A 57,335-nucleotide genomic window follows, 5' to 3' on the forward strand; every position below is an offset into this window, starting at 1 on the left:
CCGTCGCCAAGGCGCTCGACGTGCTCAAGGGCGCCAAGCGCCCGCTGATCATCCTCGGCAAGGGCGCCGCCTACGCCCAGGCCGACGAGACCGTCCGCGCCTTCGTCGAGAAGTCCGGCATTCCCTTCCTGCAGATGAGCATGGCCAAGGGCCTGCTGCCCGACACCCACCCGCAGTCGGCCGGTGCGGCGCGCTCCGCGGCGCTGAAGGACTCCGACGTGGTGGTGCTGGTCGGCGCGCGGCTGAACTGGCTGCTGTCGCACGGGAAGGGCAAGCAGTGGGGCGAGCCCGGCTCCAAGACCTTCATCCAGATCGACATCGAGCCGCGCGAGATCGACAGCAACGTGGCGATCACGGCGCCGCTGGTCGGTGACATCGGGTCGTGCCTGTCGGCCCTGCTGGCCGGCATCGACGGCGGCTGGAAGGCGCCGTCGGCGGAGTGGACGGGCTCGCTGAACGCGCGGCGCGAGGCGAACATCGCGAAGATGGCGCCCAAGCTGATGAGCAACGCCTCGCCGATGAACTTCCATGGCGCGCTGGGTGCCTTGCGCCGTGTGGTGAACGAGCGTCCCGACGCGATGCTGGTGAACGAGGGTGCGAACACCCTGGACCTGGCGCGCGGCATCATCGACATGCACCAGCCGCGCAAGCGCCTGGACGTGGGCACCTGGGGCGTGATGGGCGTTGGCATGGGCTACGCCGTCGCGGCCGCGGTGGAGACGGGCAAGCCGGTGCTGGCGATCGAGGGCGACAGCGCCTTCGGCTTCTCGGGCATGGAGGTGGAGACGATCTGCCGGTACAACCTGCCGGTCTGCATCGTGATCTTCAACAACAACGGCATCTACAAGGGCACGGACCTCAACCCGACGGGCGGCGCCGATCCCTCGCCGATGGTCTTCGTTCCGGACTCGCGCTACGACCGGATGATGGAGGCCTTCGGCGGCGTGGGCGTGCATGTCACGACACCGGACGAGCTGTACCGCGTCGTCAGCGAGGCGATGGACTCCGGCCGTCCGACGCTGGTCAACGCGGTCATCGACCCGGCCGCCGGCACCGAGAGCGGCAACATCGGCAGCCTCAACCCGACCAGTTCGGTGCGCAAGATGCCGTCTTAACGAAAAGACGGCTTCCAAGCCGAAAAAAGAGCGGCCTGCCGAGGAAGGACAGGCCGCCGCACACGAAGAAACGCACCGACCTCACACTCGCTTCCCTGGGAGGACTGCAATGGCCAAAGCGCTCGAAGGCGTCAAGATTCTCGATTTCACCCATGTCCAGTCGGGGCCGACCTGCACCCAGCTTCTGGCCTGGTTCGGCGCCGACGTGATCAAGGTGGAGCGCCCGGGCGAGGGCGACATCACGCGGTCCCAGCTTCGCGATGTGCCGGACGCGGACAGCCTCTACTTCACGATGCTGAACCACAACAAGCGCTCCATCACGCTCGACACCAAGAACCCCAAGGGGAAGGCGGTTCTGGAAGACCTGATGCGCAGCTGCGACGTGATGGTCGAGAACTTCGCGCCGGGTGTGCTCGAGCGCATGGGCTTCACCTGGGAGCGCATCCAGGAGATCAACCCCCAGCTCATCGTGGCGTCGGTGAAGGGCTTCGGCCCCGGCCCCTACGAGGACTGCAAGGTCTATGAGAACGTCGCGCAGTGCGCGGGCGGCGCCGCTTCCACCACCGGCTTCGACGACGGCCCCCCCATGGTGACCGGCGCCCAGATCGGCGACAGCGGCACGGGCCTGCACCTGGCGCTCGGCATCGTGACGGCGCTCTACCAGCGCACCCACACCGGCCGCGGCCAGAAGGTGCTGGCGGCGATGCAGGATTCGGTGCTGAACCTCTGCCGCGTCAAGCTGCGCGACCAGCAGCGCCTCGCCCGCGGCCCGCTGAAGGAATTCCCGCAATACCCGAACGGCACCTTCGGCGACACGGTGCCGCGCGCCGGCAATGCGTCGGGCGGCGGCCAGCCGGGCTGGATCCTGAAGTGCAAGGGCTGGGAGACCGATCCCAACGCCTACATCTACTTCATCGCGCAGGCGCCGGTCTGGGCGAAGATCTGCCAGGTCATCGGCAAGCCGGAATGGATCACCGATCCTGACTACGCCACTCCGGTGGCGCGCCTGCCGCGGCTGATGTCGATCTTCGCGACGGTCGAGCAGTGGACCATGACCATGACGAAGTTCGAGGTCATGGAGACGCTGAACAAGTACGACATCCCCTGCGGCCCGATCCTCTCCATGAAGGAGATCGCCGAGGAGCCGTCACTGCGCGAGACCGGCACCGTGGTCGAGGTGGACCATCCGGTCCGCGGCAAGTATCTGACGGTCGGCAACCCGATCAAGCTGTCGGACAGCCCCACCGAAGTGACGCGCTCGCCGCTGCTGGGCGAGCACACGGACGAGATCCTGCGCGAGGTGCTCGGCTTCGACGACGCCCGGATCGCCGAGATCCGCGACGCCGGCGCGCTCGGCGCCGTGGAGCGGATCGCGGCGGAGTAAGGAAGGCTTCCGGAAAGGGCCGTTCCCGGCGGGCGGGGCAGGGGGAGCCCCGCCCGCCGGGGACTCGCCCCGTCCGAGGCCCGCAGGTGCATTTTTATAAGAACAATTGGAGTTCCTCGGGAGGGAACGGAGGCAACGATGAACATTCATGAATATCAGGCCAAGGAACTGCTGAAGACGTACGGCGTCGCCGTGCCGCGCGGCGGAGTGGCCTACACGGCGGAAGAGGCGGAGAAGGTCGCGCGTGAACTCGGCGGCCCGGTCTGGGTCGTGAAGTCGCAGATCCACGCCGGCGGCCGTGGTGCCGGCCGCTTCAAGAGCAACCCCGAGGGCAAGGGCGGCGTCCGCGTCGTCAAATCCGTCGAGGACGTGGTCTCCAACGCGCAGGAGATGCTCGGCCAGGTTCTGGTGACCAAGCAGACCGGCCCCGAAGGCAAGGAGGTCAAGCGCCTCTACGTCGAGGAAGGTGCCGACATCAAGCGCGAGCTGTATCTCAGCCTGCTGGTGGACCGCGGCACCGGCCGGATCACCGTCGTCGCCTCGACCGAGGGCGGCATGGAGATCGAGGAGGTCGCCCACAACACGCCGGAGAAGATCGTCAAGGTCTCCATCGACCCGGTCACCGGCATCCAGGGCTACCACACCCGCAAGATCGCCTTCGCCCTCGGGCTGGAAGGCAAGCAGGTCGGTGCGGCCTCGAAGTTCCTGACGGCCATGTACAAGGCCTTCGTGGATCTCGACTGCGCCATCGTCGAGGTCAACCCGCTGATCGTCACCGGCTCGGGCGACATCCTGGCGCTCGACGCCAAGATGAGCTTCGACGACAACGCGCTCTTCCGCCACAAGGACGTGGCCGCGCTCCGCGACGAGTCGGAAGAGGATCCGTCGGAGATCGAGGCCGCCAAGTACGAGCTGAACTACGTGAAGCTCGACGGCAACATCGGCTGCATGGTGAACGGCGCCGGCCTCGCCATGGCGACGATGGACATCATCAAACTGTACGGCGGCGAGCCGGCCAACTTCCTGGACGTGGGCGGCGGCGCCACGAAGGAGCGCGTCACCGCGGCCTTCAAGCTGATCCTGTCCGACCCGAACGTCGAGGGCATCCTCGTCAACATCTTCGGCGGCATCATGCGCTGCGACGTCATCGCCGAGGGCGTGGTGTCCGCCGCGCGCGAAGTGAAGCTGCACGTTCCGCTGGTCGTCCGGCTGGAAGGCACCAACGTCGACCTGGGCAAGAAGATCCTCGCCGAGTCCGGCCTGCCCATCATTTCCGCCGACAATCTGGCCGACGCCGCGGAGAAGATCGCCCGCGCCGTGGTGAAGGAGCGCGTCTAATGGCTGTTCTGATCAATTCCAAGACGAAGGTCATCTGCCAGGGCTTCACCGGCGCGCAGGGCACCTTCCACTCCGAGCAGGCGATCGCCTACGGCACGAAGATGGTCGGCGGCGTGACCCCGGGTAAGGGCGGCACCACCCACCTCGACCTGCCGGTCTTCGACACGGTGGCCGACGCGGTCGAGCGCACCGGCGCCAACGCGTCCGTCATCTACGTGCCGCCGCCCTTCGCGGCCGACGCCATCCTCGAGGCAATCGACGCCGAGATCCCGCTGGTGGTCTGCATCACCGAAGGCATCCCGGTGCTGGACATGGTCCGCGTGCGCCGCGCGCTGGACAGCTCCAAGACCCGCCTGATCGGGCCGAACTGCCCGGGCATCATCACGCCGGACGAGTGCAAGATCGGCATCATGCCGGGCCACATCCACCGCCGCGGCAAGATCGGCATCGTGTCGCGTTCGGGCACGCTGACCTACGAGGCGGTCGCCCAGACCACGGCCGCCGGGCTGGGTCAGACGACCTGCATCGGCATCGGCGGCGATCCGGTGAACGGCACGAACTTCGTGGACAGCCTGGAGATGTTCCTGGCCGACCCGGAGACCGAGGGCATCATCATGATCGGCGAGATCGGCGGCGACGCCGAGGTCAAGGGTGCCGAGTTCATCAAGCAGTCGGGCACGAAGAAGCCGGTCGTCGGCTTCATCGCCGGCCGCACCGCCCCTCCGGGCCGCCGCATGGGCCATGCGGGTGCGGTGATCTCCGGCGGCAACGACACCGCCGACTTCAAGATCGAGTTCATGAAGTCGGCCGGCATCGCCGTCGCCGACAGCCCGGCCAGCCTGGGTTCCACCATGCTTACCGCGATGCGGCACTAAACCGAAGCCGGCCGGGCGTCCTCGCCCGGCCGGCTTTTCGGCTCGGCAATCAAAGTTCGCGAGCCCCTCCGGTATGGGAAGGGGCTCCAGGGGAAAGCCCCCGAGGGAGAGAGCCATGGACACGGCCATCGCTGAGAAGAAGAAAGCCATTCATCCGGGTGCGGGGCGTCGGAACACCCGGATCCAGCCCAAGGGGCGGCAGGTCGATCCGGCGGCTCTGGCCGAGGTGCAGGAACTGCTCGGCGAGGGCTCGCGCAACCGCGACCTGCTGATCGAGCATCTCCACAAGCTCCAGGACCGCTTCCACTGCCTGCACGCCCGCCACCTCGCCGCACTCGCCGCCGAGATGCGGCTGGCCCTGGTCGAGGTCTATGAGGTCGCCTCCTTCTACGCCCATTTCGACATCGTCATGGACGAGGAGCAGGCACCCCCGCCCGTCACCGTGCGCGTCTGCGACAGCCTGTCCTGCTGCATGGCCGGCGGCGAAAAGCTGCTGGAGGAGCTGCCGGCCAAGCTCGGCCCCGACGTCCGCATCGTGCGCGCCCCCTGCATGGGTGCCTGCCACAACGCGCCCGCCGTCGCCATCGGCCACGCGCTGCACGAGCACGCCACCGCCGACAGCGTCGCCGAGGCCGTCGCCCACGGCCACACCCATCCCCATATCCCGGACTACCCCGGCCTCGACGCCTACAAGGCCGGCGGCGGCTACGCGCTGCTGCGCGCCTGCCTGGACGGCGCGCGCACGCCCGAAAGCCTGATCGAGGCGCTGGAATCCTCCAACCTGCGTGGCCTCGGCGGCGCCGGCTTCCCCACCGGGCGCAAATGGCGCTTCGTCCGCCAGGAGGCCGCACCCCGCCTCATGGCCGTCAACGGCGACGAGGGCGAGCCCGGCACCTTCAAGGACCGCCACTATCTGGAAACCGACCCGCACCGCTTCCTGGAAGGCATGCTGATCGGCGCCTGGGTGGTCGAGGCCACCGACGTCTACGTCTACATCCGCGACGAATACCCGCAGTGCATCGCCATCCTCGCCCGCGAGATCGAAGCCGTGGAGAAGGCCGGCCTGTCGCCGCACACCCGCATCCACCTGCGGCGCGGCGCCGGCGCCTACATCTGCGGCGAGGAATCGGCGATGCTGGAGAGCATCGAGGGCAAGCGCGGCCTGCCGCGCCAGAAGCCGCCCTTCCCCTCGGTCGTCGGCCTGTTCGGCCGCCCCACCCTGATCAACAACGTCGAGACGCTCTTCTGGGTGCGTGACATCGTCGAGAAGGGCGCGGACTGGTGGGCCAGCCACGGCCGCAACGGCCGCAAGGGGCTGCGCAGCTTCTCCGTCTCCGGCCACGTCAGGAACCCCGGCGTGAAGCTGGCCCCGGCCGGCATCACCATGGCCGAGCTGATCAAGGAATATTGCGGCGGCATGGCCGACGGCCACACGTTCAAGGGCTACCTGCCCGGCGGTGCGTCCGGCGGCATCCTGCCGGCCAGCATGGCCGACATCCCGCTGGACTTCGGCACGCTGGAGCAGCACGGCTGCTTCATCGGCTCGGCCGCGGTCGTCGTGCTGTCGGACCGGGACGACATGCGCGCGGTGCTGCGCAACCTGCTGGCCTTCTTCGAGGACGAGAGCTGCGGCCAGTGCACGCCCTGCCGCGTCGGCACGGAAAAGGCCGTCAAGCTGGTGGACCAGCCCGAATGGGATGAGCCCCTGCTGAACGAGCTGGCGCAGGTGATGACCAGCGCCTCCATCTGCGGCCTGGGCCAGGCCGCCATGAACCCACTGAAAAGCGTGCTGAAGCATTTCCGGGAGGACGTCCTGTGAACCAGATGAGCCCCGTGTCGGTCCAGTTCGAGCTGGACGGAAAGCTGGTCGAGGCGCAGCCGGGCGAGAGCATCTGGCAGGTCGCCACGCGCGTCGGCACCGAGATCCCGCACCTGTGCTACTCCACCGCTCCCGGCTACCGCGCCGACGGCAACTGCCGCGCCTGCATGGTCGAGATCGAGGGCGAGCGCGTGCTCGCACCCTCCTGCATGCGCAAGCCGGTGCCCGGCATGAAGGTCAAGACCGCCAGCGAGAGCGCCAAGAGCGCCCGCAAGCTGGTCTTCGAGCTGCTGGTCGGCGACCAGCCCGAGCGCGCCCGCGCCCATGATCCCGAGTCCAAGTTCTGGAAGTGGGCCGACCATGTCGGCGTGACGGAGAGCCGGTTCCCGAGCCGTGAGCATCCGGTGGAGAAGGACTTCTCCCACCCGGCGATGGCGGTGCAGCTCGACGCCTGCATCCAGTGCAACCTGTGCGTCCGGGCCTGCCGCGAGGTCCAGGTCAACGACGTCATCGGCATGGCCCTGCGCGGCCACAACGAGAAAATCGTCTTCGACTTCGACGATCCCATGGGCGACAGCACCTGCGTCGCCTGCGGCGAGTGCGTGCAGGCCTGCCCGACGGGTGCGCTGATGCCCAAGACGCAGGTGGACCTGCAGACCGGCGTCTTCTCGGAGGCGCCGGACCGCAAGGTGGACAGCGTGTGCCCCTATTGCGGCGTCGGCTGCCAGCTGACCTACAACATCAAGGGCGACCGGCTGCTGTCGGTGGAGGGCCGCGAGGGCCCGGCCAACCAGAACCGGCTGTGCGTGAAGGGCCGCTTCGGCTTCGACTACATCCACCACCCGCACCGTCTGACCAAGCCGCTGATCCGCAAGCCGGGTGCCTCCAAGCACGACATGGAGACGCTCGACCCCGCCAACCCCTGGACGCATTTCCGCGAAGCGACCTGGGAAGAGGCCTTGCAGGTCGCCGTTGACGGCCTGAAGCGGATCCGCGACACCCGCGGCGGGCAGGCGCTGGCCGGCTTCGGCTCGGCCAAGGGCTCCAACGAGGAGGCCTACCTGTTCCAGAAGCTGGTGCGCACCGGCTTCGGCACCAACAACGTCGACCATTGCACCCGTCTGTGCCACGCCTCCTCGGTGGCGGCGCTGATCGAGGGCATCGGCTCGGGCGCCGTGACCGCACCCTTCATGGCCGCACTCGACGCCGAGGTGATCGTCGTCATCGGCTCCAACCCGACCGAGAACCACCCCGTCGCCGCGACCTTCTTCAAGAACGCCGCGAAGAAGGGCGCCAAGCTGGTCGTCATGGACCCGCGCGGGCTGGCCTTGAAGCGCCTTGCCACGCACATGCTGCAGTTCAAGCCGGGCCGCGACGTCTCCATGCTCAACGCCATGCTGAACGTCATCATCAGCGAGGGGCTGCACGACCCCAACTACGTGGCCGAGCACACGGAGGACTTCGAAAAGCTCAAGGAGCATGTGAAGGCCTTCACGCCGGAGGCCATGGAGCCGATCTGCGGCATCCCGGCGGACCAGCTGCGCGAGGTGGCCCGGCTGTACGCGACCTCGAAGGGCTCGCTGATCTTCTGGGGCATGGGCGTGTCGCAGCACATCCACGGCACCGACAACGTGCGCTGCCTGATCGCGCTGGCGCTGGTCACCGGCCAGATCGGCCGTCCGGGCACGGGGCTGCACCCGCTGCGCGGCCAGAACAACGTGCAGGGCGCGTCGGACGCCGGGCTGATCCCGATGATGTACCCGGACTACCGCCCTGTGGAGGACCCGCAGGTGCGGGCCTTCTACGAGGACCTGTGGGGGACCAAGCTCGATCCCAAGCGGGGCCTGACGGTGGTGGAGATCATGGACGCCATCCATGCCGACCAGCTGACGGGCATGTACGTGATGGGCGAGAACCCGGCCATGTCGGACCCGGACGTGGAGCACGCGCGCCACGCCCTGGCGAAACTGGAGCATCTGGTGGTGCAGGACATCTTCCTGACCGAAACGGCGAAATACGCCGACGTGGTGCTTCCGGCGTCCGCCTGGCCGGAGAAGGACGGGACGGTGACCAACACCAACCGCCAGGTGCAGCTGGGCCGGCGCGCCCTGCCGCTGCCGGGCGAGGCGCGCCAGGACCTGTGGATCATCCAGCAGCTGGCGGTCGGGCTGGGTCTGAACTGGGACTACGCGCACCCGCGCGACGTGTTCGCGGAGATGAAGAAGGCGATGCCGTCGCTGGACAACATCAGCTGGGAGCGGCTGGAGCGGGAGGGGTCGGTGACCTACCCGTGCCTGTCGGAGACCGAGCCTGGGCAGGACATCGTGTTCGGGGACGGCTTCCCGACGGCGAGCAGCCGCGGGCGTCTGGTTCCGGCGGACGTGATCCCGCCGGCGGAGGAGCCGGACGCGGAGTACCCGATGGTGGTGACGACGGGCCGTCAGCTGGAGCACTGGCACACCGGGTCGATGACGCGGCGCGCGCAGGTTCTGGACGACATCGAGCCGGAGGCGGTGGCCTATCTGTCGCCGGCGGACCTGCGGCGGGTGGGTGCGAAGGCGGGCGACATGGTGCGGATCACGACGCGGCGCGGCTCGATCGAGCTGAAGGCGCGTTCGGACCACGGCATGCCGTCGGGGCTGATCTTCATCCCCTTCTGCTACGCCGAGGCGTCGGCCAACATCCTCACCAACCCCAAGCTCGACCCCTACGGCAAGATCCCGGAGTTCAAGTTCTCCGCCGCCAAGATCGAAGCCAAGGCGATGGCGTGATGCTGCTGGTGGCGTAAGGGCAGGGTAGGGCGTCAGCCCAAGCAAGCGGGGCCGGGAAGGTGTAAACCACCTTTCCGGCCCCGATCCTTTGCATGGATGCCGCTGATATGATGCAGGCTTCCAGCGAGCGAGGCAGCCTTTGGAGATCGGCTGCGGGCGACAAGGGCGGGCTGTTTTGGTATGCTCGGGACATGATGGCCTCACCCCCTTCCCATGATGATCAAAGTTACATAACGCTGCTCGGAAAGCTTAAGGAGCAAATCCAGTCGGCTCGGCTGCGAGCATCTGTTGCAGTGAATCGCGAACTGATCCTGCTTTACTGGAATATCGGGCAAGACATACTTGCTCGCCAGAATACTGAAGGGTGGGGCGCCCGAGTCATAGATCGGCTGGCCAAAGACCTCCGCCGCGATTTCCCTGAAATGACCGGTTTGTCAGCGCGGAATCTAAAGTACATGCGCGCGTTTGCGGAGGCCTATTCTGATTTTGGAATTGTGCAACAGGTTGTTGCACAGCTTCCCTGGGGCCATAATGTCCGGATTGTCGAGGCGATCAAGGACCCTGATGAACGTCTTTGGTACGCTCGGCAAGCCGTCGAACACGGATGGAGTCGGAACGTTCTTGTCCATCAGATCGAAAGCGGTCTCTTTCGTCGTCAGGGTAAGGCTATTACAAATTTCAGCCGTGCGCTTCCATCGGTTCAGGCCGATCTAGCCCAGGAACTTATTAAGGATCCCTACACCTTCGATTTCCTGGCGCTCGGCCCTGAAATGTCCGAGCGTGAGCTTGAGCGGAGCTTGCTGGAGCACCTCCGGGAGTTGATCCTTGAACTTGGGAAGGGATTCGCTTTTGTCGGTAACCAGTACCATCTCGCGGTGGGAGGGCAGGATTATTATTTGGATTTGCTGTTCTACCATCTGCGCCTGCGCTGCTTTGTTGTGATCGAACTCAAAATCGAGGAATTCAATCCAGAATTCGCAGGGAAAATGAATTTCTATTTGTCGGCAGTTGATGATCATCTCCGCCATCAATCCGATGAACCCAGCATCGGCATCATTCTATGCAAAGACAAGAACAATGTTGTGGTAGAGTATGCGTTACGTGGATTTTCCAAACCAATGGGCGTATCCGAGTATCGCCTTTCAAAGATCTTGCCGGATCAGCTAAAAGCTGAGTTGCCGACCGCCGATGAATTTTCGCGCGAGTTTCCACTGATTTCGCTTGTTAAGCTTCGCATCGAGATCGAGCGGAAAATGCGCTCTCTTTTAGTATCGAAGGGATTTGAACCGCTTGGAATCGGCATGCAGCAAATGCTGGATATGTTGCTGAAAGCCGGCATAACTCCGGAGAGCGCAGAGCAGTTTTCCCAAAGTTTGAAGGCCATGCACATGGCGGCGCACGGCCTTGATGTCGATGAAGAAACGGCAAGCAGCGCCATTAGTATCGGAACACGTTTTCTCGAAGAACTTTCAAAGGCTGGTACGGAATAGCCCCGCTGGGCACATTGCTGCAGTCACCACGTAGCTGACGGCGCAAATACGCCCTGCCTCCTACAGGCTGCTGATCTCCACCACGCCCGGCTGCGGTGCCGCGGCCTTGCGCCGCTCCGGCAGCATGACGGTGGCGACGGTGCCCTTGCCGGACGGGCTGTCCAGTGTCAGCGTGCCCTCGTGCAGGTTCACGATGGCGAGGCTGATCGACAGCCCGAGGCCCGTGCCGCTGAAGCGGCGGGTGGAGGCGCTTTCGACTTGGAAGAAGGGTTCGAAGACCTGGCGCGTGTGCTCGGGCGCGATGCCGATACCCGTGTCGGCGACGGTGATCCGGAAGCCGCCGTCGCCGGTCCGGTCCGCGCCGACCCGGATGGTTCCGCCGGACTCCGTAAACTTGATGGCGTTGGACACGAGGTTCAGCAGAACCTGCCGCAGCAGCCTTTCGTCGCCCCGGAGGGGCAGGGGCTCCCGGGGGACCTCCACCTGGAGGTCCAGCCCCTTCTCGCGCGCCTGTTCGCGCAGGATCTGCGTCCATTGCAGGACGATCCGTCCGAGGTCGAACTCGCTTTCGCGCAGCATCATGGTGCCGGCCTCGAGCTTGGACATGTCGAGCACGTCGTTGATGATCGACAGCAGATGCTCGCCGCTGATCCGGATGTCCCGCGCATACTCCAGCACGGTCGCAGGCCCGGTCCTCGGGTTGCCGAGTTCCAGCACCTGCGCGAACCCGATGATGGCGTTGAGCGGCGTGCGCAGCTCGTGGCTCATGTTCGACAGGAACTCGGACTTCATGCGGTGCGCCCGCTCCGCGGCCAGCTTGGCCTCGTCCAGCCGCGCTTCCGCCTTTCGCCGCAGGGTCACGTCGCGGTAGACGCTCACCACGCTGCCGTCCGGCGTGCGGGCCTGGTTGCTTTCCACGATCGTGCCGTCCGGCAGTTCCAGCTCGTAGCTGTGCAGCCGTTCGTGGGCGGTGCTGCGCCACCCCCGCCAGGACCGGCGCTCCTTGTCGGAACTCTCAGGCAGCAGGAACTTCGCGGCGTGCTCGATGATCCCGTCGAAGCGCGCTCCCGGCAGGGCGACATCGCGGAGGAACGGGAACATCTCGTAATAGCGGCGGTTCGCAAGGCTCAGCCGCCGGTCGGAGCCCCACAGGACGAAGCCCTCGCTCATCGAATCCAGCGCCTGGTCGAGCAGATGCTTGGCCCGGCGGATGTCCGCCGCCGCCCGCTCGCGCGCCCGGATGTAGAGCGCGCCGGACAATGCTGCCAGCAGCAGCAGCAGGCCGAGCGCCGACGACACCGCCAGCGTGACGGTGCGCCGTTCCCTCCAGCCTGCCAGCGCGTCCTCCTCGCGGATCTCGGCGACGACCGAGAGGCCGGCATACAGGGTCGGGGCGGCGGCGGCGATGACCCGGGATCCGTCGATGGAATCCGTGCTGAAGGTCCATTGCCGGTTGACGGGCAGCCGCAGCGCCACGGGCGCCAGCGTCTTGCCGATGTGCCGCTCCGCGTGCGGGTTGCTCATCAGCAACTGCCCGTCCGCACGCTGGGCCGACACACGGAGGCCTGGGCTGGACAGGTCGGGCAGGGCGACGCGCGCGAGGTTGCTGACCGGCAGCTCGGCGACGGCCGACAGCGGCTCCTCCCGTCCGCGGCCGACGAATCGGCCGAGATAGAGCGACCATTCGCCGGTCGCCCGGTTGCGCACCGGGCCGACGATCCGAAGCGTTCCCTCGGTCAGACGCGCCGGCAGGAACTCCTCGGTCAGCGGGGGAGGGCGCCGCACGGTGGCGCCGAGCCGCGCGGCGCGGACTCTCCCCATGCCGTCCACGATCATCAGGTCACGGGTCAGGAAGCTCTGGTCCGAGAGCGCACGCAGCGCCCGGTTGGCGCCGGTCGCCGAATGATTCGCCTGCGGAATGGTGACGAGCTTGTCGATTCCCGCCAGCATCGCGTCGGCCTGAAGCAGGCCGCGGTTGATGTTCGCCTCGGCCACGGCCAACGCCCGCGTCACCGTCCGGCCGGCGGTGTCCTGCTCGTCGATGCGGTCGCGCTCGATCATCATCCAGGTCGCGGTGCCCTGCACCGCGAGGAGGCCCACGGCGGCGAAAAGGATGATGGCGGGCGCTTGCCTCAAACGTCTCATGCCGTCACTCCCGCGGCAGTGGGATGGACAGCAGGGGGCCGATGGTGGCGCTCCAGGCCTCGGCGCAGGTCTCGCCGCAGCGGCTGATCCAGCCCGGCAGGACCGTGTTCTCGATCAGCGACCGAAGGCGCGAGCGGTCCTCCACCGACAGGGGCACCAGGGTCATCTGGCCCGGCTTGCCCGCCGGGCAGGGTCCCCGGCCCGTGTTGCAGGCGACACCTTCGCTGACCTTCCGTTCGGCGTCGTTCCAGATCTCCTGCTCCAGCACGGCGATCTCCCGCCGCAGAAAGTCCTTCACCTCGTTCGGCAGCGACGCCCAGCGGGTGCCGTTCGCCGCGAAGACCGACACGCCCCAGGAGACCGCCATGGCATGGAAATGGGTCGTGACCTCATGCAGCCCGATGCTGTTGCCCGACAGGGCACCGGTGATCACGCAATCCACCACGTCGTGCCGGACGGCCGAAACCACCTCGGCGAAAGGCATGACCACGGGCACGGCGCCCAGCGCCTCGACCAGTTCGGCCTGGGCGACGCTGGCGGTGCGGATCCGCCGTCCGGCCAGATCGCCCAGGCTGCGGAACGCCTGCCGGCAGAACAGGACCTGAGCGGGATAGGTGTAGAGACCCAGCAGTTCGACGTCGTGATGGACCTTCAGGAACTGCTCGAGAAAGGGCCGGTAAGCCGTCGCGACACGCTGGAGCGACGCGAAGTCCGGGCTCACCAGCGGCAGGTCCACGACCGCCAGCTCCGGCGTGTCGTTCGCGCCGCTGATGAGCATCGTCCCGAAGGGGACCACGCCGAGTTCCAGCAGGCGCAGCATGTCCTGAGCCCGGATGCCGCTGCGGTCGAAGGCGGAGATCTCGGCCGAGACCCGCCCGCCGGAGAGCTTCGCCACGCGCTCGGACCAGAAGGGTTTCTCATAGTCGGTGTACTGGCTGACGCCCGCCAGCCCGCCAACGATCCGCAGATGGGTTTCGGGCAGGAGCTCGGCAGGCTCCTCGGCCCGCGCGACGGCGGACAGCAACAGGAAGGCGAGGCCGGCGAGCGCTGGCAGCGTTCTGATAGTCCGACCCCGTCGCATCAACGCTCCCACCGTGAACAGTCTCTCACCCGATACTATCCTGAAACCGAACCGCCATGAAAAGCCTGTTCGTCAGGACATTGGAGCCGTACGGCGATAAGGTGCGTACAGCGGCATGCACACGCATCATAACGCGCAGACATATTCCGCGATGGTGACATCGAATTGTGTACGAATGGTTGCCGGACGAAGATCAATAAGAATCATATAAGTCATCTTATGGAAAATAGGTGCTGGAGCGGACAGGACCACGGATCGTTCCAGGCCTGCAACGATCAGCATGCTGGCCCGGCGCTCGGCCTTTCCGTAGACTGGACCGACGCACAACGCCGAAGACCCGATCCCGATGCCATTCACGCTTCTAAGCTCCCGCACCTACCGCCACATGCCCTGGAAGAATGGCGGCGGGATCACCACGGAGATCGCGGTCGCCGATTTGCCGGGTGGCGACGCCGGCCAGTTCCTCTGGAGGGCCAGCATCGCCTACGTCACGGAATCCTGCGCCTATTCCGATTTTGCGGGTTATGAGCGGTTCACCACGATTCTTGAGGGCAAGGGGCTCCAACTGGCCGTCGACGGCGTATCGGTGACGCTTCTTCGCCGTGACCCGGTCTTCGAATTCCCTGGAGAAGCCGCGGTCCACGGCACGCTGATCGACGGGCCGACCCGGAACTTCAACCTGATGGTCAACCGTGAACGCGCCAACGGACGGCTCGAACTCGTGGCTGGCGGCGCGGCGGTCCAGATCCCCGGAACCGGCGCCGCCCTGGTTCATGCGCTGGATGGCAATGTCGCGGTGCGCACCGCCGAAGGCGAGGTGCAGATCCCGCGCGGTTGGACCGGCCGCCTGGACGGCCTGGCCGGAACAGTGGAGCCGGATCAGGACGCCGCCGCGCTGCTGGCCCTGGTGAACGTTCTCGGCGAAGCCTGAAAGCGCAGCGGCGGAGGCTAATCCGCTCCCCGCCGGAACCCTTCGACGCCGCGCTGAAGCAGGGTTGCCGCCAGTCCGACGTAGCTTCCCTGCCGTTCCGGCGTCAGCGCCTCGAAGCGCTCGCGCGTGACGCCGTCCGGGAAGTCCCGGTCCAGATAGCCGGTCAGGGTGCGCTTGACCTCGCTGGTGAGGATGTCGCGCACGGATTGCGGCACGGAATCCCGGAAGTCCGGCTCCAGCGCGATCTGAAGGCCTTCCAGGTCGAAGGTCAGGCGTTCACCCCCGGCCGTGTCCACGGGCTTGGTCTCGAAAAGGGCTTGGCCGGATTCGATGAGCACCACGGTCGCCAGCATGTCGACGGCAGCCTCGACCGCCTCGTCGCGGGTCGCGAGCGGCCGGTCGGCGTCGGTCCCGATGACGCTGCCGCCGCCCGGTGCGGTGGATTTCAGCAGCAGGTCCGCCTGCCACCCCGTTCCATCATGGTAGACATGAACACCGGTGAGATTTGAGCGCTTCATGTGGAGACGCATCGGCGGCGGAACCGCCGCCGGGGCGAAGGCCTCCGCCGGCCTTCCGCCGGAGCGGACCTTGACCTGCGCCCTGACCAGCAGGGGCTTCAACAGCCGCTTCGCTTCCCGCTGGGCGTCCGCGTCCAAAAACTCGGCCAATTCCCGTTCCCCTGCCCTTGCCGAACGCGGCCGATCCGGGGCCGCCCTTTTCGTTCGTTTAGCCCACAGTCAGCCGTCAACGCAACAGCGCCGCAGCCCCCTCCTCCTCCAGGCTCTTGCGGGCCTCCTCCTGGACCCAGCGGCGGAACAGGTCGCGCCAGCGGTCGGGCTTGCGGCGGCTGCTCTCGACGATGAAATAGCCCTGCTCGGTCCGGACCGGCCGGTCCAGCAGGGCGACCAGATGCCCACTGCGGACCAGATCGTCGATCAGGGGCACCCAGCCCAGCGCCACCCCCTGCCCCATCAGCGCGGCCTGAAGGACCAGCGGGTAGTTGTTGAAGGTGAGATCATGGCCGCTCGCCGGCATCGGCACGCCGTGCAGCGTGAACCACTCCTTCCAGCTCAGCCAAGCGGCTGGCCCGACGCTTTCCAGGTGAAGCAGCGGCAGGCTGCGCAGATCCTGCGGGGAGATGGTCCCATCGGCCCCGTCCATCCCGCCATGGGCCGCCTTGAAGGCGGGGCTGCAGATCGGAAGCACCACCTCGGGGAACAGGCGCTCGGCGTCGCAGCCCGGCCAGCGCCCGCCGCCGAAGGCGATGGCGATGTCCACCGCCTCGCGCCGCATGTCGAACTCGCGCTGCGCCGTCACGATCCGCACGTCCAGGTCGGGCATCGCCTCGCGCAGGCGGCTGAGCCGCGGCATCAGCCACCAGGCGGCGAATCCGAAATCCGTCGCCACGTTCAGCACGCCCGGCCGCTGTCCGGCGCGGATCTCCGACACCGCGTCGGCGATTCCGTCCAGCGCCTCCCGCGTGGCCTCGTACAGCCGCACGCCGTCGGGGGTGAGCGCCACGCCCCGGTGCAGGCGGCGGAAGAGCGCCACGGCGAGATCGGCCTCCAGCCAGTTGATCTGATGGCTGACCGCCGACTGGGTCACCTTCAGTTCCCGCGCGGCAGCGCTGAAGTTCAGCAGCCGCGCCGCCGATTCGAAGAACATCAGGGTCTGGAGCGGCGGCAGACGGCGGTCGTTTGCCATGAACGGTGCTCATATCCTCATGATGAAATACCGTCTTCACGGCCCGTCCTCATGGCGGAATTCTACATGGACTGCACAACAAGTCCACAAGCAGGCGGAAGAGGGTAGATATGGCGAGGCGTCCGAACATACTCGTTCTCATGGCTGACCAGATGACGCCGATGGCGTTGCGCGCCTACGGCCACCCGACGACGAAGACGCCGCACATCGACGCGCTCGCGGAGAAGGGGGTGCTGTTCGAGAGCGCCTATTGCAACAGCCCGCTCTGCGCGCCCTCGCGCTACGTCTTCATGTCGGGCCGCCTGCCCTCGGCGATCGGGGCCTACGACAACGCGTCGGATTTCCCGTCGGGCATCCCGACCTTCGCCCATTACATGCGTCATGCGGGATACCGGACGATCCTGTCCGGCAAGATGCATTTCTGCGGCGCGGACCAGCTCCACGGCTTCGAGGAGCGGCTGACCACCGACATCTACCCGGCCGATTTCGGCTGGACGCCCGACTGGACCGACTTCCAGACACGGCCGAGCTGGTACCACAACATGAGCTCGGTGACCGACGCCGGCCCCTGCGTGCGCACCAACCAGCTCGACTTCGACGAGGAGGTGGTCTTCACCTCGGAGCGCAAGCTGTATGACCTCGCGCGCGGCAAGAAGGAGCGGCCCTTCTGCATGGTGGTGTCGCTGACCCACCCGCACGACCCCTACGCCATCCCCGAGGAGTACTGGAACCGCTACACGGACGAGGAGGTGCCCATGCCCCGCGTCACGCTGGACCCGTCGGAGATGGACCCGCATTCCCTTCGCCTGCGCCACGTCTCCAACATGGACAATGAGCCGGTGACGGAGCGGCAGATCCGCAACGCGCGGCGCGCCTATTACGGCGCCGTCTCCTACGTGGACGACCAGATCGGCCGCATCCTGAAGGTGCTGAAGGACACGGGCCTCGCCGACGACACGATCATCGTCCTGCTCTCCGACCACGGCGAGATGCTGGGCGAGCGCGGCCTCTGGTACAAGATGAGCTTCTTCGAGGGCGCCAGCCGCATCCCGCTGATCGTCCATGCGCCACAGTATTTCCAGGCCGGCCGCGTCGCTTCCTCGGTGTCGTCGGTGGACATCCTGCCGACCCTGGTCGATCTGGCCTACGATGGTGCCGCCCCGGCCTACCGCTCGGCGATCGACGGACGCAGCCTGCTGCCGCACCTCCAGCGCAGCGGTGGCCATGACGAGGTGATCGGCGAGTATCTGGCGGAGGGCGCCATCGCCCCGCTCGTCATGATCCGGCGCGGGAACGAGAAGTTCATCCATTCCCCGGCCGATCCCAACCAGCTCTACGATCTCGCCGACGATCCGGACGAGCTGAACAACCTCGCGGAGGCTCCAGCCGCGGCGGCCCGGGTCCAGGCCTACCGCGAGGAGGTCGCGCGCCGCTGGGACATGGCCCGCCTTTACGACAGCGTCATCGCCAGCCAGCAGCAGCGGCTTCTCGTGGCGGAATCGCTGCGTCAGGGAGCGCACCGCGCCTGGGACTTCCAGCCGGTCAACGACGCCAGCACCAGCTACATGCGCAACCATCTGGACCTCGACGATCTGGAGGCGATGGCCCGTTTTCCGCGCGTGCGGCCGGCCTGACGGTTTCCACCGGCGCTGAAACCGGCCACACTCGACCGATCCGGGACCGCCGACCCCTTATCGGCCAACCCTCTTCCAAGGAGATCACCATGTACGGACTGGGACGCGCAGCACTTCTGGGTCTGGCAACCACCGTCGGGTTGGCGGCCATGGGGCAACAGGCCCTGGCGGCGGATCCCGCCTCCTGCGAGACGGTGCGGATGGCCGATCCGGGCTGGACGGACATCACGGCGACCAATGGCGTCGCGGGCGTGCTGCTGAACGCGCTGGGCTATAAGCAGAAGGTCGAGACGGTCGCCGTCCCCATCATCTTCCAGGGGCTGAAGACCAAGCAGATCGACGTGTTCCTCGGCAACTGGATGCCGGCGCAGTCGACCTTCCTCGACCCTCTGCTCCAGGAGAAGTCGGTCGAACTGGTCCGCGCCAACCTGGAGAACGCCAAGTTCACGCTGGCCGTGCCGAGCTACGTGGCGAAGGAGGGGGTGAAGAGCTTCGCCGACCTCGCCAAGTTCGCCGACCGCTTCGACAAGACCATCTATGGGATCGAGCCCGGTGCGCCGGCGAACCAGAACATCCAGCGCATGCTGGACAAGAAGGACTTCGGCCTCGACGGCTGGAAGCTGGTCGAATCCAGCGAGCAGGGCATGCTGGCCCAGGCCGTGCGCAAGGCGCGCGGCAAGGACTGGATCGTCTTCCTGGCGTGGCAGCCGCACCCCATGAACACCAAGATCGACCTGACCTATCTCGCTGGCGGTGACGCCTATTTCGGCGCGAACTACGGCAGCACGACGGTCAACACCCTGTCGCGCGCCGGCTATGGCGGGGAATGCCCGAACGCCGCGAAGCTGTTCGGCCAGCTCGCCTACACGGTCGAGATGGAAAACCAGATCATGGCCGCCATCGTGGACGACAAGAAGGACCCGAAGGACGCGGCCACCGCCTATCTGAAGGCGCATCCGGACCTGGTCGGCCCCTGGCTGGCTGGCGTGCAGACGCGCGACGGAAAGGACGGCCTCAAGGCCGTTCAGGCCGCCCTCGGACTGAAATAACCCAAACCGGCGCGGCGGGGGACCGCCGCCCACCCAATCCAGAAGGAAATGTTCCGCCATGTTCGCCCGGTTGCACGCCTGGTTCCGGTCCCTGTTCAAGCCCGCCTACCGGCCGGAACGCCATTACATGCGCGGTCCCTCCGGCCGACGCTGACGCCCGTCCCGCCGCCTTGACAAGCGGGGGGCCGTCGGGCATTGCCGGAAGCGGGGGCACCGTCGAGGGTTGCCCGGGGAAGCGAGGTAAGGCGTGCGGCTGCTGCTGGTCGAGGACAACGAGCGTCTGGCGGATCTCATCGCCGCCGGGCTCGGGGAGGCGGGGTTCGCGGTCGATCCCGCCCGCACGGTCCGCGACGCCGAACACGCCCTCTCCGTCTTCGCCTACGATCTGCTGCTGCTCGACCTGGGCCTGCCCGACCAGGACGGGATGGCGCTGCTGCGCAGCCTGCGCGCGGCCAGGAACGGGCTGCCGGTCCTCATCATCACGGCGCGCGGCGGGCTGGATGACCGGCTGTCGGGGCTGAACGGCGGGGCCGACGACTATCTGATCAAGCCCTTCGACATGGCGGAGCTGGTCGCGCGCTGCCGCGCGCTGCTGCGCCGGCGGCAGGATGTCCTGACGCTCAGCCTCGAGGCGGGGAACGTCGCGCTGGACACGGCGACCCTCCAGGTGACGGTAGCGGGCCGCCCATGCGACCTGCGGCGCCGTGAGGTGCAGTTGCTGGAGCTGCTGATGCGGCGCAGCGACAAGGTCGTGCCGCGCGCGACCATCGAGGAGGCGCTCTACAGCATCGACGAGGAAATCGCCCCCAACACCATCGACGTGCTCGTCTCCCGCCTGCGCAAGCGGCTGATCGCGGAGGAGGCCGACGTCCAGATCCACACCGTGCGCGGCGTCGGCTACATGGTGAGCGGGCCATGACGGGGCGGGCCACGGAGGCGCGCCGGCCGCGCACCCTCGCCTTCCAGCTCATCACGAGGCTGGCGGCGGTGGCGCTGCTGGTGATCGCGGTGCAGTCGGTGCTGATCGCCTGGCGCGAGGCCGCCGATCCGGTGGAACGGATCGAGGGCGTGCTGGAGAAGGAGATCGCCGTCCTGTCCGGCTATCTGGAGCCGGACGGGCAGATCCGCCTCCCCGAATCCCTGGCCCAGCGTTACCGCGACTATCCCGACGATTACGCCTTCGCGGTCTTCGGCCCGGACACCCGCATCATCGCGCCCATCAACCAGCATCTCATCCACACCCCGCCCCTGACGGAGGACGCGCGGCTGCGCGAATGGCTGACGTCACGCGAGGAGCTGCGCGGGCCGGTCTGGTCGAGCGGGCGCATGGTCGAGCGCGGCGGCACGGTCTATTGGATCGCGGCGGCGATGCGCGACGATCCGGCCGACCTCTACCTGTCGGTGATCCTCGACCGCCTGATGGAGGAGATTGGCGTCATCCTCCTGCCGCTGCTGCTGATCCTGCTGCTGGCGACGGTCTGGACCGTTCGGGGCAGCCTGAAGCCCCTGCAGCGCGCCGCGGCGGAGGCCGCCGCGGTGGACGGCCGGACGGAGGGTGCCCGCATCGCCGAGACCCGGCTGCCGGCCGAGGTGCACAGCCTCGTCCGCGCGGTCAACGGGGCGCTGGAGCGCATGGACCGCAGCCTCGCCTTCCAGCGGGAGTTCACGGCCAACGTCGCGCACGAGCTGCGCACACCGCTCGCCATCCTGACGCTCCAGCTCGACACGCTGCCGGCCGGCGAGGCGACGCGGCGGCTGAAGGCGGACGCCGGGGGCATGGTGCGGCTGGTCGAGCAGCTCCTGAAGGTCGCGCAGCTCGAGGCCCTCCAGTTCAAGCCGGGCGACCGGGTGGAGCTGGGCGAGGTGGCGCGCGACGTCACCGCCCTGCTCGCCCCGCTCGCCATCCGCGACGGCAAGGAGCTGGCGTTCGAGGATCAGGAGGCCGGGGCCGTCCACGGCCACGCCGACGCCATCGCGGCGGCCCTGCGCAACCTCGTGGAGAACGCGCTGCGCGTCTCGCCGCCGGGCGCCACCGTCACCGTCCGGGCGGGTCCGGGACCACGCCTGTCGGTCGCCGACCAGGGACCGGGGATCCCGAGGGAGATCCGCGAGCGCGTCTTCGAGCGGTTCTGGACCGCCGACCGCAACGGCACCAGCCTCGGTCTCGGCCTCTTCATCGTCAAGAAGACCATGGAGGCGCATGAGGGCGGCATCGGCATCACCGACGGCGAGGCCGGCGGGGCCGTCTTCACCCTGTCCTTTCCGCGTCCGCCCCTGCCTGGCCCGTCTCTCCCCTGATGGCGTCGATGCGGACGGCGACCTGCTTGGTGAAGGGGCTGATCGCGAAGCATTGGTAGGCGACGCCCTGGTCGCGGACGAACTCCTGGAAGGCCTTGTGCTCGTCCTCCCGCCAGGTCCGGTTGCCGATATACTCGTCGAAAACCAGCACCGTTCCCGGCCGGACCCGCGGCGCGAGCGCGGTCAGCACCGTCCGGGCCGAGGAATAGATGTCGCTGTCGATGTTCACGAAGCGCAAGGGCTCGCCCCGTTCCCGCAGGAAGGAGCCGAGCGTGTCCTCGAACCAGCCCGCGTGCAGGGTCACGTTGGGGCGAACCGGCGGAAGCTGCCGCCCGGTGGAAAGCAGCCCCTGCGGGCCGTTCACCCAGGTCTCCGGCAGCCCTTCGAAGGAATCGAAGCCGTGGACGGCCTGCCCCGCCACGGCGGCGATGTGGTTGATCGAGGTGCCGCGCCGGACCCCGAACTCCAGCACCATGCCCGGTACCGCCGCCCGCGACAGCGCGTGGCGCAGCAGGTTGGCGCTCATGCCGAAGATCCGCGTGTCCGCAGACAGGTGGGGCTGCACGGCGGTGACGGATTCGACAAGAGGCAGGCGCTTCGGGTTGCCGGCCACATGCTCCCGGAAGATGCGCACCGCCTCCGCTTCCTGCCCGAGCAGCCGGTGGTAGGCGCACAGGAAGGCCCAGTAGCGGCCGTTGGCGCCGGAGCAGCCGACGGCGCGCCACAGGCGCCGCAACGCCTCCTCCATGCCAAGGGTCTGTAGCGCCGGCGCATGACTGCCGAACCAGGCGGCCGCGTGTTCCGGGTCGAGGCTCAGCAGCGCCTCGTATGTGGCGAGCGCGCCCGCCGCGTCGCCCAGATAGGATTGGCTGATCGCCTTCTCATACAGCAGGTCCACATCCCCGGCGGCGCCGGGCTGCGCATCGACGATGCGGATCGCGTCCTCGTAGCGGGCGTCGCGGCGGCAGGCCTGGGCCAGCGCCGCCGGCCCGCCGGGATGGTCCGGGGCAACGGCGAGGGCGCGTTCGAACCAGCCCACGGCGGCCAGGACATCGTTGGTCTGGAGGAGGGCTTGCCCCAACCCGGACATCGCCTCGACGCCGTCCGGCCGGCGCGCGAGCGCGCGGCGCAGGTGCCGGAGTCCTTCCTCGTTCCGGCGCCGTCCGAGCAGCGCCGCCGCCCTTAGCAGGTCATGCTCCGGCATGTCCCGCAGCTCTCCGGAATCCAGGAGCCGCAGGGCCGCCTTGAAATGGCGTCGGTCGAGCAGGTCCCGCACGGCGGCGAGCCCGCCGTTTTGTGGATCGTTCCGTTCGTCTGTCGCCACGGGATGCCTGCCGCAATTCGGGTGCTGCGCGGGAGCGCGCCGCCTTATAGCCGCTGCCCGCCGCCGCGCGCCATCCTCCTCGCTTCGGGCCGACGATTTCGGCGGAAAGCGGCCGCGGAGATCGGTTAGAGAAAGGGCCGCTGTTCGATGAAGGAGCCGTCGATGAAAGGGTGGCAGGCGGTGGCCGCGTGCCTGGAGGTCGTCACCATGCGGGCGGATCCCGGCGTGGAGACGGTTCCGCTCCGGCGGCTCGCCGAGCCGGAGACGGTCGTTCCACTGGTGCAACGGTTCGGGCGCGCCTATCCGGAGGGCGACCGGCGCGCGGTGGCCTCCATGTGGGTCAAATATTACTGCCGGATGGTCCTGTCCCCGCTGATCGCCTTTTCCCTGCGCGACCGCTCGGCCCTGCTGGAAGAGGAGAACGAGCCCGCGCTGATCCTGGCGGGACGGCTGCCCTACGGCCTTCTGCTGCCGCGGCTTCCCAGCCCGGGCCGGACGCTGGACGACATCTACGGAACCGGCCTTCGCGACCACATGGCCCCGGTCTTCGCCGCCCTGGCCGACGGCTTCGGCCTGTCGCCGCGCGTGTCCTGGGCCAACGCCGGGGTGATCGCCGATCATGTCCTCACCACCCTGGCCGAGGATCCGGAGCCGGACGACCCCGGTCTCGCCGCGCGGGCGCGGGAGGATCGGGCCGCCGTCATCGCCGCCCGGACCACCTCCTGGTTCCCGGACGGCAATCCCCTGTACGAGCCGGTGCGGACGGTGGAGGTGGCCTTGGACGGCCGGCTGGTCCGGCATCGTCAGCAGCGGGTCTGCTGCATCCGTGATCTCGTTCCGGGCATGCCGCTCTGCGGCAACTGCCCGAAGCTGAAGGGCGACGCGCTCGAAGCGGTGCTGAGGGGATGACGTCCTGCGTTCAGCGGCCCCGGCTCACCGGACTGCAGGAGTCCAGATGGCCCGCCGCGGCGATGGGAAGCTCGTCGTCGTAGCTTTCCTCGAAACGCAGGATCGTCTCGCCGCGGACGGTCAGGCAATGACGGGTCCTCGTCTCCACATGCTTGCCGGTGTTCAGGTTCACGGCCAGCACGCGGTTGCGCACATGGATCAGCTCGCCCTCCTCGGTCATCCCTTCCACCTCCCAGCGGATGAGCGCCCAGTCCTTCCCCAGGATCTCAAAGAAGCGCCGGACGCCCTCATGCCCCAGGAAGGTCCCCGCGATTGGCCGCAGGGCGGCGGTGGTGCTGTTCGACACCCAGACGACGTCCTCCGCCAAATGGGCGAAGAAACGCTCGGTCCGGCCGACCCCATAGTCTTCGTAGATCTTCGCCAGCCACGCCAGCGACGGGGCTGAAGCGGGCTCGGGGGCGGGCCTCATAACCTGTGTTCCCGTGCGCCATCCCCTGGCGCCCGTCGGGCGGCGGGAACGGCCGGGACAGGCCTGGGTTCGGCGGCCGGGCGGAAAAGAGGGATGTGCGGACCTGGCACGGGCTTCCTCCCGGAACCGTTGATTGGACATTTAATTATAATGCGTGCGATTGCGTTCCGCGACGGCACGATGGACATAAACCTGTCATAGGATCGCCGGCCAGCCGATGCCTTGCAGATTTGAAAGGCCGCCGGGTACGGGAAGTGGAAGGGCCGGTGGGCAGCCCCTCAGCCGCTCCGCCCCAGCCGCCGGAGCCCGACCCGCAGGTCCTGCTTGCGGAAGGGCTTGCGGACGATGGGAACCGCGGCGAAGTCGGCGGGTATGACGTCCCGTCCGTAGGCCGTGACGAACAGGAAGGGCAGGCCCCGGCGGCTCAGCTCCTCGGCGACCGGGAAGACGAAGCCGTCGGCCACCGACACGTCGAGCAGAGCGGCGTCCAGCTCCTCGGTCCGGGCGAGCGCCAGCCCTTCCTGCGCCGTGGTCACCGGCCCGACCAGCCGGTGGCCGAGTTCGCCCAGTATGTGCTCGACTTCCAGCGCGATCAGCCCGTCATCCTCCACCACCAGGATGCGCAGGGACTCCGCCGCCGCTCCGCGTTCCTCCAGGGCCGCTCTTCCGGGCCGCTCCGCCTCCGCCGCGGCGGACGCGATCAGGTGGACGGCCGGGACGCGGAGCCGGCACAGCAGCCCCTCCGGGCGCCACTCCTGCTCGACCTCCCCGTTCAGCTGGTGCCCGATGGTCTGCTGGATGACGGTGGAGCCGAAGCCTTCCCGGCTCGGCGGGGAGACCGGCGGGCCGCCGATCTCCTGCCAGGTCAGATGCAGGGAGCCGTCCCCGCGCTCCCGGCGCCAGCGCACGTCCACCAGCCCGCCGGGCGAGGACAGGGCTCCGTATTTCGTCGCGTTGGTCGCCAGCTCGTGCAGGGCCATGCCGATGGCCTGGGTCGCGTCGGCGGCGATACCCACCGCCTCGCCGTGCAATTGGACCCGCTCGGCTCCCTGCTCCTGGAAAGGCTCCAGCTCCTCGCGCACCAGCGTCCGCAGCTCGACCCCCGTCCAGCGGCTGAGCGACAGGGCCGTGTGGGCGCGAGCGAGCGCGCCCACACGGCCCTCGATCGCCTGGATGAAGGCCTCCCGGCTGTCCGCCTTGGTGAGGCGGAGCATCGCCTGCACGACGGCGAGCATGTTCTTGGCGCGGTGGTCCACCTCGCGGGCCAGCAGCGCCTGCCGCGCCTCGGCCTCCTTGCGCTCGGTGATGTCGAGCAGGACGCCGATGAGATATTGCGGGCGGCCCTGCGCGTCGCGCGCCAGCGACATGCGGTTGTTGACCCAGACGCTGCTCCCGTCCGGGCGCAGGAAGCGGCGTTCGGTGACGAAGGGCTCGCCCGTGCCGAACAGCCGGACGACATGGTCCCTGTTCGGCGGCAGGTCCTCGGGGTGCGCGAAGTCCAGGAGGTGGCGGCCGAGCAGCTCATCCACCGGCCGTCCCAGGATCTCGCAGGCCCGCTCGTTGGCCAGCACGATCCGCTCGGCCGAATCCGTCTGTACGATGCCGACGCTCGCCTGGTTGAAGATGGTGGTGAGCCGCTCCCGGCTTTCGCGCAGATCCTCCTCCGCCCGCCGCCGCTCCGTGGTGTCGACCACCAGCACGCAGATTCCGCGCACCTCGCCGTCCGGTCCGATGTCCGGAATGTACTGGGTGTCGGTGAAGCGCGGCTGCCCGTCCCGGTGCGGCAGGAATCCCTCGAACCGGACCGTCTCCCCGGCCAGGGCCGCCTCGATCCGGGGCGCGCGAGCCGCGTAGGCCTCTTCCCCGATGACCTCGGCCATGCTCCTGGCGCCGATGGCCTCCAGCGACCGGCCGAACCAGTCCTCATAGGCGCGGTTGACGAAGCGGTAGCGCCGGTCGCTGTCCACATAGGCGATCAGAACCGGCAGGCTGTCCGTCAGCAGGCGCAGCCGCTCCTCGCTCGCCCGGCGCGCGTCCTCGGCGAGGCGGCGGTCGTGGACGTCCTCGAGCGCGCCGTACCAGAGCAGGATCCGGCCGTTCCCGTCACGCCGCGGATAGGCGCGGGCGCGCATCCAGCGGTAGGCGCCCTCGACCACCCGGAGGCGGAACTCGATGTCGTAGGGCTCCCCGGTGCGCAGCGCCTGCCCCCACACCTCCGCCATCCGCCCATGGTCGGCGGGATGCAGGACGCGCAGCCATCCGTTCCCGAGCGCCTCCTCCTGCGCGACGCCCGTCAGCTTGCTCCAGCGCGGGCTGACCGAGGCGATCTGCCCGTCGGGCGTGGCGGTCCAGGGGATCTGCGGGTTGAGGTCGACCGTGTGGCGGAGATGCTCCTCGCTGTCCTTCAGCGCCTGCTCGGTCCGCCAGCGTTCAATGGCGATGGCGGCCCAGCGCAGCAGCACGTCGCGCTGCTCCATCTCCGCCGCCGATGGCGCGCCCGGCGCCTCCCGCCGGTAGACGGCGAAACAGCCCATGACCTCGCCCGTGCGCGGCGACAGCATCGGCTTGGACCAGCAGGCCTTGAGGCCGAGGGCGAGAAGCCGGTCACGGAATCCCGCCGTGAGCGGATCCGTCGCGATGTCGCTCACCACCACCGGTTCGCGCCGAACGCAGGCGGTGCCGCAGCCGCCGCTTCCCTCGGCGACCGGTTGCCCTTCCAGCACTTCGGCCAGTTCGGGCAGCCCCGGCACGGTGGCCGAGTGGAGCCGCCGCAGCACCGGGTCGAGCAGCATGACGCAGCAGACCGATCCCGGCAGGCTTTCATCGGTCAGGCGGCAGATGGCCGTCAGCACCTCGGGCAGCGGCGCACCCGCGGCGACCATCTCCAGCACGCGGCGCTCGCCGTCCTGCACCGGGCGTCCCGAAGCCACTCCGTCCTGCCGCAGAGACGGTCCTTGCCGCATCTCGCCTTCCGTCCCGCATGCCGCGCGGCCGCCTTCACCCGGCCGCCGGCCACCCCGATGTCAATGATATTTCATTAACCATAGATGCCCGCCCGGAGCAACGCCGATCCATGCGCGCTTGGCGCGGCACCCCGCCCGTGAACCTCCGTCCCCCTACCCTGTTGTCCTCCCGCCCGCCCGCGGACCCCGCGGACCGCATCGCCGACAAGAGGACCCGTGCCCATGGCCCAGATTCCCCGCGACTCCGCCCTGGACAGCACCCTGTCGCTGCTGTCCGAGGGCTACCGTTTCATTCCAGAGCGCTGCCGACGCTACCGTTCCGATCTCTTCGAAACGCGGCTGATGCTCCGCAGGGCCGTCTGCATCTCGGGCGAGGAGGCGGCGCGCCTCTTCTACGACACGGGCCGCTTCACCCGGAATGGCGCCATGCCCCAGACGACGCTGAGGCTGCTCCAGGACAAGGGCAGCGTGCAGACGCTGGACGGCGAGGCCCACCGGGTTCGCAAGCGGATGTTCCTGTCGCTGGTGGCGCCGGAGGCGCTCCGCCGCATGAGGGAGGTCTTCGCCGCGCAGTGGCGGAGCGCCATCCCCAAATGGCAGGACATGGGGGAGGCCGTGCTGTTCCCCGAGGCGCGGGAGATCCTCTGCCGCGGCGTCTGCGCCTGGGCCGGCCTGCCGCTCGGCGACGAGGAGGCCAGACAGCGCACGGCGGAGTTCGGCGCCATGATCGACGGCGCCGGGTCCGCCGGGCCGCGGGCATGGCGCGGTCTGCTGCTGCGGTCAAAGACGGAGCGCTGGGCCAGGGGCGTCATCGACCGGGTCCGCGCGGGCGACCTGAAGGCGCCGGAGGGCAGCGCCGTCCAGCTCATCGCCGCCCACCGCGACGCCGACGGCTCCCTCCTGGACCGCTCCACGGCAGCGGTGGAGCTGATCAACCTGCTGCGCCCGACCGTGGCCGTGGACCGCTATATCGTCTTCGCCGCCTTGGCGCTGCACGAGCATCCGGAATTCCGCGAGCAGCTGGCGTCCCCCGCCGCGACGGACGAGGACCGCGAGCGCTTCGTCCAGGAGGTCCGCCGCTTCTATCCCTTCTTCCCCTTCGTCGGCGGCCGGGTCACGCGAGGCTTCACCTGGAAGGGGCATGACTTCGCGGAAGGCGCCTGGGTCCTGCTCGACCTGCACGGCACCAACCACGACCCGAGGCTCTGGGAGGAGCCGGAGACCTTCCGGCCGGACCGCTTCCGCGCCTGGAACGGCAGCCCCTTCAACTTCATTCCCCAGGGGGCCGGCGACGTGGCCAAGGACCATCGCTGCCCGGGCGAGCGGCTGACCATCGAACTGGTCAAGGAAGCGGTGGCGCTGCTGACCGGGGCCATGCGCTACGAGGTTCCGGAACAGGACCTCACCATCGACCTGTCGCGGGTCCCGGCGATCCCCAAGAGCCGCTTCGTGATCCGGAACGTCCGGTCGGCCTGACCGCCGCGCGCCCCCCTTGCGCCGGCGCCCGCCGGGGCGGTACGCCGCTTGGATGGGCTCCCGGCTCATGAAGATCATGGTAAGTCCGGCGCGGCGGTCCCATGTCCGGGGGCGCCGGCCGCCGCTCGCGCGGCGGAACCGAACCATTGTCAGGGAGTGAGGGCGCCGATGTTCGACTGGATCACGGGCTTCGTGGAGCAGAGCGGTTACCCGGGCATCGCCCTGCTGATGTTCCTGGAGAACGTCTTCCCGCCGATCCCGTCCGAACTGATCATGCCGCTGGCCGGCTTCACGGCGGCGCAGGGGCAGCTCAACGTCGTGCTGGTGATCGTCGCCGGGACGATCGGCGCCATGGCCGGCGCGCTGATGTGGTATTACGCGGGCCGGATGCTCGGCGCCGACCGCGTGCGGAGCCTGGCGGAACGGCACGGCCGCTGGATGACCATCACCCCCGCCGAGGTGGACCAGGCGAGCGACTGGTTCCGCCGCCACGGTGCCAACGCGGTCTTCTTCGGGCGGCTGGCCCCGGCGGTGCGGACCCTGATCTCGGTTCCCGCGGGCATCGCGGGCATGAGCCTGCCCAAGTTCCTGCTCTACACCGGTGCCGGATCGGCGCTCTGGACGGCGCTTCTGACGGGTGCGGGCTATCTGCTGCGCGACCAGTACCAGCGGGTGGCCGGCTGGGTCGATCCGGTGTCGACGGGAATCGTGGTGCTGCTGGTCGCCTGGTACGTCTACCGGGTCGTCACCTTCAATTCACGGCAACACCCGAAGGAGTCGCGGCACTGACCGGCGGCTGTTACTTGCCGTTCCTCAGGGTCCAGAAACGCTCGCTCGCCTTGGTGGAGCGGCCGGCCTCCTCCGCGCAGGCGTAGTGCCAGGGGCGCTCCTCCGGGTCACCGGCCCAGCGGGGCTGGCCGGGAGCGATGGGTTTTCCGCAATGGCAGCAGACAGGCTCATTGAGGGATGTGGGGAGGCCGATGACCATGTGCCGAGCGATGCCTGTGTCAGACGGTTGATGTTATCGACTCGGAACGACAGCCGTCCCTAACCTATGTTAAGGGACGGCAGGCTTCTCCCCGCCGTCCCTTTTTTGGCGCGGCCGCCGCAGGACCTACGGCTTGGGCTGGGGCGGCGGCTTGGGCTTCGCCGAGGCCTTGTTCCCCTTGAAGGCGCTTTCCAGCCGGGACGGCCCGCGGACGAGCTGGAGGTAGTGGTCGTCGAACTGCCCGATGTTGGACAGCTCGCCCACATTGTTCACCGTGATGCGCTGGCCGTTGATCTCGATCAGCCCGCTGTCGCGCAGGCGCCGCAGCGTCCGGTTGATGTGCACGATGCTGAGCCCCATCGCGTCGGCCAGTATCTCCTGCGTGACGGGAAGCGTGAACAGCCCGTTCTCGACCATGTTGATGACGCTGAGGCGGCGCTGAAGCTCCACGATCAGATGCGCCATCCGCTCCAGCGCGGTGCGGCGGCCGAGGCTGAGCAGCCGCTCGGCGATGATCGCCTCCTCCCGCGCGGCCGACCAGGCGAAGGCGGCGGCCAGCCGCGGATAGCCACGGAAGATGTCCAGGATCTTCTCGGATGGGAAGCTCGCCACCTCGACCGGGGTCAGGGTCGTGATGCTGTGGTCGGCCGTCTCGAACAGGTTCGAGTAGATGCCGATGATGTCGCCCGGCAGCACGAAGTTGATCACCTGGCGCCGCCCGTCCGGCAGGGCCTTGTGGCGGATTGCCCAACCCCCGCGCATGACCCGCACGCTTCCGTAACGTTCGCCCTGCACGAGAAGGTCCGTCCGCGCGGGGTGGCGCGACACCGCCCGTTCCAGTTCGGCCAGAAACGCTTGTTCGTCGTCGGTCAGCTTGAGGTAACTGCTGAGCTTCAGCCTCAAAGGGCTTTCCGGCATCGTTCCCGCCGGGCCGCTGTTCATGATCCTCTTTGCCTTCCGTCTTGTAACACTCTTTCCGAAGCGCCGGAGCCAGGGCCGCGGCGGACTGTACGATTGAGCCTTTCAGCGGGCGGGTCTATAACATAGGTTAAGGCTTATGCAGTTTTTCATTGCTGTGGCGAAACGAGGCCGCGAGGTACCTGTTTATCGCTGAACCAAACGCGCATAGGCCGTTTGGCGGGCAGCAGAAAGGGCTAGACGAGACATGGCGGCGCAGGACGATGCGGCAGGGCGGGCCGCACTTTCGATCTGTGAGTCTCTGATGATTGCACTGGTTGAAAAAGGCATTCTTTCGTTGGAAGAGGCGCGCGGTGCCTTGGAAGACGCGGCGGCGGCACATCAGAACATCGATACGTTGAATGATCAGGCGGCCGTGCACCAGTCCGCCGGCCTGATCATCGAACGGCTTCTGACACAGATCGGGGCGGCGAAGCCGACCGACAATTTAGGTTAGGGGCGGAGGTCCGCCCCCGGAATCCCAAGGGCCAGCTTCTGCCTGAACCGGAGGCAAACTCTTTTCCCTTATCATAGGCAAAAGGGCATAGACCTCTGTTCGGGACAAGGTCTTCCGCCATCGGTGCGGGAACGCTGGTATTTATTCCAAATCCAAAACAATCGATGCGGCGCGGTGAGCCGTGCTGTCCCCGGCGGGAACACGTTTCCTCCGGCTGTCGCTCCGGACGTTGTTCCTTTTCCGTCCGTGCGCTCGACGATTTCCCGCTCGTCCTTTCACGCGCGCATTGAATTTTGGATGCAATGTCCATAATCTTCACCCCAGGCAGGCTGCCCGCTGGGGCGCCGCACGCATCCAAGCTCCAAAAGGAAACGCCCGCGATGGCCCAGGCATCCCCCGTCATCAAGCTGAACCCGCTCGACAACGTCGCGGTCGCCCGCGTGGCGCTGGCGGCGGGCACGGTGCTCCCGGAATTCGGGATCACGGTGGCCGAGGCGGTTCCGCAGGGGCACAAGGTCGCGCTGGCGGGCATCGCGGAGGGCGAGCCGGTCCGCAAGTACGGGCAGATCATCGGCTTCGCCAGTACCGGCATCGAGCCGGGCCGTCACGTCCACACGCAGAACCTCGCCATGCGCGACGTGGAGCAGGAGCATCATTTCGGCGTCGACGCGCGCGAGCCGGACTATGTGCCCGAGGCGCAGCGGGCACGCTTCATGGGCTACCGCCGGGCGTCGGGCAAGGTCGGCACGCGCAACTACATCGCCGTGATCTCGTCCGTGAACTGCTCGGCCACCGTGTCGAAGGCCGTGGCCGACCATTTCAACCGCCAGGGGGGGCTGGAGGGCCGGCGCAACATCGACGGCATCGTGGCGCTGACCCACGGCGGCGGCTGCGCCATCAACACCCAGACCGAGGGCTACCAGTATCTGACCCGGACCATCCGGGGCTACGCGATGAACCCGAACTTCGGCGGCGTGGTCATGATCGGGCTGGGCTGCGAGACCAACCAGATCTCGCTGATCAAGGAGATGTACGGCCTGCAGGAGACCCCGACCTTCCGGACCATGAACATCCAGGGCGTCGGCGGCACCCGCAAGACCATCGACGCGGCGAGCGCCGTCATCCGCGAGATGCTGGACGAGGTGGACGGTGCGCAGCGCACGTCGGAGCCCGTGTCGGAACTGACGCTGGCGCTGGAATGCGGCGGCTCCGACGGTTATTCGGGCATCTCCGCCAACCCGGCGCTGGGTTACGCGTCCGACCTGCTGGTCCGCCACGGCGGCACCGCCATCCTGTCGGAAACGCCGGAGATCTACGGCGCCGAGCATCTGCTGACCAGCCGCGCCGCCTCGCCCGAGGTCGCCCGCAAGCTGCTGGAGCGGATCGAGTGGTGGCGCGACTACGCAGAGCGCAACCGGGCCGAGCTGAACAACAACCCCTCCTACGGCAACAAGGCCGGTGGCCTGACCACCATCCTGGAGAAGTCGCTGGGCGCCGTCGCCAAGGGCGGCAACTCGCGCCTGAACGCCGTGTACGAATACGCCGAGCCGGTCCGTGAGAAGGGCTTCGTCTTCATGGACACGCCGGGCTACGACCCGGTGGCCGTGACCGGCCAGGTCGCCGGCGGCGCCAACATGATCTGCTTCACCACCGGCCGCGGCTCCACCTCCGGCTTCAAGCCCGCCCCCTGCATCAAGCTGGCGACCAACAACGCCATGTACGAGCACATGTCCGACGACATGGACGTGAACTGCGGCGGCATCGTCACCGGCGGGGAGACCATCGAGGAGTCCGGCCGCAAGATCTTCGACAAGATCGTCTCGGTCGCCTCCGGCGAACGGACGCTCAGCGAGCAGTACGACTACGGCAATAACGAGTTCGTGCCCTGGCAGGTCGGCGCGGTGATGTGAGGATGTGGAGGGCGCCGGCGAGGCGCCCTTGTTTCATGGATTAATGAAAGACATCCAGTTAACCGTCACCCCTGCGGAAGTGCATGGGCACGAATCTTGACGGCCGGCTGGCTGAAACAAGCTTCCAACCACTCTTCCACCGTCATCCCCGCGGACGCGGGGATCCAGAGTTTCCAACGGGTTCGCTTGCGAAGGACTGGATTCCCCCTTTCGCGGGGATGACGGAGGTTTTTGTTTTGCTCTGCTCTTCTTTTACTTAGCTTCGACTGATCCTGCGCGCGCCTCATCCCGCTTCCTTTATGTAGGGCAGGTCCAGCGGCGCCGTGACCGAGCGGGAGTAGCGGACGCGGTCCAGCACCTTGGTGCGGGCCTTGCGCAGGTGCGCCAGCGTCTCGCGGGCGACGGCGGCCTCGTCGCGCCGCATCATGGCATCGATGATGCGGCGGTGCTCGTCGAAGAAGGGCTCTTCATTGGGGAAGGCGATCTCGCGCCCCAGCAGGTGCTTGCCGAAGATCAGGATGCAGCGCGTGCGCTTCAGCGCCTCCACCAGCTCCGGGTTCGGGCAGTGGCCGAGGCAGCGGACGTGCAGGTCCAGCTCCAGCTCGTCCAGCGTCTCCGCCGGCAGCTTCGGGTAGAGACGCAGGGCCTCCGTCAGCCGGCCGCCGACCCGCTCCAACTCCTGGGGCGGGATGGACAGGGCGGCCTTGGACAGGGCGACGGGCTCCAGATGCTCGCGCAGCTCATAGAGGAAGGTGACGCGGCTCTCGTCGAGCGGGACGCTGTACCAGCGCGACCGCTCGTCCTTGGTGACGAGGCCATTGACCTGAGCCAGCATCAGCACGTCGTGCATCACCGTGCGGCTGACGCCATAGCGGCTGGCCAGTTCCTGCTCGTTGATGCGGAAGCGGCCGTAGAGCGAGCAGTGGATGAGTTCGCTCTCGACGGGATCGTAGACGCCCTCCCAGGCCCGCTCTTTCAGGCCGCCGCCCTCCCCTTCCTCCAGCCCCAGGGATGCGGCGGTGATGGGCGCGCGGATCACCGTGCCGTTGCCCGGCACGGGGTCGGGGCCGACGATGAAGCCGCGCCCGTCGAAGCGGCTGATCAGCCCCTGGGCATGGAGCTGCGCGAAGGCCTGCTTGATCGGAACGCGGCTTGACCCCACGAGGTTCGCCACATGCGTTTCCAGGAGCAGCTGCCCGCGGGGAAGCCGGCCCGAAAGGATGGCGTCGCGCAGGATCCTGCTGATCTTCGCGGTCAGGCCGGTCTTGCCGGCGGGGCTGGCCTTGTCGGCCGCGCTCGTGGTGTTCTGCTGGATCTTCGCCGTCGGCATCGTTCGTAGCGGACCTTCAAAGCCCCGGTCACGGCGGAGGACCGCGCCGGCCGGGGAAACGCGGGGTTGGTGCGAACAGCCTTCCGCCGACCTTATGCCATCCTTCGCGGGGCCGCGGGAGAGGTTCGGCGCAGCGCCGGCAGCCTCCCTTGGCGACACGGATTATTTTTGTCCCGGATCGAAAATGGCTATTGTCGGCAAAAATCAGTGATGTTAAGTGTTGCTCATCGCGGGCGCCGATGACAAGCACGTTCGCACCGAAACAAAGAAAAAATTTCCCGGGGCACCAACCCTAGCGGGATCAACGGCCAGGCGACTGTCCTTCCCGAAAGAAGAGACACAAAGAGACAGGGCTTTTGCCTGGCCGACGGAGGGACGGAAAACATCATCCGTTCTGCCGGATGCACCCGTTCGTCTGCTCTCGGCTCCATTCATGTCCACGAAACCATGATGGGGAGGCGTGGACGCAATCCGTTGGCGAATCATGGTGAGGGTCATGGCAAAAATAGTGGACGGCTATTTCTTCGCACTGAAAATCCTGATCGCGGCCTGCCTTGCGGCGATGGTGGTGCTGGTGTTCGGGAACGTGGTGCTGCGCTACGGCTTCAACAGCGGCATCACCGTGTCGGAGGAGCTGTCGCGGCTGTTCTTCGTCTGGCTGACCTTCCTGGGCGCCATCGTCGCCCTGCGCCAGCACGGCCATCTCGGCATGGACAGCCTCGTCGCCGCCCTGCCCAGGGCCGGCAAGACCCTCTGCTTCGCCGTCAGCCACGCCATCATGATCTACGTCACCTGGCTCCTCCTCCAGGGAAGCTGGGACCAGACCCTCATCAACCTCGACGTCGCCGCCCCCGCCACCGGCCTGTCCATGGGCTTGTTCTACGGCTCCGGCGTCGTCTTCGGCGTCTCCGCACTCGCAATTCTCGCCGTCAACCTCCTCCGCGCGCTGGCCGGACGGCTCAGCGACGGCGAACTCATCATGGTCAAGGACTCCGAGGAGCAGGCCGAGCTGGAGGGCGTCCAGCACGCCACCGCCGGCCGCACCCCGCCCGGCAAGGCCGCCTGACCCGACGCCCCAGGAGTACCCGTTCCATGACCATCACCGTCTTCCTGGGCTCGCTTCTCGGCGCCATGGCCATCGGCATGCCCATCGCTTTTGCCCTGCTGCTGTGCGGCGTGGCGCTGATGTTCCACCTCGACCTCTTCGACGCGCAGATCGTCGCCCAGAACGTCATCAACGGCGCCGACAGCTTCCCGCTCATGGCCGTGCCCTTCTTCATGCTCGCCGGCGAGATCATGAACGCCGGCGGCCTGTCCAAGCGCATCGTCACCGTCGCCATGACGCTCGTCGGCCACGTCAAGGGCGGGCTCGGCTACGTTGCCATCCTGGCCGCCTGCATCATGGCCAGCCTGTCCGGCTCGGCCGTCGCCGACGCTGCCGCGCTCTCGGCCCTGCTGGTGCCGATGATGGTGCGCGCCGGCCACGACAAGGCGCGCTCGGGCGGGCTGATCGCCGCGTCCGGCATCATCGCCCCGATCATTCCGCCGTCCATCGGCTTCATCATCTTCGGCGTGGCCGCCAACGTCTCCATCACCAAGCTGTTCCTGGCCGGCATCGTGCCGGGGCTGATGCTGGGCCTGGCACTGGTCGTGGCCTGGTGGCTGGTGGTGCGCGGCGAGAACGTGACGCCGCCGCCGCGTGCCTCCAGGGGCGACATCCTGCGGGCGGTGCTGGACGGCTTCTGGGCCTTGCTGCTGCCGGGGATCATCATCTTCGGGCTGAAGTTCGGCATCTTCACGCCGACGGAAGCGGCGGTGGTGGCGGCGGTCTACTCGCTGTTCGTGGCGACGGTGATCTACCGCGAGCTGCGGTTCGCGCAGCTGTTCGAGCTGTTCGTGACGGCGGCGACCACGACGGCGGTGGTGATGTTCCTGGTGGCCGCGGCGATGGTGTCGGCCTGGATGATCACGGTGGCGGACCTGCCGAGCCAGGTGTCGGAGCTTCTGGGGCCCTTCATGGACAGCCCGACGCTGCTGATGCTGGCGATCATGGCGCTGGTGGTGGTGGTGGGCACGGCGATGGACATGACGCCGACGATCCTGATCCTGACGCCGGTTCTGATGCCGGTGATCAAGGAGGCGGGCATCGACCCGATCTACTTCGGGGTGCTGTTCATCATCAACAACGCCATCGGGCTGATCACCCCGCCGGTGGGCACGGTGCTGAACGTGGTGGCGGGCGTGTCCAAGATCAGCATGGGCAGCCTGATCCGGGGCGTGTGGCCCTTCATGCTGGCCCAACTCATCGTGCTCGCCCTCCTCATCCTCTTCCCGTCCCTCGTCACCGTCCCGGCGCGCTGGTTCTACGGCTGAACCGGCTCCGGCAGCCGATGCCGATCAGAAATTCGCCAATCAAGAATTTAAAGGAACGCCTCATGAGCAAGATGATGAAGTCCGTCCTGACCGGGCTGCTGCTGGCCGGTTCGATGCTCGCCACCGGCACCGCCCTGGCGCAGAACATCCAGACCCGCAACTTCAAGGTCGCCTTCGTCCAGAACAACGACCATCCGCACGGCATCGGCGCGCAGAAGTTCGCCGACCTGCTGGCGGAGAAGAGCGGCGGCAAGATGAAGGCGAAGGCCTTCGGCGGCGGCCAGCTCGGCGGCGATGCCCAGGTCATTTCCTCACTCCAGGGCGGCGTGGTGGAGATGACCATGGTCAGCCCCGGCCTGCTCGCCGGCCAGATCAAGGAATTCTCGGTCTTCGACCTGCCCTTCGTCTTCAACAACTACCATGAGGTCGACGCCGTCATGGACGGCGAGATCGGCAAGAAGCTGCTGGCCACGCTGCCGGAAAAGGGCCTGATTGGCCTCGGCTACTGGGACCATGGTTTCCGCAACCTCACCAGCGCCGACCGCCCGCTCACCAAGATGGAGGACATCGCCGGCCTGAAGGTGCGCGTGATCCAGATCCCGATCTTCATCGACACCTTCGCGGCCCTCGGCGCCAACCCCGTGCCCCTGCCCTTCCCCGAGCTCTACACCGCGCTGGAGACGGGCACGGTGGACGGGCAGGAGAACCCCTTCGCCTCGATCGAGACCAGCAAGTTCTACGAGGTGCAGAAGCACGCGGCCACCACCAAGCACGTCTACAACCCGCTGGTCGCCGTCTTCAGCAAGAAGGTCTGGGACAAGCTGTCCGAGGACGAGCGCCGCATCGTCCAGGAGGCCGCGACCGAGGCCGGACTCTTCGAGCGCAAGGTGTCGCGCGAGGCGAACGAGAAGTCCATGCAGACCCTGCGCGGCCACGGCATGACCATCACCGAGCTGTCGGACGCGGAGATCGACCGCATGCGCCAGAAGGTGAAGCCGGTGACCGACAAGTACACCCAGAGCATCGGCCCGGAGTTCGTCCAGTCCATGCTGGACGAGATCCAGAAGGTGCGCGGCGCCAAGTAAGGCGCCCGGAAAAGGACGGTGAACCGTCCCCGCCGGAGGGCTAGCGCCCCGGCGGGGACGGCCGGCGGGGGAGCGGAGATCAGGATGAAACGGCGGCTTTACCAGGGAACCGACTTTCGGCGCGCCCAGAACATCGACGAGCTGCGCGCGGTCGCCCGCAGGCGCGTGCCGAACTTCTGCTTCGAGTATGTCGAAGGCGGCTCCGACGACGAGGTCACGCTGAAGCGCAACCGGTCGGTCTTCGAGGAGATCGCCTTCGTGCCGCGCACGCTGGTGGACGTCTCCAAGCGCAGCCAGACGATCGAGCTGTTCGGAAAGCCGTCCGCCGCCCCCTTCATGATCGGACCGACCGGCTTCAGCGGCCTCCTCACCCATGAGGGCGACCTGGCGCTGGCCCGCGCCGCCGCCGCCGCCGGCATCCCCTACGTGCTGAGCAACGCCTCCACCATGCGGCTGGAGGAGCTGGTGAGCCGCGCCGGCGGGCGCGTCTGGATGCAGCTCTATCTGTACCGCACGCGCGCCTTCGCCAAGGCGCTGGTGGAGCGGATGAAGGCGCTGGACATCGAGGCGCTGGTGGTGACCACTGACAGCGCGATCTTCGGCAACCGCGAATGGGACCGGCGCAACTACGCTCGGCCGCTGACCCTGACCCTGCGCAACAAGCTCGACGTGCTGATGCACCCGCGCTGGATCTTCGACGTGCTGGTGCCGCACGGCGTGCCGCATTTCGCCAACCTCGGCGACCTGCTGAAGCCCGGCCAGGACAGCGTGCGCGGGGCCGCCTCGGCCATCGCCGACGAGTTGGACGCCTCGCTGAACTGGGCCGACATCCGCTGGCTGCGCGACCTCTGGCCGGGCAAGCTGATCGTCAAGGGCGTCATGACGGTGGAGGACGCCGAGACCGCCGTGGCCTGCGGGGCCGACGGCATCGTGCTGTCCAACCATGGCGGCCGGCAGCTCGACGGCGCCATCTCCTCCATGGAGATCCTGCCGGAGGTGGCCGCCGCGGTCGGCGGCCGGCTGACGGTGATGCTCGACGGCGGCTTCCGCCGCGGCTCCGACATCGTGAAGGCGCGGGCGCTGGGTGCGGACGCCGTGCTGCTCGGCCGCGCCACCACCTATGGACTGGCGGCCGGCGGTGAGGCGGGCGTCGTGCGCGCCATCGACATCCTGAAGACCGAGGTGGACCGGGTCGTCGGGCTGCTGGGCTGCTCCGACCTGTCGCAGCTCGACACCAGCTATCTCCGCTGGCCGGGCCATCTGCCGGTGCCGGCTCCGCAGGGCAACCCGGCGGCCCGCGCACCGCGGATCGAACTCTCCAAACAAAAGGAAGCGCAATCATGAGCACGCCGTTGCGGGTCGGATTCATCGGCCTCGGCCTGATGGGGGCGGGGATCGCGGGGAACATCCTGCGCAAGGGCTTCCCCCTGACCGCGCTGGCCCACCGCAACCGCCAGCCGCTGGAAACGCTCCTCGCGGAGGGTGCCACGGAGGCGGCAAACGCTGCGGACCTCGCGCGCAACTCCGACGTGGTGATCGTCTGCGTCACCGGGACGCCGCAGGTGCGCGACGTGCTGTTCCGCGAGGGCGGCCTGCTGGAGGGCATGCATGAGGGGCTGGTCGTCATCGACAGCAGCACCAGCGACCCCGACTTCGCGGCGGAGGCCGAGGAGGCGATCCGCGCGCGCGGCGGCCGCTTCCTCGACTGCCCTGTCAACCGCACGCCGAAGGAGGCCGCCGAGGGCCGCCTGAACGTGCTGGCGGGCGGCGACGCGGCGGTGCTGGAGACGGTGCGCCCGGTGCTGGAGACCTATTCCGAAACGATCCACCATGTCGGCCCGCTGGGATCCGGCTACAAGGCGAAGCTGATCCACAACTTCATCGCCCAGGGCACGGCCGTGCTGATCGCCGAGGCCTTCTGCACGGCGGCCAAGCTCGGGCTCGACCTGCGGGCCTTCGCCGACCTCTGCCGCCTCAGCGGCGCGCACAGCCGTACCTACGACCGCATCATTCCCTTCGTTCTGGAGGGTGACGATTCCGGCCAGAAGTTCGCGCTGCGCAACGCGGTGAAGGACATGCGCTCCTACACCCGGCTCGCGGAATCGGCGGCCAGCACCGCCTTCACCGCCCAGGCGATCCACCAGACCTATCTGCTCGCCACCAACCTCGGCCACGGCGACAAGTACGTGCCGCACCTGTTCGACGTGCTGGGCGAGATCAACGGCGTGAAGGTGCGCGCCTCCTGAGGCGCGTTTTCCGGACGAACCAAGAAATGGGCCGGCGGACCGCGAGGGGCGCGCCGCCGGCGAATTCACTGATAAGCCCCGGGATTTGAGGAGTTGTAACGATGACGGCAGGCGCGCAGCCCCGCTTCCGCGGCGTGTTCCCGGTGGTCCCGACCATCTTCGACGAGCGTGGCGAGCTGGACCTCGACGGACAGAAGCGCTGCATCGACTTCATGATCGACGCCGGCTCCAACGGCCTGTGCATCCTTGCCAACTTCTCCGAGCAGTTCGTCCTCACCGACGACGAGCGCACGCTGCTCATCGACGCCATCCTGGAGCATGTGGCCGGGCGCGTGCCGGTCATCGTCACCACCACCCACTTCTCCTCCAAGGCCTGCGCCGAGCGCAGCCGCCGCGCCCAGCAGGCCGGGGCCGCCATGGTCATGATCATGCCGCCCTACCATGGCGCCACCATCCGCGTGCCCGAGCGCGGCATCTTTGACTTCTTCCGCATCGTCTCGGACGCCATCTCCATCCCCATCATGATCCAGGACGCACCCGTCAGCGGCACGTCCCTGTCCGCCCCCTTCCTGGCCCGCATGGCCAAGGAGGTCGAGCAGGTCTCCTACTTCAAGATCGAGGTGCCGGGTGCCGCCTCCAAGCTGCGCGAGCTGATCGAACTGGGCGGCAGCGACATCGAGGGGCCGTGGGATGGCGAGGAGGCCATCACCCTGCTGCCCGACCTGGACGCCGGCGCCACCGGCGCCATGACCGGCGGCGGCTATCCCGACGGCATCCGCCAGATCCTCGACCCCTACCAGGCCGGACGGCGCGAGGAGGCGGTGGAGGCCTACGGCCGCTGGCTGCCGCTGATCAACTACGAGAACCGCCAGTCCGGCCTGATCGCCGCCAAGGCGCTGATGAAGGAGGGCGGCGTCATCGCGTCGGACGCGGTTCGCCACCCCTTGCTGCCCATGCACCCGCAGACCCGCGCCGGCCTGATCGAGACCGCCCGCCGCCTCGACCCGCTCGTCCTGCGCTGGGCGCGCTGAGCCGCTGCCGAAAACAAGGAGAACGCGACCATGACGACCATCACCGGCGAGATGCTGATCGGCGCCACCGCCCTGCGCGGCACCGAGACCGAGTTCCACGCGGTCAATCCCGCGACCGGCGAGACGCTGGAGCCGGCCTTCGGCGGCGGCGGCGAGGCCGAGGTGAACCGCGCCTGCGAGCTGGCCTGGGCCGCCTTCGACAGCTACCGCGAGACCAGCCCCGACGACCGCGCCCGCTTCCTGGAAACCGCCGCGCAGAAGATCCTGGACCTTGGCGACGAACTGGTCGAGCGCGCCTCGGCCGAGAGCGGCCTGCCGCGCGCCCGCATCGAGGGCGAGCGCGCCCGCACGGTCGGCCAGCTGCGCCTCTTCGCCGAGGTGCTGCGCGAGGGCAACTGGGTGGAGGCGCGCTTCGATACGCCGCTGCCCGAGCGCAAGCCGCTGCCCCGCGCCGACCTGCGCCAGCGTCACATCGCCGTCGGCCCGGTCGCCGTCTTCGGCGCCAGCAACTTCCCGCTCGCCTTCTCCGTCGCCGGCGGCGACACGGCCTCGGCTCTGGCCGCCGGCTGCCCGGTGGTGGTGAAGGCGCACTCCGCCCACCCCGGCACCTCGGAGCTGGTCGGGCGCGCCGTGCAGGCGGCGGTGAAGGAATGCGGGCTGCCGGAGGGCGTCTTCTCCATGCTGTTCGGCTCGGGCAGCCGCATCGGCACGACGCTGGTCGCGCACCGGCACATCAAGTCGGTGGGCTTCACCGGCTCGCGCCGGGGCGGCACCGCGCTGATGGAGGTGGCGGCGTCGCGCCGCGAGCCGATCCCGGTCTATGCCGAGATGAGCAGCATCAACCCCTTCTTCGTCATGCCGGCGGCACTGGCGAGCCGCGCCGAGGCCATCGGCAAGGGATTCATCGCCTCGCTCGCCATGGGTGCCGGGCAGTTCTGCACCAACCCCGGCCTCGTGCTGGTGGTGGACGGGCCGGGGCTGGACGAGTTCCTCACATCGGCCACCACCGCGCTGGGCGCCACGCCCGCGGCGACGATGCTGACGCCGGGCATCCACGCCGCCTACTCCGCCGGTCTGGAGAAGCTCGCCGCCAACCCGAAGGTGACGGAGCTGGGTCGTGGTGCGGCCTGCAACGGCCCGCACCAGTGCCAGGCGGCGGTGTTCGTGACGGATGCCGAAAGCTTCCTGTCGGACCCGAGCCTTGAGGAAGAGAATTTCGGCTCCTCCTCGCTGGTCATCCGCTGCCCGGACATATCGTCGATGCGCCGCGTGGCCGAGCATCTGGAAGGGCAGCTCACCGCGACCGTTCACATGGAGGAGGCGGACACCGAAGAGGTGCGCGCGCTGCTTCCGACGCTGGAGCGCCGGGCGGGCCGCATCCTGGTGAACGGCTACCCGACGGGTGTCGAGGTCGGCCACGCCATGGTGCATGGCGGCCCCTACCCGGCCACCTCGGACAGCCGCACCACCTCGGTCGGCACGCTGGCGATCCGCCGCTTCCTGCGCCCGGTCTGCTACCAGGACCTGCCCCAGACGCTCCTGCCCGAGGCCCTGCGCGACGGCAACCCGCTGAAGCTCTGGCGCCTCGTGGACGGAAAACTCGTGGACGGGAAGCTCTCCCGCGACTGAGCCGGGCGGCCTGGACGTAAAAAAGGGGCGGAGCCGGGATGCCGGCTCCGCCCCTTTTTCCGTTTCTGAACCCGGCATGGGAAACGCGACGATCCCGTGCGACGTTGGAGCGTCTTGACCGAAAGGCGTAGATACCGGACCTTGCGCGGCATGCGGCGATTTCGATCAGAGCGGACGGTGTGGCAACGGGCGGTTCTGACCGTCCTGGCCGCCTATGCCCTGATCATCCAGGCCTACTGGGCGGGCGTGATGCCCTTGCGCATGGCGTCGGGCGACCACATGCGCCCGGCCCATCACGCCGTGATGGCCCAGGAAGATGGAGACCATGGCGGCGCCCATGACGGCCACGGCACCGTCGCACAAAGCCTCCTCTGCCATGGCATGGAAGCGCCGCCCCCGGCGGAGCCGCACACGCCGGCCGGCAAGCACGCCAATCTCTGCTGCACGCTGTTCTGCCGGGGCGGGTTCGTCGGCGGCGATCCCTTCATCCTTCCCGACCTGCCGAGCCTGCGGGTGCCCGTGGGCACGCGGGATCGGACGGCCCCGCCACGCGTCGAAACCCTCGCCTGGATCCCGTTGAAGACGTCGGGCGGCGCACGCGCGCCGCCGGTTCTGGCCTGATTCCCTCCTCCACATCCCCTTTCATTCGATAGCGCCGGCCCCGCAGCGGTTCTCGCAGAACCCTTGCGCGGGGCCGCGCGCGTGGAGTCGGACCATGACCGTGTCTTCGCTTTCCCGAGCGCCCGCCCGACCGGCGGCGGGCGCGTCGGACCTGTACCGCGCCGTGTGGCGCTGGCATTTCTACGCGGGGCTGATCGCCCTACCCTTCCTGATCCTGCTCGCCGTCACCGGGGCGCTGTACCTGTTCCATGGCGAGATCGACGGCTTCATCCACCGCGACGTGAAGTCGGTCGAGGCACAGGCCTCCACCCCGCTCCCGCCGAGTCGCATCGTGGAGGCCGCCCTGGCCGCGCGCCCGGGCACCCTGACCAAATACCTGCCGCCCGCCAGCCCCTCGGCCTCCGCCGAGGTCGGCGTCCGCACGCCGGACGGCAAGCTGTCCGTCTTCGTGAACCCCTATGACGGGCGGGTGCTGGGCGAGATTTCGGACAAGGGGACCTTCATCGGGGTGGTCCGCCAGCTTCACAGCCTGTCCTATTTCGGGACGGTGGCGAGCGGCGCGATCGAGATCGTCGGCGGCTGGACCATCCTTCTGGTCGGAACCGGCGTCTATCTGTGGTGGCCCCGCAACCGGGGCGGCGGCGTGGTGTCGGTGCGCGGCAGCCCCCGGCAGCGCGTCTTCTGGCGCGACCTGCACGCCGTCACCGGCGCCCTCGTCGGATTCTTCATCCTGTTCCTGGCGGTCACCGGCATGCCCTGGTCGGGCTTCTGGGGAGGCTACGTGAACGAGTGGGCCAACGGCAGCAACTTCGGCTATCCGTCCGGCGTGCGGGTGGAGGTCCCCATGTCGGACCAGCGCCTGAGCAGCACCGCCCCAACGAGCTGGTCCCTGGAACAGGCGCAAATGCCGCAATCCGGCGGCCATCACGGCCCGGAACACGCCATGCCGGGCCATGAGGCCGGCCCCGGGGGCGGCGCCATCGGGCTGGACGAGGCCGTCGCCATCTTCGACCGGCTCGGGCTGGCGAAGGGCTACACGGTGAACCCGCCCGGCGGGCCGACGGGCGTCTACACCGGGTCCGCCTATCCGGGCGACCTGGCGCGGCAGCGGGTGGTCCATCTCGACCAGTATTCCGGCAAGCCGCTGATCGACATGAGCTACGCGGATTACGGGCCGCTCGGCAAATCCCTGGAATGGGGCATCAACGTCCATATGGGGCAGGAGTTCGGGCTGGCGAACCAGCTCTTCCTGCTGGCCGTCTGCGCCGCCATCGTCCTGCTGTCGGTCTCGGCCGCCGTCATGTGGTGGAAGCGCCGACCGAGCGGCAGCCTCGGCGTGCCGCCGCTGCCCTCGGACCGGCGGGCCTTGCGCGGGGTGGTCGCCATTCTGGCGGTCGGCGGGATCCTCTTCCCGCTGGTGGGCGCGTCGCTGCTCGTCATGCTCGCCGTGGACCGGCTGTTCCTGTGGAAGCGGCAGCACCTGCAAACGGCCTGACGGCGGACCGGGCCGGCGCCCCGACAGGGGGTGCCGGCCCGGGAAAAAGCTCATTTGCAAATTTGCTGGCTGACAAAACAATACGGCCGCCCATTTTTCTGTTCGGTCGACAGTGGATTGACAGGTTGTTGACAGGTTCGACAGCTAACGTCCGCCGCATGCGACGGGCCGCCCGCCGGACGGGCGCCCCACAACGACAGCAAACGGCTCATCCGGTACGTGCCAGCGAGCACGCGCCCCAAGGGCCGGACCGAACTCTGTGGAGGAACACGCCATGGCCACCCGCAACACCGGTTTCCTCAAGGGGCTGCTCGCCGCCGCCACGGTCGCGGCCGGCGCCCTTGCCGCCACCCCCTCGCTGGCCGAGCTGAAGGGGCTGGAGATCATCGCCCCGGCCAGCCCCGGCGGCGGCTGGGACCAGCACGCCCGCACGCTCCAGCAGGTTCTCCAGAACCAGAAGCTGGCGTCGGGCATCCAGGTCGTGAACATCCCCGGCGCCGGCGGCACCATCGGCCTCGCCCAGTTCGTGACGGCCAAGAAGCGCTCGCCCTCGCTGCTGGTCGGCGGCCAGATCATGCAGGGCGCCATCCTCACCAACAAGTCGCCGGTCACGCTGGACCAGGTCACCCCGCTGGCGCGGCTGACGGGCGAATACACCGCCTTGGTCGTGCCCGCTGATTCGCCGTTGAAGTCGCTGAAGGACCTGCTCGACAAGTTCAAGGCCGAGCCGGGCTCGGTGTCCTGGGGCGGCGGTTCGGCGGGCGGCAGCGACCAGATCCTGTCCGGCCTGATCGCCAAGGAACTCGGTGTCAGCCCGACCAAGATCAACTACGTCGCCACGGCCGGCGGCGGCGAGCTGCTGTCGCAGATCCTGGGCGGCCACATCACCGTGGCGATGGGCGGCTACAACGAGTTCGCCCCGCAGTTCGAGGCCGGCAAGCTGCGCCCCATCGCGGTCTCGGCACCCGAGCGGCTGCCCGGCACCGAGACGCCGACCCTGAAGGAGCAGGGCGTCAACCTGGAGTTCGTGAACTGGCGCGGCGTCTTCGCCCAGGGCAACCTGAAGCCGGCGGAGAAGAAGGAGCTGTCCGAGGCGGTCGGCAAGGCCGTGGCGAGCGACGAGTGGAAGCAGCTCGTCAAGCAGCGTGGCTGGATCGACCTCTACCAGCCGACCGAGCAGTTCACCGCCTTCCTCAAGCAGGAGCGCCCGCAGATCGAGGGCACCCTGAAGGAACTCGGCCTGGTTCAGTGACCACGGCACCGTGAGTGCCCGGCGCGGGCGTGGCCTCGGCCGCGCCCGTGCTTTTTCGCCTTCGCACCTTCTTCAACATAGGGACATTCGGGAATGACGACCGGCCGCACTCTGCGCCTCGGCGAATCCGTGCTCGGCGGCGGGCTGGCCGCGCTGGGCCTCTTCATCGCCTACGAGACGATGAACACGCCGGGCGCCGGACGCGGCGTCGTCGGCCCCGCCCTGTTCCCCTACATGATCGCCGCCGGCCTCGTGCTGGTCGGGCTGTCGGTGCTGCGCGAGGCCTTCTCCGGCCACATCGCGCACGAGGCAGGCGTGGAACTCGACGCGCCGGCCGTGCTGGTGGCCAGCGCGGGGCTCGTGGCGCAGTTCCTGCTGATCGACCAGCTCGGCTGGATTCCCTCGGCGACGCTGCTGTTCATGGCGGTCGCGTGGGCCTTCGGCAACCGCAACCTGCTGGTCAACGCCCTGTTCGGGCTGGCGCTGTCGGGGGCGACCTTCCTCGTTTTCAATTACGCGCTCGACCTCGACCTGCCCATGGGCTCCCTCATCGAGGATCTCGTGGAGCCGGCCGACGAAGCGGCCGAATAAGCCAAGCCAAGAAAACCAAAGCCAAGAAACCGAAGAACACGAACGGGCCAGGACGGAAGGTTCAGAGACATGGAAACCCTCAGCGCACTCGGCCACGGCTTCACCGTGGCGCTGATGCCCTACAACCTGATGTGGGCGGCGGTCGGCGTCACGGTCGGCACGGCGGTCGGCGTCCTGCCCGGCATCGGCCCGGCGCTCACCGTGGCGCTGCTGTTGCCCGTGACCTACAATCTGGAGCCCACCTCCGCCTTCATCATGTTCGCCGGCATCTATTACGGCGCCATGTACGGCGGCTCCACCACCTCGATCCTGCTGAACGCGCCGGGCGAATCCGGCAGCATCGTCACGGCCATCGACGGCCACGCCATGGCCCGCCAGGGGCGCGGCGCGCAGGCGCTGGCGACGGCGGCCATCGGCTCCTTCGTGGCGGGGACCATCGGCACGGCGGCGCTGACCTTCGTGGCGCCGCTGATGGTGCAGGTGGCGCTGCTGTTCGGCCCGGCCGAGTATTTCGCGCTGATGGTGCTGGCGCTGACCACGGTCACCGCCGTGCTCGGCCAGTCGCTGGCGCGCGGCCTCGCCAGCCTCTTCCTCGGCCTGTCGCTCGGTCTGGTCGGCATCGACATGCAGACGGGACAGGCGCGGCTGACCTTCGGCATTCCCGAACTGCTGGACGGCATCGACGTGGTGGTGGTCGCGGTCGGCCTCTTCGCGGTCGGCGAAACCCTCTACGTCGCCGCCCGCCACCGCTTCGAGAAGGAGGAGATCTACGCGCTGAAGGGCTCCATCTGGATGAGCCGGGCCGACTGGGGCCGGTCCTGGAAGCCCTGGCTGCGCGGCACCTTCATCGGCTTCCCCTTCGGCACGCTGCCGTCCGGCGGCAGTGAGATCCCGACCTTCCTGTCATACCTGGTCGAGAAGCGCCTGGCCAAACATCCGGAGGAGTTCGGCAAGGGCGCCATCGAGGCGGTGGCCGGGCCGGAGGCCGCGAACAACGCGGCGGCGGCCGGCGTGCTGGCCCCGCTGCTGTCGCTCGGCCTGCCGACCTCGGCGACCGCCGCGATCATGCTGGCGGCCTTCCAGCAATACGGCCTGCAGCCCGGCCCGACGCTGTTCGACAGCAACCCGGAGCTGGTCTGGGGCATGATCGCCAGCCTCTATGTCGGCAACGTGCTGCTGCTGCTGCTGAACCTGCCGCTGGTGGGTCTGTGGGTGAAGCTGCTGGTGATCCCGCGCCCCTGGCTCTACGCCGGCATCCTGGTCTTCGCCACGCTCGGCGCCTACACGCTGAACAACAACGTGGTGGATCTCGTCATCCTCTGGGTCATCGGGCTGGTCGGCTTCGGCATGCGGGTGCTGGACGTGCCGGTGGCGCCCTGCGTGGTCGGGCTGATCCTGGGGCCGCTGGCCGAGCAGCAGTTCCGCCGCGCGCTGGCGATCAGCCAGGGCGACGCCAGCGTCTTCCTGACCCACCCGATCTCGGCCGGGCTGCTGATCGTCGCCCTGCTGCTGGTGCTCGGTCCGATGCTGCTGCGCCGCCGCAAGGGTGCCGCGGGGGCCTGACCGGGTCCCGCGGCCGAGGGAGGGCGGCCCCATGCGCATTCTGGTCGTCGAGGACACCGAGGATCTGGCCGACGCCATCGTCCACCGCCTGCGCAAGCTCGGCTACGCGGTGGACTGGGCGGCGGACGGCAACGAGGCGGAGGAGCTGCTGCGCCAGGAGGCATACCAGCTCGTCCTGCTCGACATCATGCTGCCGGGCATGGACGGGCAGGCGCTGCTCGCCCGGGTTCGACGGAGGCGCGACGCGACCCCGGTGCTGGTGATGACCGCGCGGTCGGAGGTGGACGTGAAGATCGACCTGCTCGACCTCGGCGCCGACGACTTCATCGTGAAGCCCTTCGACCTGCGCGAGCTGGAGGCGCGCTGCCGGGCGCTGCTGCGCCGGTCGCACGGGCTGTCGGCCTCCAAGGCGCAGTTCGGGAACTTGACCTTCGACGCCGCCGCCAAGAAGGTGGAGGTGGAGGGCCGGCCGGTCGAGGTCGGCGGCCGCGAGTTCCGGCTGCTGGAGCTGTTTCTCAGCAACCTCAACACGGTGATGTCGAAGGAGGACCTGATGGACCGGCTGTTCAGCCTGGACCAGCCGACCGCGCTCAACGCCATCGAGCTGTACGTGTCGCGCCTGCGCCGCAAGCTGGACGGCGCCTCGCTGGAGATCCGCACCGTGCGCGGCCTGGGCTATGTGGCGGAAATCCGCACCCCCGGCTGAGGCCTATTCGCTCGGCCGGCGGCTGTTCGTCCGGCTGCTCGGCGCGCTGCTGGTGCTGGCGGGCGGGCTGTTCCTGTTCGTGAACGCCTACGCGCAGCGCGCGGCCGACAGCGCCTTCGACCGGCTTCTCCTCGCCTCCGCCCTGTCGATCGCCGACTCCGTGCGCATCCAGGAGGGGCGCTTCTCGGTCGACCTGCCCTATTCCTCGCTCGCCATGCTGGCCCAGGCGCGCCGCGACCGTATCTTCTACCGGATCACCGCGCCGGACGGGGCGGCCATCACCGGCTATCCCGACCTGCCCTCGGCCGGCGGCGACACCGGGAGCGTGCCGCGCTTCGAGAACGCCAGCTACCGGGGCATGCCGCTGCGCGTCGCGACGCTCGACCGCTTCGTGGCCCAGCCGGGGCTGGCCGGCTGGGTCAGCATCACGGTCGCCCAGACGGGGGAGGAGCGCACCGCCCTCGCCCACGACGTGCTCGCCAACGCCTTCCTGCCCATCGCCTTCGCCGTGCTGGCCGCCGCCGGGCTGATCTGGCTCGGCATCCGGCAGGCGCTGGCGCCGCTCGGCGCGCTGGAGCGGATGATCCGCGAGCGCCAGGTGCAGGACCTCTCCCCCATCGCCATGCCGCCGCCGCAGGAGGTCTCGCAGCTCGTCCACGCCATCAACCAGCTCATGCTGCGGCTGAAGGGCAACCTGGACACGATGCAGACCTTCCTGGCCGACGCCGCCCACCAGATCCGCACCCCGCTCGCCAGCCTGCGCCTCCAGGCCCAGCTGGCGATGGATGAGGACGACCCGGAGGCCCTGCGCCGCATCGCGGGCCGCGTCCACCGCAACGCCGTGGAGGTGAGCCAGCTCACCAGCCAGCTCCTCAATCACGCCATGGTGGTGCACCGCCGCGAATCCCTGCGGCCGGAACCGCTCGACCTCGGCGCGCTGCTGGAGCAGGTGGTGCAGCGCGCCCGCGCGGTGGCCGAGGACACGCCGATCCGGCTGGAGATCGACCCGGCGCTGGAGCCGGCCATGGTGCCCGGCGACCCGATCAGCCTGCGCGAGGCCCTGACCAACCTCGTGGACAACGCGATCAAGTACGCGGGCGAACATGCGGGCGGGGGGGGCCCCATCGACGTGTCGCTCGGCGCGTCCGCCGCCGGATCCCTGCGCGTCGAGGTGGCCGACCGCGGCCCCGGCATTCCGGACGATGAGAAGCCGGCCGTGCTGGAACGCTTCGGCCGGGGCCGCTCGGCCGCGTCGGTCGCCGGCAGCGGCCTCGGCCTCGCCATCGTCAAGGCGGTGGCGGAGGCGCATGGCGCCACGTTGAGCCTGCACGACCGCCCCGGCGGCGGCCTGATCGCCCGCATGGACTTCCCCGTGGCGGCCGCGGCCCGGCCGGCGGCGGCACCGGCCCACCCCGCCCTGCCGCCCCTGATGGGCGTGGCGCTGCTCCTGGCCGCCCTGCTCGGCCCCTGGCCCGCCGGGGCGGAACCGCTGCTGAGCTACCCGGCGCCGGGCGCGCCGACGGAACGGCTGCTGATCCATTCCGCCACCGACCGGCTGGTGATCGAGCCGCTGATCCTGGATTTCCAGCGGACCCACCCGGACGTCGCGGTCGATTACCTGAATCTCGGCACCGCCGAACTCTACGCCGGCGCGGTGGAGCGCGGCGACCGGGCAGCCGGTCCCGGTGCCGCCACGGGCGGGCCGGACCTGCTCATCAGCTCGGCCGCCGACCTCCAGGTGAAGCTGGTCAACGACGGCTACACGCGGCCCCACATCTCCGAACTGACGCTCGCCCTGCCGGAATGGGCGAACTGGCGGGACGAGGCCTTCGGCTTCACCTTCGAGCCGTCGGTGATCGCCTACAACCGCGACCTCCTGCCGGAACAGGACGTCCCCCGCACCCGCGAGGACCTGATCCGCCTGCTGGAGGGGAATCCCGACCGCTTCCGCGGGCGCATCGGCAGCTACGACATCGCCGACAGCGGCATCGGCTATCTCTTCGCCGCGCACGATTCCATCCTGTTCGGCCAGTTCTGGCAGCTCGTGGAGGCGATGGGCCGGGCCGATGTGCGGCTGGCCTGCTGCACGGGGGAAATCCTGGACGGCATCGAGCGGGGCGAGCTGCTGATCGGCTACAACATGCTGGGATCCTACGCCCAGGCGCGGGCGAACGCGGGTGCGCCCATCGGCATCCTGCTGCCCCAGGACTACACCCAGGTGATCTCGCGCGTCGCCGTCATCCCGCGCACCGCGCCGAACCCCGGTCTGGCCGGGCAGTTCATCGATTACCTGCTGTCCCGGCGCGGGCAGGAGGTCATCGCCGGCCGCTCGGCCCTCTTCGCCATCTCCGCCGAGGTGATGAGCGAATCCTCCGCTATCCAGCTCCGCGCGACGGCCCCCGGCCCCTTGCAGCCGGTGACGCTCAGCCCGGCCCTGCTGGTCTTCCTGGACCAGCTGAAGCGCCAGCGCTTCCTGCAGCGCTGGCAGGCGGCCCTTCAGCCCTGACCCTCGCCCGGCGTTTCGCCCGGCGTCTCGCGCAGGCCTGGCAGCGGGCCGGTCGTGTAGAGCGTCACGCGCAAGCCCCCGTTCGACACGGACCCGGCCGGCTGTTCGAAGGGCAGCCCGGTCGCCTTGGCGAGCGAGGGCTCGCTGGTCACCAGCCCGACCCGCCAGCCGGCGAAACGGGCCAGCAGCGTCTTCCCGAAGGCGCCGTAGAGGGGAACCAGCTCCTTCTTGTCGCCGAGCCGGCCGCCGTAGGGCGGGTTGACGATGACGAGGCCGGGCGGTCCCTCCGGCGGGGTGAGGTCGCTGATCGCCTGCTGCTTGAACTCCGTCCAGGCGGCGACACCCGCGCGCTCCGCGTTGGCGCGGCTCATGGTGACCGCACCGCCATCGCGGTCGCTGCCGTGGAAGCGGACAGCCGGCGCCACGGCGTGGCCCGCCCCGCGCAGGGCCGCCCAAGCCGCCGCGTCGAAGCTCGCGAGCCGTTCGAAGGCGAAGCCGCGCGACCGGCCGGGCTGGAGGCCGGCGGCGATCTCCGCCGCCTCGATGACGAAGGTGCCCGACCCGCACATGGGATCGACCACGGGTTCGGTGCCCGTGTAGCCGGCTTGGCGCAGGAAGAGGGAAGCCAGCGTCTCGCGCAGCGGCGCCTTGTGGATGGCGTCCTTGTGGCCGCGCTTGTGCAGGGATTCGCCCGACGTGTCGATGCTGATGGTGCAGAGGTCGTCGTCGATGCGCGCCTTGACCACGACCTCGGCCTCGGCGGAGACCGGCGCGCCGGTGGCCTCGGCGATTGCACGCTCGATCCGCTGCGCCGCCGCCCCCGCGTGGTAGATGCGCGACGCCTTGCAGGAAGCCTCGACGCGGAAGGGCGTGTCGGCGCGCAGGATCTCGCTCCAGGCCACGCGGCGCGCCCGCTTGTCGAGCTGCGCCAAATGCAGGGCGCGGAATTCGGCGACGCGCGCCAGCACGCGCGTGGCGCCCCGCAGCTCCAGGTTCGCCCGCCAGACCTCCGGCCAGCCGCCCTTGACCGTGACGCCGCCCTTGATGGTCGCGGGCTCGCGGAAGCCCTTCTCCCGCACCTCGGCGCCGAGCGCGGATTCCAGGCCGGGGGCGGTGACGATGAAGATCTCGAATTCGGCGTCGGTGTTCATCGCGCCTACATATCCCGAAGCCACGCCTCCTTCGACATCTTTCTCGCGGCATGGTCCCCCGCTTTGCCGGGTTGGCGGGCGGGCGCGTCTGTGGTCAGACTGCGGAAAATCATCGACTGGAGGCTGACATGATCCTGTTCATCACCGGGGCCACCGCCGGATTCGGCGCGGCCATCGCGCGCCGCTTCGTCGCCGAGGGGCACAAGGTCGTCGTGACCGGCCGGCGCGCCGACCGGCTGGACGCGCTGGTGGCCGAGCTGGGTGCGGCCGCCCACGGGCTGGTCTTCGACGTACGCGACCAGGCCGCCGTGGAGGCCGCCGTCGCCGCCCTGCCCGCGGCCTTCGCGGAGGTGGACGTGCTTGTCAACAACGCCGGTCTGGCGCTCGGCCTCGACCCCGCGCACAAGGCCTCGCTCGACGACTGGAACGTGATGGTGGACACCAACGTGAAGGGCCTGATGTACGTCACCCGCGCCCTGCTGCCGGGCATGGTGGCGCGCGGGCGCGGCCATGTCGTGAACATGGGCTCGGTCGCCGCCAACTGGCCCTACCCCGGCGGCAACGTCTATGGCGCCACCAAGGCCTTCGTGCGCCAGTTCAGCCTGAACCTGCGGGCCGACCTGCTGGGCACGCCGGTGCGCGTCACCGACATCGAGCCCGGCCTGGTCGGCGGCACCGAATTCTCCGCCGTGCGCTTCAAGGGCGACGGCGACCGGGCCGCCAACCCCTACAAGGGCACCACGCCGCTGACGCCGGAGGACGTGGCCGAGGCCGTTCGCTGGGTCGCCACCCTGCCCCCGCACGTGAACATCAACACGCTGGAGATGATGCCCGTCTGCCAGACCTTCGGCCCGCTGTCGATCGACCGCAAGCCGGGCTGAAACCGGGCCATCGGAGAATTCTCAGCGGAAATGCATTTTCCCCTTTGACAGGACCGCGCCGGCTTGCTACTTACGCGGCCCGCCGGCAACGTTGGCAACGACGAAAACCGGCGCGGATGCGGGCGTAGCTCAGGGGTAGAGCACAACCTTGCCAAGGTTGGGGTCGAGGGTTCGAATCCCTTCGCCCGCTCCAGTCACGGTAGCGGTATCAGGTCGGGGCCATAGCTCAGCTGGGAGAGCGCCTCGTTCGCAATGAGGAGGTCAGGAGTTCGATCCTCCTTGGCTCCACCAACCTGATGCGCCGCACATGCCGTTTGGGGGATCGTCTAGCGGTAGGACTCCAGACTCTGACTCTGGCTACCTAGGTTCGAATCCTAGTCCCCCAACCAACTCTTTTCCATTTGACCAGCGGTTCCAGAGCCAGCGGGAAACACCCCGCTCCGGCGGCATCGCGCCGATCCCTCAAGGATTGTGCGGAGCGTGCCGTGGACGGGCACTGGTGCCCGCCTCCCCTTCTTGTTTCTGGCGTTCAGACGGCAGCGCGGCCGCCGTCCTTCAAGACTCCTCGTAGCTGCGGACGAGGAGCGGCGTGGCGCGCTCCAAGTCCTTCATCGTGTACAGCGTGACCTCCAGGTCTCCCGTGCCGAAATGGCCGATGTTGCTGACGTCGCGGCTGAAGCCCGGTTCGAGCGTCACGGTCTTCGGATCGACCTTCAGGAACACCGTCACCTTGCCCGACTGCGGGTACACCTCGACGCACACGAAATTTTTGATGCGCTTGAAGGCGAAGTAGAACTGAAGCTGTTTGAACTGAACGTCGTCGCCAAGACCCATCAGGAACGCCTTCAGCGCCTCGTAGAGGTCCTTGATCGGCTGACTCGCCTGCGCGAGGCGATAGTCGATGAACTGCGACTGGTAGGGGTTCGCGGCGCTCGTCTTCGGCGACGGCGCCTTGGCCGGCGCGTCGGCGGGGTCGCCCGCCGGAGCCGGCGCGGCGGGCGACGCCGTGCCGGCCGTGGTGGTGGCCGTGGTGGCGTTGACCAGTTCCAGCAGCAGCAGGTCGTCGCCGCAGTGGCGGTAGCGGATCAGCTCGATGTTGCGGTTGATCTGCTTGACCGCGTGCTGGTCGTAGTTGGTGAAGTCGCCGGCGATGCACAGGAGGCGCGGCGCCGACCACTCCACCGCCTTGGCCGTGTCCGCTCCCAGCGTCTCCATGACCAGCCACTGGAACTCCTTACGGTGGTCGAGCAGCCAGTCGAGGTAGAAGAGCCCCTGGTTGATGACGTTCTCGTTGACCGCCCGCTTGTACTCGATGATGACCGGGCAGCCGTTCTCGTCGATGCCCAGCGTGTCGATGCGCCCGCCATGCGCCTTGCCCGTCACATACTCGCTGGCGAGAAAGCGCACGCCAAGCAGCGCTTCCAGGTTCTTCTCGAACAGCATCTGCAGCGACTTCTCGATGCTGGCCGATTTGGTCGGCAGCTCGGCGACGCCGGAGGGCGTGACGCGGAACACCTTGATGTCGGACATGAACCCAGTCTCCTCAGCCCGCCTTGCGCGCCCGCCCGCGCCGGGGCTTCTCCCCGCCCGCCGCGCGCTCGGCGCGGATGCGCTCCAGCAGCACCGAGGCCGGCTCGTCGTTCGGGTCCTGCGGTACCAGCTCGCCCCGGAAGGCTTTGGCGAGGATGGATTGGTCGAGAGTGGAGAGGCGCTCTATTGCAGTTCTTGCCACGACTTTCACTATCTCAAACCGCTCCAAATGGGACATCATTTGGCTCGCAATTCGACGCTGTTCCTCCTTTGAAGGGAGAGGCATTCTACATGAATTTACAACCCCAGCGCTGACGTGCGGCAAGTCTTTACCATCCTGAGTCCCATTTTGCTGCGAAATGATGTACTTGCGAAAAGCATGCGACCTTAAGAACAAATATAAATACTCAGGCTCCACATCATCAGAAACCTGAAATTTTCCGACTCGCTGAAGGAGTAGCGCCCCATCCCATTCAGGGCCCAGTTTCGCCACCTTGGCTTCTTTGCTTCCACTTGAATAAACTGGACGATCCATAGCCAAAACAATATCACCTTGCCTTAGAGAGAACCGTTTATATTGCTCTACATCTCCGGAATCCCAAAAATCTACCGACTCCTCAGATATCCATCCATTCCTGACATTAACTCCTTTCAGCAGACGAACACCTGATTTCTTAAATCCTTTGCTGCTAAACGCGTACCCGGCGAGCAGCGGCGCCACCTCTCCAAGAGATGCAAAGCGCCATTCTCTGGGTAAATGCTTTGTAGATGTCGCATTTGTAATTTCCAAAGATGGCGCATCGGGTGATGAAATAGCCACTTTATTCTCTACATGATCATCGCCAAACATGATCGAGAAAATGGATTGGCGGTAGCGGTCGATGAGCGCCGGCAGAGCGTCCAGCGACTCGCGCGCCCGGCGCGAACGCGCCGTCAGTGCCTCGATCTTCTCGACGATGCGGCGCTGTTCGTTAGACGGTGGGACAGGAATCCCAAAATCTGACAGCCTATCTGAACTTATACTTGCAACGGTCGTACCTGCCTTTGAGCACTGCTTCAGAATTGACTGCTTTTCCGCCACTAGGGCAAGACGCAAATATTCTGGGACGAGTCCTGAACTGGGCGTCAGGGCCTTCATGTCCTGATTAATTGTGACCGGCCGATTTGTCGTAGCAACAGGGAAAGAGTGAGCAAGAATGCCGCTTCGCGTGACCATGAGAACTGATCCGGCAGGGATCAAGTTACATGCAGAACCCTCTACGGCCGCCTCCGTGATGTAATCTTCAGCGTCATCGATAGTAGACCGTTTCATGTCCTTGGGGGACACCCAAGGAATACTGCCGTTTTCCCAATATTCAGGTTCTGCCTTGCTCGGCGTTCCGCCTCCGCGCCAAGTACCCAGGTCTCTGAGCTGGTGCTGAACCCAGCCCGCCGGCAATTCCCGCCCACTCATTCCGCCGCCTCCGATTTGGCGACATCCGCGTCCTCATCCGGACCCAGCATGTCCGCCAGCGCCTCCATCTCCTCCAGCGCAGTGCGCAGCGTGTCGATGATATCGGCGGCGATCACGTCGGGTTCAGGCAGCACCTCGTCAGCGCCTTCATCACGCAGCCACGAGATGTCCAGGTTGTCGCCGCGCGCGGCGATCTGCTCGCGGGTGAAGCGGCGGAAGCGGCCCTGCTCGCCCTCGTCGGTGCGCGGCGCCTTGCCCAGGGGATCAGCGCCGAAAACGGCCTCGAACTCGGCAAAGTGCTCGCGTGTCAGCGGACGGGTCTTGCCGAACTGCGGCATGTTGGAGCGCAGGTCGTAGACCCAGACGTCGCCTGTGTTGTTCTTGTCGGTGCGCCCCCGCGTGAAGAACAGGACGTTGGTCTTGACGCCCTGGCTGTAGAAGATGCCGGTGGGCAGGCGCAGGATGGTGTGCAGATCGCACTTGTCCATCAGGTCACGACGGATGTCACGGCCGGCGTTGTCCTCGAACAGCACGTTGTCGGGCAGCACGACCGCGGCACGCCCGCCGGGGTTCAGGCCCCGGTAGATGTGCTGGAGAAAGGCCAACTGCTTGTTGGAGGTCGGATAGGTGAAGTCGTCACGCGACGGCAGGCCGCCGCCCTTCTTTGTGCCGAAGGGCGGGTTGGTGAGGATCAGGTCGGCCTTGTGCATCCGCGTCCCCTGTTCCGACAGCGCGTCGCCGAGCTGCAGGTCGCCCGAGACGTCGTGGAGCATCAGGTTCATCAGGCCCAGCCGGTGGGCGTCCG

Annotated in this window: 47 protein-coding genes and 3 tRNA genes (1 of these 50 running past the window's edge); 35 read left to right on the top strand and 15 right to left on the bottom strand. The window is 68.0% G+C overall.

Translation table 11 applies throughout. The features are described from left to right. The 7 genes from oxc to JUB11_RS24920 all read left to right on the top strand — a co-directional run. A partial coding sequence (gene oxc / locus JUB11_RS24890) for an oxalyl-CoA decarboxylase (RefSeq protein WP_207461489.1) occupies positions 1 to 1,115 on the top strand: 1,115 nt, incomplete at its 5' end. Between the two features lie 109 nt (positions 1,116 to 1,224). Next, positions 1,225 to 2,499, top strand: a complete 1,275-nt coding sequence (gene frc, locus JUB11_RS24895) for a formyl-CoA transferase (RefSeq protein WP_207461490.1) — start codon at positions 1,225 to 1,227, stop codon at positions 2,497 to 2,499. A 138-nt stretch (positions 2,500 to 2,637) separates the two neighbouring features. Continuing rightward, a complete protein-coding gene (gene sucC / locus JUB11_RS24900) occupies positions 2,638 to 3,837 on the top strand; it encodes an ADP-forming succinate--CoA ligase subunit beta (protein WP_207461491.1) in 1,200 nt (399 codons plus the stop codon). After that, a complete protein-coding gene (gene sucD, locus JUB11_RS24905; RefSeq protein ID WP_207461492.1) occupies positions 3,837 to 4,712 on the top strand; it encodes a succinate--CoA ligase subunit alpha in 876 nt (291 codons plus the stop codon). Before sucC ends, sucD begins: the two co-directional genes overlap by 1 nt. A 115-nt stretch (positions 4,713 to 4,827) precedes the next feature. Next, complete coding sequence (locus JUB11_RS24910; protein ID WP_207461493.1) at positions 4,828 to 6,531, top strand: NAD(P)H-dependent oxidoreductase subunit E; 1,704 nt, start codon at positions 4,828 to 4,830, stop codon at positions 6,529 to 6,531. Between the two features lie 5 nt (positions 6,532 to 6,536). Continuing rightward, positions 6,537 to 9,302 carry a formate dehydrogenase subunit alpha gene (gene fdhF, locus JUB11_RS24915; protein WP_207461533.1) on the top strand — a complete coding sequence of 922 codons (2,766 nt, stop codon included), beginning with the start codon at positions 6,537 to 6,539 and terminating at the stop codon, positions 9,300 to 9,302. Positions 9,303 to 9,394: 92 nt separating this feature from the next. After that, the gene (locus tag JUB11_RS24920) at positions 9,395 to 10,792 is read left to right on the top strand and encodes a PDDEXK nuclease domain-containing protein (RefSeq protein WP_247887309.1); all 1,398 of its coding nucleotides are present in this window, start codon (positions 9,395 to 9,397) and stop codon (positions 10,790 to 10,792) included. Between the two features lie 60 nt (positions 10,793 to 10,852). On the opposite strand, the gene JUB11_RS24925 is transcribed toward JUB11_RS24920, so the two are convergent. The 3 genes from JUB11_RS24925 to JUB11_RS24935 all read right to left on the bottom strand — a co-directional run bounded on the left by JUB11_RS24925 (position 10,853) and on the right by JUB11_RS24935 (position 14,375). Beyond that, positions 10,853 to 12,937 carry an ATP-binding protein gene (locus JUB11_RS24925; RefSeq protein WP_207461494.1) on the bottom strand — a complete coding sequence of 695 codons (2,085 nt, stop codon included), beginning with the start codon at positions 12,935 to 12,937 and terminating at the stop codon, positions 10,853 to 10,855. 4 nt (positions 12,938 to 12,941) lie between these two features. After that, a complete protein-coding gene (locus tag JUB11_RS24930) occupies positions 12,942 to 14,018 on the bottom strand; it encodes a TRAP transporter substrate-binding protein (RefSeq protein ID WP_207461495.1) in 1,077 nt (358 codons plus the stop codon). Between the two features lie 126 nt (positions 14,019 to 14,144). Further along, entirely contained in the window at positions 14,145 to 14,375 is a 231-nt protein-coding gene (locus JUB11_RS24935; protein ID WP_207461496.1) for a hypothetical protein, read from the bottom strand. Here JUB11_RS24935 and JUB11_RS24940 point away from each other — a divergent pair. Then, positions 14,365 to 14,949 (top strand): HutD family protein, encoded by a 585-nt coding sequence (locus JUB11_RS24940; protein WP_282189160.1) that lies wholly within the window; start codon positions 14,365 to 14,367, stop codon positions 14,947 to 14,949. The genes JUB11_RS24935 and JUB11_RS24940 overlap by 11 nt on opposite strands. Positions 14,950 to 14,966: 17 nt before the next feature. Here JUB11_RS24940 and JUB11_RS24945 read toward each other — a convergent pair whose 3' ends face one another. Beyond that, positions 14,967 to 15,617: a hypothetical protein gene (locus JUB11_RS24945; protein WP_207461498.1), complete on the bottom strand. Its 651-nt coding sequence runs from the start codon at positions 15,615 to 15,617 to the stop codon at positions 14,967 to 14,969. A 76-nt stretch (positions 15,618 to 15,693) separates the two neighbouring features. Continuing rightward, positions 15,694 to 16,653: a LysR substrate-binding domain-containing protein gene (locus JUB11_RS24950; RefSeq protein WP_207461499.1), complete on the bottom strand. Its 960-nt coding sequence runs from the start codon at positions 16,651 to 16,653 to the stop codon at positions 15,694 to 15,696. A gap of 110 nt (positions 16,654 to 16,763) precedes the next feature. Between JUB11_RS24950 and betC the strand changes: the two genes are divergently transcribed. The 4 genes from betC (at position 16,764) to JUB11_RS24970 (ending at position 21,634) form a co-directional block, all read left to right on the top strand. Further along, positions 16,764 to 18,287, top strand: coding sequence for a choline-sulfatase (gene betC / locus JUB11_RS24955; protein ID WP_207461500.1), 1,524 nt, complete (start codon positions 16,764 to 16,766; stop codon positions 18,285 to 18,287). 89 nt (positions 18,288 to 18,376) lie between these two features. Continuing rightward, a complete protein-coding gene (choX, locus tag JUB11_RS24960) occupies positions 18,377 to 19,336 on the top strand; it encodes a choline ABC transporter substrate-binding protein (protein ID WP_207461501.1) in 960 nt (319 codons plus the stop codon). A gap of 247 nt (positions 19,337 to 19,583) precedes the next feature. Further along, positions 19,584 to 20,255: a response regulator gene (locus tag JUB11_RS24965; protein WP_207461502.1), complete on the top strand. Its 672-nt coding sequence runs from the start codon at positions 19,584 to 19,586 to the stop codon at positions 20,253 to 20,255. Further along, positions 20,252 to 21,634, top strand: coding sequence for a HAMP domain-containing sensor histidine kinase (locus JUB11_RS24970; protein WP_207461503.1), 1,383 nt, complete (start codon positions 20,252 to 20,254; stop codon positions 21,632 to 21,634). Before JUB11_RS24965 ends, JUB11_RS24970 begins: the two co-directional genes overlap by 4 nt. Here the strand turns inward: JUB11_RS24970 and JUB11_RS24975 are convergent. Then, complete coding sequence (locus JUB11_RS24975; RefSeq protein ID WP_348771503.1) at positions 21,585 to 22,958, bottom strand: tetratricopeptide repeat protein; 1,374 nt, start codon at positions 22,956 to 22,958, stop codon at positions 21,585 to 21,587. The genes JUB11_RS24970 and JUB11_RS24975 overlap by 50 nt on opposite strands. Positions 22,959 to 23,120: 162 nt before the next feature. Between JUB11_RS24975 and fhuF the strand changes: the two genes are divergently transcribed. Beyond that, positions 23,121 to 23,867 (top strand): siderophore-iron reductase FhuF, encoded by a 747-nt coding sequence (gene fhuF / locus JUB11_RS24980; RefSeq protein ID WP_207461504.1) that lies wholly within the window; start codon positions 23,121 to 23,123, stop codon positions 23,865 to 23,867. A 10-nt stretch (positions 23,868 to 23,877) separates the two neighbouring features. On the opposite strand, the gene JUB11_RS24985 is transcribed toward fhuF, so the two are convergent. Both JUB11_RS24985 and JUB11_RS24990 read right to left on the bottom strand, forming a co-directional pair. Further along, complete coding sequence (locus JUB11_RS24985; RefSeq protein ID WP_207461505.1) at positions 23,878 to 24,336, bottom strand: nuclear transport factor 2 family protein; 459 nt, start codon at positions 24,334 to 24,336, stop codon at positions 23,878 to 23,880. 278 nt (positions 24,337 to 24,614) lie between these two features. Continuing rightward, the gene (locus JUB11_RS24990) at positions 24,615 to 27,266 is read right to left on the bottom strand and encodes a PAS domain S-box protein (RefSeq protein ID WP_207461506.1); all 2,652 of its coding nucleotides are present in this window, start codon (positions 27,264 to 27,266) and stop codon (positions 24,615 to 24,617) included. Positions 27,267 to 27,521: 255 nt separating this feature from the next. Here JUB11_RS24990 and JUB11_RS24995 point away from each other — a divergent pair, with 255 nt between their 5' ends. Beyond that, positions 27,522 to 28,775, top strand: a complete 1,254-nt coding sequence (locus JUB11_RS24995; protein WP_207461507.1) for a cytochrome P450 — start codon at positions 27,522 to 27,524, stop codon at positions 28,773 to 28,775. A 168-nt stretch (positions 28,776 to 28,943) separates the two neighbouring features. Continuing rightward, on the top strand, positions 28,944 to 29,564 hold the full coding sequence (locus JUB11_RS25000; RefSeq protein WP_207461508.1) for a DedA family protein: 621 nt from the start codon (positions 28,944 to 28,946) through the stop codon (positions 29,562 to 29,564). Between the two features lie 10 nt (positions 29,565 to 29,574). On the opposite strand, the gene JUB11_RS25005 is transcribed toward JUB11_RS25000, so the two are convergent. Further along, complete coding sequence (locus tag JUB11_RS25005) at positions 29,575 to 29,763, bottom strand: hypothetical protein (RefSeq protein WP_207461509.1); 189 nt, start codon at positions 29,761 to 29,763, stop codon at positions 29,575 to 29,577. A gap of 126 nt (positions 29,764 to 29,889) precedes the next feature. Further along, positions 29,890 to 30,705: a Crp/Fnr family transcriptional regulator gene (locus tag JUB11_RS25010; protein ID WP_207461510.1), complete on the bottom strand. Its 816-nt coding sequence runs from the start codon at positions 30,703 to 30,705 to the stop codon at positions 29,890 to 29,892. A 223-nt stretch (positions 30,706 to 30,928) separates the two neighbouring features. On the opposite strand from JUB11_RS25010, the gene JUB11_RS25015 reads away from it, so the two are divergent. Further along, positions 30,929 to 31,177: a hypothetical protein gene (locus tag JUB11_RS25015; protein WP_207461511.1), complete on the top strand. Its 249-nt coding sequence runs from the start codon at positions 30,929 to 30,931 to the stop codon at positions 31,175 to 31,177. Between the two features lie 380 nt (positions 31,178 to 31,557). Then, a complete protein-coding gene (locus JUB11_RS25020) occupies positions 31,558 to 33,087 on the top strand; it encodes an altronate dehydratase family protein (RefSeq protein ID WP_207461512.1) in 1,530 nt (509 codons plus the stop codon). A gap of 283 nt (positions 33,088 to 33,370) precedes the next feature. Here JUB11_RS25020 and JUB11_RS25025 read toward each other — a convergent pair whose 3' ends face one another. Next, positions 33,371 to 34,417 (bottom strand): GntR family transcriptional regulator, encoded by a 1,047-nt coding sequence (locus tag JUB11_RS25025; RefSeq protein WP_207461513.1) that lies wholly within the window; start codon positions 34,415 to 34,417, stop codon positions 33,371 to 33,373. A gap of 496 nt (positions 34,418 to 34,913) precedes the next feature. Between JUB11_RS25025 and JUB11_RS25030 the strand changes: the two genes are divergently transcribed. From JUB11_RS25030 to JUB11_RS25095, 14 genes are all read left to right on the top strand, one after another. Continuing rightward, the gene (locus JUB11_RS25030) at positions 34,914 to 35,483 is read left to right on the top strand and encodes a TRAP transporter small permease (protein ID WP_207461514.1); all 570 of its coding nucleotides are present in this window, start codon (positions 34,914 to 34,916) and stop codon (positions 35,481 to 35,483) included. 26 nt (positions 35,484 to 35,509) lie between these two features. Further along, the gene (locus JUB11_RS25035; RefSeq protein WP_207461515.1) at positions 35,510 to 36,790 is read left to right on the top strand and encodes a TRAP transporter large permease subunit; all 1,281 of its coding nucleotides are present in this window, start codon (positions 35,510 to 35,512) and stop codon (positions 36,788 to 36,790) included. Between the two features lie 62 nt (positions 36,791 to 36,852). Further along, on the top strand, positions 36,853 to 37,875 hold the full coding sequence (locus tag JUB11_RS25040; protein ID WP_207461516.1) for a TRAP transporter substrate-binding protein: 1,023 nt from the start codon (positions 36,853 to 36,855) through the stop codon (positions 37,873 to 37,875). Between the two features lie 84 nt (positions 37,876 to 37,959). Further along, complete coding sequence (locus tag JUB11_RS25045) at positions 37,960 to 39,219, top strand: alpha-hydroxy acid oxidase (RefSeq protein ID WP_207461517.1); 1,260 nt, start codon at positions 37,960 to 37,962, stop codon at positions 39,217 to 39,219. Next, positions 39,216 to 40,121, top strand: coding sequence for an NAD(P)-dependent oxidoreductase (locus JUB11_RS25050; RefSeq protein ID WP_207461518.1), 906 nt, complete (start codon positions 39,216 to 39,218; stop codon positions 40,119 to 40,121). Before JUB11_RS25045 ends, JUB11_RS25050 begins: the two co-directional genes overlap by 4 nt. Positions 40,122 to 40,222: 101 nt before the next feature. After that, positions 40,223 to 41,152: a dihydrodipicolinate synthase family protein gene (locus JUB11_RS25055; protein ID WP_207461519.1), complete on the top strand. Its 930-nt coding sequence runs from the start codon at positions 40,223 to 40,225 to the stop codon at positions 41,150 to 41,152. Positions 41,153 to 41,182: 30 nt separating this feature from the next. Continuing rightward, positions 41,183 to 42,781: an aldehyde dehydrogenase (NADP(+)) gene (locus JUB11_RS25060; RefSeq protein WP_207461520.1), complete on the top strand. Its 1,599-nt coding sequence runs from the start codon at positions 41,183 to 41,185 to the stop codon at positions 42,779 to 42,781. Between the two features lie 177 nt (positions 42,782 to 42,958). After that, entirely contained in the window at positions 42,959 to 43,402 is a 444-nt protein-coding gene (locus JUB11_RS25065; protein ID WP_207461521.1) for a hypothetical protein, read from the top strand. A 94-nt stretch (positions 43,403 to 43,496) separates the two neighbouring features. Then, complete coding sequence (locus tag JUB11_RS25070; RefSeq protein WP_207461522.1) at positions 43,497 to 44,897, top strand: PepSY domain-containing protein; 1,401 nt, start codon at positions 43,497 to 43,499, stop codon at positions 44,895 to 44,897. 274 nt (positions 44,898 to 45,171) lie between these two features. Then, positions 45,172 to 46,149 (top strand): tripartite tricarboxylate transporter substrate-binding protein, encoded by a 978-nt coding sequence (locus tag JUB11_RS25075; RefSeq protein WP_207461523.1) that lies wholly within the window; start codon positions 45,172 to 45,174, stop codon positions 46,147 to 46,149. Positions 46,150 to 46,242: 93 nt separating this feature from the next. Further along, on the top strand, positions 46,243 to 46,740 hold the full coding sequence (locus JUB11_RS25080) for a tripartite tricarboxylate transporter TctB family protein (RefSeq protein ID WP_207461524.1): 498 nt from the start codon (positions 46,243 to 46,245) through the stop codon (positions 46,738 to 46,740). Between the two features lie 69 nt (positions 46,741 to 46,809). Then, on the top strand, positions 46,810 to 48,303 hold the full coding sequence (locus tag JUB11_RS25085; protein ID WP_207461525.1) for a tripartite tricarboxylate transporter permease: 1,494 nt from the start codon (positions 46,810 to 46,812) through the stop codon (positions 48,301 to 48,303). Between the two features lie 31 nt (positions 48,304 to 48,334). Next, the gene (locus tag JUB11_RS25090; protein ID WP_207461526.1) at positions 48,335 to 49,009 is read left to right on the top strand and encodes a response regulator transcription factor; all 675 of its coding nucleotides are present in this window, start codon (positions 48,335 to 48,337) and stop codon (positions 49,007 to 49,009) included. Further along, positions 48,981 to 51,515, top strand: a complete 2,535-nt coding sequence (locus tag JUB11_RS25095) for an extracellular solute-binding protein (RefSeq protein ID WP_207461527.1) — start codon at positions 48,981 to 48,983, stop codon at positions 51,513 to 51,515. Before JUB11_RS25090 ends, JUB11_RS25095 begins: the two co-directional genes overlap by 29 nt. Here the strand turns inward: JUB11_RS25095 and JUB11_RS25100 are convergent. Then, a complete protein-coding gene (locus JUB11_RS25100) occupies positions 51,506 to 52,666 on the bottom strand; it encodes a class I SAM-dependent RNA methyltransferase (RefSeq protein WP_207461528.1) in 1,161 nt (386 codons plus the stop codon). The two genes, JUB11_RS25095 and JUB11_RS25100, sit on opposite strands and share 10 nt — an antisense overlap. A 128-nt stretch (positions 52,667 to 52,794) precedes the next feature. Between JUB11_RS25100 and ydfG the strand changes: the two genes are divergently transcribed. The 4 genes from ydfG to JUB11_RS25120 all read left to right on the top strand — a co-directional run bounded on the left by ydfG (position 52,795) and on the right by JUB11_RS25120 (position 53,936). Beyond that, the gene (gene ydfG, locus JUB11_RS25105; RefSeq protein WP_207461529.1) at positions 52,795 to 53,547 is read left to right on the top strand and encodes a bifunctional NADP-dependent 3-hydroxy acid dehydrogenase/3-hydroxypropionate dehydrogenase YdfG; all 753 of its coding nucleotides are present in this window, start codon (positions 52,795 to 52,797) and stop codon (positions 53,545 to 53,547) included. Positions 53,548 to 53,665: 118 nt separating this feature from the next. Next, positions 53,666 to 53,740, top strand: a tRNA-Gly gene (locus JUB11_RS25110). A gap of 22 nt (positions 53,741 to 53,762) precedes the next feature. Further along, positions 53,763 to 53,838, top strand: a tRNA-Ala gene (locus tag JUB11_RS25115). 24 nt (positions 53,839 to 53,862) lie between these two features. Beyond that, a tRNA-Gln gene (locus JUB11_RS25120) sits at positions 53,863 to 53,936 on the top strand. A gap of 166 nt (positions 53,937 to 54,102) precedes the next feature. On the opposite strand, the gene JUB11_RS25125 is transcribed toward JUB11_RS25120, so the two are convergent. The 3 genes from JUB11_RS25125 to JUB11_RS25135 form a co-directional block, all read right to left on the bottom strand. After that, positions 54,103 to 55,077 carry a DUF5655 domain-containing protein gene (locus JUB11_RS25125; RefSeq protein ID WP_207461530.1) on the bottom strand — a complete coding sequence of 325 codons (975 nt, stop codon included), beginning with the start codon at positions 55,075 to 55,077 and terminating at the stop codon, positions 54,103 to 54,105. A 13-nt stretch (positions 55,078 to 55,090) separates the two neighbouring features. Further along, complete coding sequence (locus tag JUB11_RS25130; protein WP_207461531.1) at positions 55,091 to 56,530, bottom strand: restriction endonuclease subunit S; 1,440 nt, start codon at positions 56,528 to 56,530, stop codon at positions 55,091 to 55,093. Beyond that, the coding region annotated (locus JUB11_RS25135) for an N-6 DNA methylase (protein WP_207461532.1) crosses the window boundary (this coding region is incomplete at its 5' end): on the bottom strand, positions 56,527 to 57,335 show 809 of its 1,027 nt. The annotated region continues 218 nt past the right edge of the window. The genes JUB11_RS25135 and JUB11_RS25130, both read right to left, overlap by 4 nt.

The sequence above is a fragment of the Azospirillum sp. SYSU D00513 genome, assembly GCF_017356015.1.
Taxonomy (GTDB): Bacteria; Pseudomonadota; Alphaproteobacteria; order Azospirillales; family Azospirillaceae; genus Azospirillum.

What these genes read in the sequence shown, in the direction of transcription:
- frc (WP_207461490.1), top strand. Translation starts at nt 1,225, where the DNA reads ATGGCCAAAGCGCTCGAAGGCGTCAAGATTCTCGATTTCACCCATGTC.
- sucC (WP_207461491.1), top strand. Translation starts at nt 2,638, where the DNA reads ATGAACATTCATGAATATCAGGCCAAGGAACTGCTGAAGACGTACGGC.
- sucD (WP_207461492.1), top strand. Translation starts at nt 3,837, where the DNA reads ATGGCTGTTCTGATCAATTCCAAGACGAAGGTCATCTGCCAGGGCTTC.
- JUB11_RS24910 (WP_207461493.1), top strand. Translation starts at nt 4,828, where the DNA reads ATGGACACGGCCATCGCTGAGAAGAAGAAAGCCATTCATCCGGGTGCG.
- fdhF (WP_207461533.1), top strand. Translation starts at nt 6,537, where the DNA reads ATGAGCCCCGTGTCGGTCCAGTTCGAGCTGGACGGAAAGCTGGTCGAG.
- JUB11_RS24920 (WP_247887309.1), top strand. Translation starts at nt 9,395, where the DNA reads ATGGATGCCGCTGATATGATGCAGGCTTCCAGCGAGCGAGGCAGCCTT.
- JUB11_RS24925 (WP_207461494.1), bottom strand. Translation starts at nt 12,937, where the DNA reads ATGAGACGTTTGAGGCAAGCGCCCGCCATCATCCTTTTCGCCGCCGTG.
- JUB11_RS24930 (WP_207461495.1), bottom strand. Translation starts at nt 14,018, where the DNA reads ATGCGACGGGGTCGGACTATCAGAACGCTGCCAGCGCTCGCCGGCCTC.
- JUB11_RS24940 (WP_282189160.1), top strand. Translation starts at nt 14,365, where the DNA reads ATGCCATTCACGCTTCTAAGCTCCCGCACCTACCGCCACATGCCCTGG.
- JUB11_RS24950 (WP_207461499.1), bottom strand. Translation starts at nt 16,653, where the DNA reads ATGGCAAACGACCGCCGTCTGCCGCCGCTCCAGACCCTGATGTTCTTC.
- betC (WP_207461500.1), top strand. Translation starts at nt 16,764, where the DNA reads ATGGCGAGGCGTCCGAACATACTCGTTCTCATGGCTGACCAGATGACG.
- choX (WP_207461501.1), top strand. Translation starts at nt 18,377, where the DNA reads ATGTACGGACTGGGACGCGCAGCACTTCTGGGTCTGGCAACCACCGTC.
- JUB11_RS24970 (WP_207461503.1), top strand. Translation starts at nt 20,252, where the DNA reads ATGACGGGGCGGGCCACGGAGGCGCGCCGGCCGCGCACCCTCGCCTTC.
- fhuF (WP_207461504.1), top strand. Translation starts at nt 23,121, where the DNA reads ATGAAAGGGTGGCAGGCGGTGGCCGCGTGCCTGGAGGTCGTCACCATG.
- JUB11_RS24985 (WP_207461505.1), bottom strand. Translation starts at nt 24,336, where the DNA reads ATGAGGCCCGCCCCCGAGCCCGCTTCAGCCCCGTCGCTGGCGTGGCTG.
- JUB11_RS24995 (WP_207461507.1), top strand. Translation starts at nt 27,522, where the DNA reads ATGGCCCAGATTCCCCGCGACTCCGCCCTGGACAGCACCCTGTCGCTG.
- JUB11_RS25000 (WP_207461508.1), top strand. Translation starts at nt 28,944, where the DNA reads ATGTTCGACTGGATCACGGGCTTCGTGGAGCAGAGCGGTTACCCGGGC.
- JUB11_RS25005 (WP_207461509.1), bottom strand. Translation starts at nt 29,763, where the DNA reads ATGGTCATCGGCCTCCCCACATCCCTCAATGAGCCTGTCTGCTGCCAT.
- JUB11_RS25010 (WP_207461510.1), bottom strand. Translation starts at nt 30,705, where the DNA reads ATGAACAGCGGCCCGGCGGGAACGATGCCGGAAAGCCCTTTGAGGCTG.
- JUB11_RS25015 (WP_207461511.1), top strand. Translation starts at nt 30,929, where the DNA reads ATGGCGGCGCAGGACGATGCGGCAGGGCGGGCCGCACTTTCGATCTGT.
- JUB11_RS25020 (WP_207461512.1), top strand. Translation starts at nt 31,558, where the DNA reads ATGGCCCAGGCATCCCCCGTCATCAAGCTGAACCCGCTCGACAACGTC.
- JUB11_RS25025 (WP_207461513.1), bottom strand. Translation starts at nt 34,417, where the DNA reads ATGCCGACGGCGAAGATCCAGCAGAACACCACGAGCGCGGCCGACAAG.
- JUB11_RS25030 (WP_207461514.1), top strand. Translation starts at nt 34,914, where the DNA reads ATGGCAAAAATAGTGGACGGCTATTTCTTCGCACTGAAAATCCTGATC.
- JUB11_RS25035 (WP_207461515.1), top strand. Translation starts at nt 35,510, where the DNA reads ATGACCATCACCGTCTTCCTGGGCTCGCTTCTCGGCGCCATGGCCATC.
- JUB11_RS25040 (WP_207461516.1), top strand. Translation starts at nt 36,853, where the DNA reads ATGAGCAAGATGATGAAGTCCGTCCTGACCGGGCTGCTGCTGGCCGGT.
- JUB11_RS25045 (WP_207461517.1), top strand. Translation starts at nt 37,960, where the DNA reads ATGAAACGGCGGCTTTACCAGGGAACCGACTTTCGGCGCGCCCAGAAC.
- JUB11_RS25050 (WP_207461518.1), top strand. Translation starts at nt 39,216, where the DNA reads ATGAGCACGCCGTTGCGGGTCGGATTCATCGGCCTCGGCCTGATGGGG.
- JUB11_RS25055 (WP_207461519.1), top strand. Translation starts at nt 40,223, where the DNA reads ATGACGGCAGGCGCGCAGCCCCGCTTCCGCGGCGTGTTCCCGGTGGTC.
- JUB11_RS25060 (WP_207461520.1), top strand. Translation starts at nt 41,183, where the DNA reads ATGACGACCATCACCGGCGAGATGCTGATCGGCGCCACCGCCCTGCGC.
- JUB11_RS25070 (WP_207461522.1), top strand. Translation starts at nt 43,497, where the DNA reads ATGACCGTGTCTTCGCTTTCCCGAGCGCCCGCCCGACCGGCGGCGGGC.
- JUB11_RS25075 (WP_207461523.1), top strand. Translation starts at nt 45,172, where the DNA reads ATGGCCACCCGCAACACCGGTTTCCTCAAGGGGCTGCTCGCCGCCGCC.
- JUB11_RS25080 (WP_207461524.1), top strand. Translation starts at nt 46,243, where the DNA reads ATGACGACCGGCCGCACTCTGCGCCTCGGCGAATCCGTGCTCGGCGGC.
- JUB11_RS25085 (WP_207461525.1), top strand. Translation starts at nt 46,810, where the DNA reads ATGGAAACCCTCAGCGCACTCGGCCACGGCTTCACCGTGGCGCTGATG.
- JUB11_RS25090 (WP_207461526.1), top strand. Translation starts at nt 48,335, where the DNA reads ATGCGCATTCTGGTCGTCGAGGACACCGAGGATCTGGCCGACGCCATC.
- JUB11_RS25095 (WP_207461527.1), top strand. Translation starts at nt 48,981, where the DNA reads ATGTGGCGGAAATCCGCACCCCCGGCTGAGGCCTATTCGCTCGGCCGG.
- JUB11_RS25100 (WP_207461528.1), bottom strand. Translation starts at nt 52,666, where the DNA reads ATGAACACCGACGCCGAATTCGAGATCTTCATCGTCACCGCCCCCGGC.
- ydfG (WP_207461529.1), top strand. Translation starts at nt 52,795, where the DNA reads ATGATCCTGTTCATCACCGGGGCCACCGCCGGATTCGGCGCGGCCATC.
- JUB11_RS25125 (WP_207461530.1), bottom strand. Translation starts at nt 55,077, where the DNA reads ATGTCCGACATCAAGGTGTTCCGCGTCACGCCCTCCGGCGTCGCCGAG.
- JUB11_RS25130 (WP_207461531.1), bottom strand. Translation starts at nt 56,530, where the DNA reads ATGAGTGGGCGGGAATTGCCGGCGGGCTGGGTTCAGCACCAGCTCAGA.